Genomic DNA, 57,671 nt, shown 5'->3' with positions numbered 1-57,671 from the left:
GAGCATTGCGACCTTGAGGTATTTATCCAGTATTTGGACAACCTCTAGAAAAATGATGTGGTTCTTCTCTGCTTGCTCTGTTACGGCAACGGCCTTCACATTTGCTGGCCTGATTAGTGTGATTAGTTGTGTGGGAACTTTATTTCAAACCCGTGCTAGTTTTTGCGAAACGGATAAGCGTTTGAGGCAGCTTATGATAGTGGGAACCAGTTTCTGGCTTATTCATAATTATATGGTGGGCTCTCCTGGGGCAGTACTAATGGAAGTACTCTTTATTTCTAGTAATTTGATTGGCTACTATCGACACTATATTAGGCCTGCCAAAGCGCTTTTAAAACATTAGATAGGACTTTAATGGATGGATCAGTTAAGTTCACCTAAACACTTACTCGCATTTTGCGGCAGTTTACGTAAACAATCTTTTAATAAAATGGTGCTGGAAGCGCTAAAAATTAGAGGTCACAGCCAATTTCATAACGAGCTAGAGATTCACATTTTTGATGAGCTTGGTAACCTACCTTTCTTTAATCCTGATTTAGAACTTGCCCTTGAAGAAGGGGGCCTTAGCTCGCTGCCAACCGATGAGAAAAGCCTAGTCGCATTGCGTTATTTAAAGGATGTAATGGCGCAAGCTGATGGGCTGATTATCGCCAGTCCTGAGTATGCCCATGGTGTGACTGGTGTAATTAAAAATGCATTAGATTGGCTGGTAAGTGGTGAATCCTTTGTCGATATGCCTTTAATGTTAATTAATACTTCTACAAGAGCACATCATGCTCAAGATGCGTTAACAGAAATTGTTACCACTATGTCAGGACGTGTGATTCAAGAAGCAAGTTTATGCTTGCCCTTATTAGGAAGCCAGATTCGCTCTACTGCAGACCTAATTACATCTGATCTAGTTGGTCAATTGGACAACAAGCTTAGTCTTTATATTAAAGCGCTGAATCAGTCTGCTTAAAGTGATTTTTCTGCTGCTTACGCCATGCCGCGGGTGTAATGCCATAGGCCTTTTTAAACTGCCTAATAAAGTGGGTAACATCATGCCAACCTAGCTCTTCAACCAGATGATTAATATCTTGGTCTGAGTGGATTAGGCGAGAGCAAGCCTGGGTTAAGCGACTATTGAGAATCCATTGGCCCACAGTATATCCTGTGTGTTGCTTAACCAAATAAGCCAGGTGAGAAGGGCTACAATGAATAGCATTCGCCACATCTTTTAATGAAATTGGCGTCAGATAATGCTGTTGAATAAAGTCTAATGCCTTACTGACCTTAATATCAGCTTGGTTCGCACCTATTTCAAATGGCTGACTGGCTTTATTTACTTCATGCAGAATCAAGGTGATTATGCTTTTTTGAATAACTTCTATATCTGTTTCATTACTCGCATGCAGCTGGTCTAGTTCTTCAAACATACGATTTATGAAGAGAGCCCTGTCTTGGCTAACTTTAAACACAGGTAAGGCCCCTAGGCGAATTTGACGAAAGGTTTGTAACAAGCTTGCGTCAAAATCCAGTGTTAAGCAGCTGGGGCAGAATCCCATCCACCATATATCTAAATCTTCACCTGCTACCAAGGTGTGAGCCACGCCAGGTGGAATGAGGGTAAGCATATTTTCACTCAACTCAACTTGATTTTGGTACTTCATGCTGAGTCTGCCTTTGTTCACTAGCATCAAGATATGCTCTGTTTGAGAGCTGTGCTCTTCATGAGGCAAGGTCTTAATTTTATGATGCTTAACTTGAAAGGCTTGAACGGGATGCATGCTTATTAACTCAAATCAGATAATAAGCCGATTATCCCACAGTTTTATCAATTATAAAGCCCAAATTTCAATGGGATAATTTCATTACTAAGACATTAAGCCGATATTTTAAGAGGAGTGGTGATGGATTTTAGTATTGTGTTAGTAGGGTTGAGTCTCTACATTTTGATTTGGGAAAAGCTACCTGATTGGGGGACTTGGTTTAATTATTTGATTGAAAGGCTACCTGCTCCGCTTGCTTATTTGTATCAAGCTTGGCGTTGTCCCTATTGTTTTGGTTTTTGGGTTGCCTTGTTATTACATTATCTAACAGGGTCTCATACTGTGCTGGAATTACATAATATGGCAGATGAGTTTGGTGTTTTGGGTCAGTCTCTTGCCATTTTTCTAGATGCATTGGCAGCAGCATTATTGATTATGTTAGGAAAATTATCCTTAAGTGCTATTTCAGGGCCTGCCATTGTTGGGTATGAAAAAACATTAGCCTTTAAACAAGCGAAAGATTAACCCTTATCGCATGCGCTAAGCTTCATAAACAAAAGGCACTTGTATTGATATCAAGTGCCTAGGGAGCCTGCGATTCAATCTCTTGTTAAGAGCCTTCTTCAGGGCCTTCTTCAGATCCTTGTCTTGTTAGACTTATAGAAATAGTATCAAACATCACTAAGACGTTATCTAGCTCGCTTTTAAGAAGGGATAACCCAGGCTCCCTCGTTAAGCTGTGAATACCTTCTCATGTCTCATGTCTCATGTAGTCGTTTAACTGCGCTTTTTTACATGATTTTTGCTCTTATAAAGCGTCTATGTTTGATAGCATCCTTAAAATGCGGGTAATGCTTGGCTTTTGTTCGTTAAGTGAGTTTCTAATTCATGTTCTAACTTAACCTGATTACGACCAAGGTGTTTAGCTTGATATAAGTAAGAATCCGCTTTTATGAGAATGTTTTCAATATCTGCCGTGTCATCTGGCACGAGTAGATAGCCACCGATGCTGACAGTAATGACGGGTAAGATGCCGCTAAAGTTATGTTCAATTGTCAGCTCTTGAACCGAAGCGCGACACTTTTCTAAAGTGGCTTTAGCTCGGTTGAGATCGCAATTGGGTAAGATAAGACAAAACTCTTCGCCACCATATCGACAGACAAAATCCTCGTCTCTTGTCAGCGAAAGTTTTAAACTTCGGGCGACTTTTTTGAGAACAAAGTCACCGGCTCTGTGACCATAATTGTCGTTATAGCTTTTGAAAGAATCCACATCGATGAGCGCAATGCAAATTGGCTCACCCGATAAAGAGGCTTTATGACACTCTTTTTCTAGATGCTCTTCAAGGTGACGACGATTAGGGATCATGGTCAAACTATCATAATGGGCGAGGTCTTCAAGAAGCTTACGTTGTTTTGCTAATTCGAGGTGGGTACTGACTCTGGCATTAACAATTTCATAATGATAGGGCTTGTGAATATAGTCGCAAGCCCCCAACTTAAGGCCATATGCTTCGTCCACATGGGAGTCGAGTGCGGTAATAAAAATGACATTAATGTGCTGTGTCTGTTCTGATTGCTTAAGCTGCTCTAATACTGAAAAGCCATTCATAATCGGCATCATGACATCAAGCAGTATTAATGTTGGCTGATGCTCTTTGGCAAGCTCAAGGGCTTGCATACCGTTTTTAGCTAATATGATTTTAGCCATGGATTTAATCTGTTCCCTCAGCATTTTACGGCTATTAACATCATCATCTACGATAAGCACTGTCTGTTTATCATTTGGCATAGACATCTTCCTTAGTGTCTTTTATTTTTTTAATATGCATTTTAGATAAATTTAACGTTAAAAATGCTATCTCTTATTAGGCATTATTTTTTACTAAATGAAAGATTTTTTACTAAATGAAAGATTTTTTATTAAATGAAAGCCATTAACTATCATAAACATCTTCCTTTAGGCTGCTTTGATTGCTGAGCTCCTTGTTCAATTTATCTATCATTTCTAGTGCTGCCGGGTATTCGATATTATCAAGTAGCGACATTATTTCTTGGGCTTTTTCGTAATAAGGTGTGCCATGGCAAAGCGTAATTAGGCTTTGGCAAACATCTTCAGAACTGGCGTCTGAATCGTAAATGAGAGGAATAAGCTCTTTGATCTTGCCAAGCATTTTATCTTTATCAAAGTCCTTTGTAATAACCTTTGCCGTCTCTTTTGGCTGTAATACCTGATCAAGTTGCTCAAAAGTATGTTTGAGGCTGTTTAGGAGAGGGGTTAATGCCGATTCAATAAAGCGGCCTTCGGCGATGGCATTTTCTAATTCTTTAGCAAGGCCAGATAATTCAAATGCGCCAATATAGGCTGAGTTAGATTTGAGTGAATGAATATATCGATAGAAACCATCGTTATTATTTTCCTGTTTAAGGTTTTCTATGGTCTGTTTAAAGTCGGTATATTGTTGGTAAAAATTATGTGTGATATCCAGATATAAACTCTCTTTGCCCTGTAGGCTTTCCAGTGCTCTTTCTATATCTAAATCGTTAATTTTTCTTAATGAATCTAACGTATCTAGGCCAATTTCTATCGGGTTCTTTTGACGTTCGACTTCTGCTTTTGCTGTTAAATTCCCTGTTTTAGGAAGCCACTGATTTAGCGCATTAAATAGGTAGTTTGGTTCGATGGGCTTGGTTAGATGGTCGTTCATGCCTGCAATGAGACTTTTTTCTTTTTCAGAAGGCATGGCATGAGCCGTCATGGCAATAATAGGCAGCTCTTCTTTTGATTTTAGCTGTCTTATGCGCTTGGTTGCCGTTAAGCCATCCATAATCGGCATTTGAATGTCCATTAAGATAAGATGGTAGTCATTCACAGAGACAAGGTTAACAGCATCTTGTCCATTTAGGGCGATATCCACCTTGATTCCCGTTTCGGATAGTAGCTCTAATGCCACATGTCGATTGATTTCATTATCTTCAACTAAGAGAATTTGACAGTGTTTGAAATCGAACTTGTTGGCGTCGAACTGAGTTAGAGGCTCACTTTCTAGCTGGGTTTGCGCACACATTCCAAGTACTTCGCCGATGGTTTCGACTAACGTGGATTGGCTCACGGGCTTTTCTAAGTAGTGATCAATTGTAATCGGGGAACCAAGTAATTTGACTTCGTCTCTATCATAGGCTGACAGCATTAAGATATGAGGTGGTGTATCAAGCTCAAGTTCCTGTTTAATAATTCTAGACGCCTCAATTCCATCCATATTTGGCATCTTCCAGTCCATAATTACCATATCAAAATGGGTATTTTTACTGGCCGCATCTTGCACACATTCTACGGCTTTACTGCCATCGTTAGCTTGAGTGCAGCTAATATTTAAATGACCTAACATACGTGAAATGACTTGTTGAGAAATAGGGTTGTCATCCACGACAAGTATATTGAGATTATGATAAATGTTTTTAGCGGAGGGTTGAGCAAGCTCTTCAGCCCGCTCCAAATTAATCTTAAGTGAAAATGTAGAGCCTATGTTTGGCTGGCTTCTTACTTGAATTTGACCTTGCATGAGTTCAACGAGTTGCTTACAAATAGCTAAGCCTAACCCTGTTCCGCCAAACTCACGTGTAATTGAATCGTTAGCCTGGGTGAAAGACTCAAATAAGAGGGCACATTGCTGCTCACTGATGCCTATGCCTGTATCTTCAACCTCAATATTAAGCTGGACATGCATGTCGTCTATTTCGACTTCATTGAGGGATTGAACCCGTATGATGACATGCCCAGACTTAGTAAACTTAACCGCATTACTGGTTAAGTTAAGAAGAATTTGCTCCAGTCTCAAAGCATCCCCAATTAAATTGAAAGGAATATTGGGTGAAATATCAACAATCAACTCAAGATCTTTAGTGTGCGCTCTTAATTCACAAATTGTGGTCACACGCTTGACGAGCTGCTCTAAATTGAAAGGCGCTTCTTCAAGGGTCATTTTCCCTACTTCTATTTTAGAGAAATCAAGAATGTCATTGATAATGGTTAATAGGGAGTTAGCGGACTCTAACGTCTTTTTTGCATAATTTTTTTGTTTATTATCTAAGTTTGTTTTCAGTAGTAATTGGCTCAGACCAATTACCCCATTCATGGGGGTGCGAATTTCATGACTCATATTTGCCAAAAAATTAGACTTTGATTGATTTGCTTTGATGGCGGTTAACCTAGCCTGATTTAACTCTCTTGTTCGCTCTGTAATACGATTTTCTAAGGTGCTATATAAATAGGCATTCGATAAAGAAACAGCGGCTTGGGCGGCAATGGCTTTTAACAAAGTGATTTGTTTATCGCTAAAAGCATTCTCAATGCTCTCATTTTCTAAATAGACAATGGCGATGAGTTTTGCTTGGTGTGTAATGGGAATACATAGGCTTGAGCTGGGGGTATGTTGAGTAAAATAGGCATCGTCACCGTATTCAACATCGTTTGCTCCTTGATCAACAAGGACAATATCGAGGGAATTTTCGACCTGTTTAATAATACTAAGGGGGAAGTCAGGGTGACTTGAATAATGTGTGATAGCTTGATCAGTCAGTATTTTAATTTGATCCACATTCCCTGTGGCTTCTAGCCATAATTGCTTCTCTTCTACTCGAATAAAGCAGCCGGTATCCGCCCCCGCGTTTTGTAACAAAATAAGCATCAGGTTTTCCAGTAGGTTAGTTAATTGTATTTCACTGGAAATAATCTGATTCACTTTAAGCAAGGTTTGAAGATCCATATGATCCATTAAGCTGGCATTACCTGACTCATCTGGAATATCAAACTTGATACTTTGCCATTGGTTTCTGATTTGTTTTGCCTTGGCAATGGCTCCCCATTTCAAATAGGCCTTGTGCGATGTTTGGATCAGACTTTTTGCCACCTGATGCAGGCCTTTATCCTGCCAATAAACCGCAAAGCATTCGTTAGCAAGCGCACATATATTGACATAACCATGCTGATTCGCTTCTTCAATTGCCATCGCATAGGCGGTCTGAGCAAGTGCATCATTACCTTCTATACGGGCAAGCTCGGCGCTTAATAAATGCTTCTTATGGCGATAGTTTTCAAGACAATTATTTGACCATAGAGTAAGGTCTTCTAGTATTTTTTGAGCCTCTAGGTACCTCTTACATTGTTTTAGATTTTCTGTATCTGCAAATCGAGTGAGGATTAAGCCAGTATAAAAGTTGGCTTCAACGATTTTGTTTTGACCTGGTACAAAGGTGACAACGGTGTCTAAATGACTCGCATTCGCTAATTGATTTTCTTGGCTATCTTGCATTAAGTAGCTATGACGAATTTTAGCATTGTAATAATAGGCGAGGTGTAAAGGGGCATCTTGGTAGTCTTTTAAGAAGACATTCTCATTGAAGTGATTGTCATTAAAGTTAACCCCATTGTGCGTTAATCCTAATAAACCTTTTACTGACTGTAATGCACCGACAGTGACACAATCTATCATGTCCGTTTGTTTGTGCTTTTTAAGAAGGGAAATATCTTGTTCAAGGGCGGTTTGTGCTTGGCTTAGGTTATCGCCCCGTGCAATGGAGTCACTGCCCCTGACGGCACAAATGTAGCCAATCGTCGCTAGATCACCATATTGCAGCGCCCAATCAAAACTTTTGTCAAAATAATCAACAGAGAGGTGTAGGCTTTTATTCCAATGTTGAGTAAAGGTCGCAAACAGAAAATAGACACTGGCACGAATTAACTTATTGGGTCTTTTATCAGATAAAGCGATTGCCAGTTTGCCAAATTCATACCCTATATCATAACGACCTTTAACCGCTGTGATTGCAAGGGCATAGTTAACATAGGCAAAGGCTGAAATATCTGTATGCCCTTGAGTTAATGAAATTTCTGTCATTATGATGGAACTTAGCAAGTTAAGAGGCACTTCTCCGGCTAAATAACTTGCATACCACATGCCCCAAAGTAGCTGCAAAATGGCGTCTTGTTCGGCATTTTTGATTTCTGTCTGATTGAGTAAATTGGCTATGATTTTATTTTTGGTTAAACTCTCAATACGATCAAATCCCGCCATAAACTCTTCACTAATTAAGTCATTATCATCAGGAATGTTGACACCTAAAAGTGAAAGCCCTTTTTTTTGTAATTCAATGGCCTCATGAAAACGGCCTTGAACCTGATATTGAGACATTTGTACTGTGATGACTCTGACTTGCTCTAAGGGGGTTTGGGTGAGTTCAAGGGCCTGTTCATAAATGTTTTGAGCTGAATCAAAATCTCCGACCATATAGCTAGCTTCGGCTAAGGATAATAAAAGATTTAAGTGTTGTAGCGGGTGGGCTAAGTAAGTAAGGCTAAGTGCTTCTTTGAGCAGGGATTGAGCTAAGGAATAGGCGGAAGAGCGCTTAGCTTTTTCTGCCGCCTGATAATTAAGTTGAAGTATGATGCGTTTATCTGCTTCAGACGCTACCTGAATACCTGCATTAAGTTGCTCAACAATATCAAAAAGTTTTTGTTCTAATTGAGCGTCAGGTAATGATTGATAAAGCTTTAAACCCACATCTAATTTAAATAAAGGTAAGGTTTTTTTATCGATAAACTGATAGGCCGCTTGTTGAACCCTGTCATGTAAAAAACAAAATTCGGAGCGTATTAATAGGCGCTCATCTGTCCCAAAGCGATAACTTTCATTTAAGGGGAGGATCAAACCACTTTCAATGATTGGCCAAAGATTTTCATAAGTTTGCATCACACTTTGCTCTGAAACAGTATGCAAATCTTTTAATGAAAACTGATTGCCTAGATTAGCGGCATGTTGAATAGTAAAAAGAGATTCTCGACTGAATTGATTAAGTTTTTTAACCATCAAATCAACAATGTTTTTGTTTATCTTTAAACCTTTAATGTTTTTTAGGTGCCATTGCCACTGGCCTGAATCAAAGTCGTAATTAATATGGTTTTGCTCATATAACTCAAGCAAAAACTGGCTAACAAAAAATGGGTTGCCTTGAGTGGTATCAATACAGAGTTGAGTTAAGCTTTCAACCTCTTCTTTTTGACGCCATAAGCTATCTGCGATAAGAGCTTGAACGTTAGATGCCGTTAGGGGTTTAAGTTCAAGTTTACATATTTTGCTGCCATTATTTTCAATACGTTTTTGAGCGCTAATTAATGGGTGAGATTCATCAACTTCATTATTACGATAAGCGCCAATGATCATTAACGAACCTTGCTGCTTTAGCAGCTCCTCAATGAGTCTTAGAGAGGAAAAATCAGCCCACTGTAGGTCATCTAAAAAAATGACTAGGCAGTGTTTGGTATTAGAAAAGGCATGAACAAATTTATTAAAGGTTATTTGAAAACGAATTTCTGCTTCACTGACACCTAAAGAAGGGGCTGCTTCGATATCCCTCTCAAAAAGCATGGATAATTCAGGAATGATGTCATTGATGACGCCGGCATTATCGCCAAGTTCCTTGTCGAGGTGCTTTTTCCAAAATGCCTTTGTTTTTATATCTAAGCCAGATAATTGCCTTACCAGCCGCCGAAACGCCTGCACAAAAACCGTATAGGGTTTTTTGTGATTGAATTGATCACATTTACCACTACTAAATAACCCTTTTTTTGAAATAATAGTGTGTTGGAGTTCGTTAACAAGTGAGGATTTACCTATACCAGAAAACCCTGTAATTAAAGAAAGAGAGCTTGAGCCTTGAATAACTGACTCAAACTCGTGAATCAATTTATTTTTTTCCTCATCTCGACCATATAACTTATGGCTAATATGAAGTCGCTCTGGTGTGTCTTGTTCACAAATGGCCATCTCATCTGTGTTGTCACCATTTTTGATGGATTGGTAACATTGATTTAAATCACTTACCAAACCAAAGCTGCTTTGATAGCGAGACTTGGGCGATTTTTCTAATAAACAGCCTATGATCTTAGTAAGCATTTTGGGCGTGTTATTAATGAGTTTATCGAGTGCTTGTGGCTTTTGTGTTAGATGACAGTGAATTATTTCTAATAGATCAAGCTGTTTTGTATTAAAGATTTGATGACCGCTAAATAGCTCGTATAGGGTGGCGCCTAATGAATATAAGTCACTGCGATTATCAATAGGTAAATTTGAACGGCCGGTTTGTTCGGGAGAAACATAAGCAATTTGGCCCAGCTTGGTATTACTATTCCCTAGGACTTCCCCATTTTTTAACGGGGTAGCAAAGGATAGGTCAGCAATGTATAAGGTTTTTCTATCTTGGCTAAGCCAGAAGCTTTCTGGGCTAATGTTACGAATTAAAATATGGTTTTTGTGAAGTTCGTGTACAGCTTTTGCCATCATCACTGCAATGCGAAGCTTTTCGGTTAAATCAAGTTCAAACTGGGTGATCAGGTTGGATAATAGGTTGCCATTATTGACGCTGTAGCAAATAACAGGTTTGTGATTCGGCTCTTCATAATAAAGGCCTTTTACAGGCATTAACCAGCTTGAATCTAGTTTAAGGTTTAAGTTGTACTCAAACTCAATTTCTCCAGATTGTGACTCATCCTCAGTATCTGATCGGCTATATTTTAATAGCACTTTTTGCTGGTCTTTGTTCTTTGCCAGTGAAAACACCTTAGACTCTGTATTTTCTACCTGTGACTGAATACTGAAATCAAGCAAATCCGTTTCCTCTAATCGATAATATAGGGTGTTTCCATTCTTCTTAAGCTTTTAAATATAGTTTAAAATCAGGGTGCTATACGTGTTAACACCCTGATTTTTATTGCTAACCCTTAACGTAAAATATGCGTTCAGGGTAGCCGCTGATAGCTTTTGACGCTTTAAGCCCAGCAACCGTGGTGGACTCTACGCAACCTATATTTAAAAAACGGTTATCGACCCAGTCACCTGTTAAAAACAAATTGCTAAAGTCGCTCCCATCAGGGGTGATACGGTTTTTATTGGTGCCAGCAACTGACAGTACGTATCGTTCACTTGGGTTAATCGCTCCGTGCCAGAACTGGCCATCAAACCTGTTTACACCCTCTTGGTTATTTAAGTCAACTAACTGACTCCAGTCTAAGCCGCCTTCCTGGGTAGAAATATTCGGCCAGATATACCCTGTATTTTCATTTAACCACTTAATGGCATTGTTTTTTACTCTTAATTGCTCTCGTGCGGGGAAGTCGTGATCACTAAAGGGTGGGATAGGATCTGCGTCAATAAAGTTATTGCAGAAATAGGCAATAGAAAATGGTAAATGATTTTGCGGCCAAGTTTCCTTATCAAGGGTTTGGCTCATATCAGCCCAGGTATTAAAGGGATCTTGATAACCATCCATCACCACACTGGCCATCTTCCAGCCCGTTTGTTCTAAATTTGGCTTCATCCAAAGCTGCATGGCTTGTGTTTGAGAGGATTGAACCGAGTTAACCATGGTATTCCACTGCGGGCTTGCTGCCATTAGCTCAGGGGTGATATAAGGCAATGCACCGACTGAAATGCCCAGCACAACGCTATCAAAGTCTTGACCTAATTGTAATGATTTCGTGCCTACCCCTTGCCACGGGCTCCAAGGTGATTCTAAGTTGATATGCATTTCCTTTAACTCATCCCCTTCCACTAATTGGGAATAGTTAGGGTTGGATGGCCAACACAGTAAGTCTTTTACATCGATGAAAGGGTCATAGGGAGTAGAAGGGTCTTTGAGTGTGGCTTGTACTTGAATATCTATGCTAGCAATGTGTGTTTTATCCTGTGACAACCCCAGATTGCTAACCCGGCTAAAGAATTCAAATTTAACCCCTCGTTTTTGCAGTGCCAAGCATAAAGGCACAATTACGGTTTCACCCATACCGGCTTGCATTTTCCAAAAAATGGCGCCCTTGTATTGCCCGCAAGCCAGAAAGTAAGCATGGAGTAGGGTACCGGCTGAAACATTACCACCACAGAGTGAGTTCTCTGTATTGCCCTGAGGGTAAGCAAGATAAAGGTCATAAAAAGATCGTGTGATTGCTGAACAAGTTACTCTTTCGGGAGCGCCGTTTTGCGCCAACCATGCTCTAAAATCAAGGTGATCAATCACATCCCAATCAAGTAAGAGTAAAGGCTCTTTAATAATGCCTTTCACTATGTAGAGACCAAATTCGACTGCCAATAGGGTTTGGCGGATACTGGTTAAGGTGCCAAAGGTGGGGCCAAATAACTGCTCCAGTAAGGCGATCCCTTTTTCTAAAATGGTTTCTAATGATAAGGTCGCTAATTTAATATTTTCTAAATCACCTGCCAGCGCTTTTTCAATGTGTTTATCAATGCTTTCTAATGAACTCACGACATCGAGCACGCTATGGCTAAAGGGGTTCAGATCTTGAATAAAGTCTTTTACTGAGTCTAAAGGGCTTTCTTCTGCTTTGGCCTGCTCTTGGTGTAGTGCTTCATTCGTTTTTAGGTGAGAGATAAGCTGCTTAATTAACCAAGAAATCATACCTAGGGGAGTATCATGATTGTCTTCTCTATAGTTAGCATCAACACCAGGCACTTGATCATTAGTGGGAAAGAAAATTGGCCAATCTACCCATTTTTCATCTATGTATTCTTGTACCGCGATAAAGCTATGTGGCTTAAAGGCAGCATCAAAATTTGCTAATGGTGCGGTTTCAGGTCTGTCAATTTCGTCATAGGCTGTTCGCATCATTTTGATTGCATTATCGTAAAACCCAAAAAAGATATGTAATCCATGCTCTTCTATTCGATTAGCAACATCTGGATTTCGACTACTTGCGCATTTTCCGCCTAAGCGCCAACCCTCTTGATAAACCGTAATATCAAAATCATCCTGCCAATTAGGTTTACTTGTAATGCCATAAACGCTTGCTAGTGAGCCAATACCGCCACCTAATACTGCAATTTTTTGCTTACTCATTATCCTATTCTCCTAGTTGTAGGGTGAAATCAATATCTACCCAAAATCCTTTGGTATCCATTAAAAAGCTACCATCGTCCTGCTGTTCAGCAAGCAGACCAAACTGCTCCACAATAGGGTGACTTTCAATTGGAAATATTTGCAATTGAAATTGAGTAATTGCAGGAGGGATAAGCTGCCAATAGAGGCCACCATTGTTGATGGCATCCAAGGTAAATGGGGCCTGGGCAATTTTTTGGAAGCAGGCAATGGCACCATCTTTAATAGAAGGGAATTGTTTTAAGAAGACACAGGGTAAATTGACTTTAAGGAAGTCTTGAAATGACAATGTGTGATTTGAGTCAGACACCTTAAAGGGCTTATCAAATAAGTGCTTTCCTAATTCAGACGAGAATAGACTCTTATCAATTAAGGATTCGCCTAAGTGCTTAGAGTGAGCGCCGCTTAGGGTGAATAGAGGGTTAAATTGGCCTTTAGTTTGCGCTGTTAATGTTTTGAATGAATAAGGTAAGGCAGTGAAATTAGGCTGCTTTACATCAAATTCATTGTTCGCATTTGGGAACTGAAACTCGGCCTGTTGTTTTTCAAAACCATACATTTCTCTGCCAGATGCGATAGCTGTTCCATTGTTGAGTAAGAGTAGAGGGAGAAACAAACCAGGTTCAAGTGTTTGAGTATCAAAAGCAGGAATCCAAAAAGAGCATTCCGGATACTCAATGGTGCCATAAGCCTTGCCTTTTTGATCGCTGGCAACAAAGCTCATGTCAGCCATGATAAGGAGCAAAATGCTCTTATTATCAATCGACAAGGTTTTATAGTCATGTTGCCCATTTGAGGGAAGGTTAATACTTTGGTCAAGCTGATGCTGTAAGGCTGCATTTTCACATTCTAGAAAAAAGATTGAGAGCTTGGCGCCATTAAATTGAAAGGGGGCTTTGGCAATGGGGAGCCCAATGGGGGCTGGGATATAACCTGGTGCGTTTTCCATATACATCTAACTCCTGCAATTGAATATCAATTATTACAACAGAGGAAGGTGTGGTCATTTCACCCCTTCCATGGGTAGAACATATGTATTTGCTAAATTAGTTATCTCAGATATTGATTTAAAAATGAACCCTTTTCTTAAATATAAGTTTAATTTATTAAATTGCCCTTATTTTATAAACAAAAAAAAGTTTCAAGCTTCGGCGAAGCCGCTTGAATGTTTGAGGTGTCAAATAGGGCTAGCCCTTGCTTATCATGAAGTGCTTCTACCATTTGACGATTAAAATGATGATTGTTTTTATCTTTGATGTAATCCTCAACCTTGATCCATTTCGCATCAAGAATTTCATCGGTATCTTGAATGTTTATCGTATGGTTTAAAGCATCGAGTTTACAAATAAAGTACATGTTCGATTTCCCAAATCGATAGGGATGTTTAGTGGTTATGCCAAGTAGATGACTAAATTTTGCCTTAATGCCTGTCTCTTCAAAGACTTCCCTGACAATGGCATCTGAAATCTTTTCGGTTAATTCGACATGGCCCCCTGGTAATTTATATGCAGGACTGGTTGAGGCTCTTTCTCTAATGACTAACACCTCTTTCTTCTCATTTATTAAGATAGCGCCTGCACCTATGGTGTAGGTGGGAATAAAGGGAACATAGGTATTCTCTTTGAGGGAAAGAGTGAGGGTGACTTCATCTTTTAAGCAGTTGTGAAATTCAAAATTACGTTCGGTTGCCAGAGGAATGTAGCGAGCTTGTGCGTGTGGGATGGTTAACCAAACAAGTTGTTTATTTTCCTTTATCGCATTTTGGATATGAAGATTAAGTTCAATTTCAAATTCAGCGGCACAAATTTGGTTTGGCTGGCAGTGTAAAATAACCCCATTAAAGTCATCAAACTCTGTTGTGAGATAAGGTGTGCTTAGTGTCACTGGAACCTCGTTAAAATAATTTTATGGAAAACGCTTATTGGAATGCGTCTTAATTTTTGTCGATTTAGTTTATAACTCAAGGGTTTAATATCAATCCTTTATTCATTTTAAATCAATGAAATAAGCTTGTTTTATGGGACATACGTTTTTTGAATGATGCCAGTCTGAAATTCGATTGCGCCATTTCTCTTCTTTGTTTTAACCTTGTCTTAATAGCTTAGCGTCATATTTCTGGCATTTGACTGCAAATTTGTGAAGTCGAGCGCCCAGCCAAACAGGAACCTGCATGAAACATTATCAATTTTTAGTAAAAGAATTTACACGCCTGCATCATTTTAATCATTTAAGCGCCATTACCGAATGGGATGCAGCCACCATGATGCCTGAAAATGGTAATCAAGCGAGGGCGAATGCCATGGCTGAATTGTCTTTATTGATTCATGATATTCTGGTCAATCCGGCGTTAGAAGAGGCTTTTAAACAGGTCGATGAAAGCCAGTTAACCGATCAAGAGAGAGCCTCATTACGTGAAATGAAATCAACTTGGCAAGCGGAAAACTGCTTGCCAGGGGCGTTAGTTGAGAAGAAGTCCCTCGCTGGTGCTAAATGTGAGCATGCTTGGCGTACACAACGTAAAGAAGCCGATTGGGATGGTTTTGCTAAAAACTTAAAGCCAGTCATAGACATTACCCGAGAAGAGGCTGCATTAAGGGCAAATGCCACAGGGTTATCTAAATATGATGCCTTGTTAGATCTATATGAACCTGGCATGACCAAGGAAAAATTGGATGACATTTTTAATCAGGTGAAATCTTGGTTACCTGAATTGACTAAGGCCATTATAGAAAAACAAACATCAAAAAAACTTGTTATGCCTCAAGGCCCTTTTAGTGAAGCGTCTCAAAAGAACTTAGGTCTTGAGATAATGTCATTGCTAAACTTTGACTTTAGCCGTGGTCGCTTAGATGTGAGCTCTCACCCATTTTGTGGTGGTGTGCCTGAAGATGTTCGTATAACGACTCGCTATAGTGAAGAAGATTTTACCCAGTCTCTAATGGGCATCATTCATGAAACGGGGCATGCTAAATATGAGCAAGGATTACCTAAGGACTGGCTGCATTTACCAGTAGGGGAAGCTCGCTCTATGGGGATTCATGAAAGCCAATCCTTGTTTATGGAAATGCAAATTGCCCGCAGTAGTGCATTTTTAGGCCATATTTATCCTCTTATTAAATCCCATCTCGGTGAGGGTGAGGGGATGGATTTAGCAAATCTAGAAACCTTATATCACTGGGTAAAAGCGGATTATATCCGTGTAGATGCCGATGAAGTGACCTATCCAGCCCATGTGATTTTACGTTATGAGATAGAAAGGGATTTGGTAGAAGGCCTTATCGAAGTGGATGATATTCCTGCTATTTGGAATCAAAAAATGCAGGAATATCTTGGTGTCTCAACAGAAAATGAATTTACCAATGGTTGTATGCAGGATATCCACTGGACTGATGGGTCGTTAGGCTACTTCCCAAGTTACACCTTAGGCGCTATGTATGCTGCGCAATTTATGGCAAGTATCAAAAAAGAAATGGATGTCGATAGCTTGATTGCTCAAGGGGATATCAGCCCCATTCAACACTGGCTAGAGGCTAATGTGTGGTCTCAAGCAAGTTTTTATAGTACCGATGAGTTAGTGAAGCGTGCCACCGGTGAAACCTTGAATCCTGAGTATTTCAAACAGCACCTAATAGCACGTTATTTAGCGGACTAACTTAGCCAGAGCAAGATTTACCACTTTATCATTTAAGACAATTAAAAGAAGAATCTATCCATGAATCAATATTTAGAAACCTTAGAACCGACACTTATTTGGAAGCACTTTCGTACTTTATGCGATACACCAAGGCCTTCCTTTCATGAGGCTCAGCTGCGTGAGCTGTTAATCGAATGGTCACATGCCAGAGGGTTAGCAACTTATGTGGACCCTTGCGGTAATCTTGTCATTCGAAAGCCCGCTAGTCTTGGCATGGAAAATAAAGAAACGGTCGTACTTCAGGGGCATCTTGATATGGTGGCGCAAAAAAATGCTGGGGTTGAGCATGATTTTGTAACAGATCCTATCGCAACTCATATTGTTGATGGCTGGGTAACTGCAAAAGACACAACCTTGGGGGCTGATAATGGTATTGGTGTTGCCGCTGCACTTGCTGTGTTAGAAGCCGATGACTTAAAGCATGGGCCAATAGAAGCCTTATTTACGATTGAAGAAGAGACCAGTCTTCGAGGAGCATTAGAGTTAGAAAAGGGTATTCTAGAAGGTCGGTTACTACTTAACCTCGATTCTGAAGATAGAGGTGATGTTTATATTGGTTGTGCGGGTGGTGTGGATATCAATATAAAGCGAGAGTTTGACGTTGAAGCGGTTAGTACTGATAGCGCAAGTTTTACACTCTCCATATCGGGCCTTAAGGGTGGTCATTCTGGCCTGGATATTCATAAAGGTAGAGCCAGTGCTAACGTCTTATTAGCCCGTTTATTAGTTAAATTAGCGGATGAAAAGTTAATTCGAGTGAGTGCGTTTAATGGCGGTACGTTACGTAATGCCATTGCCAGAGAAGCGTTTGCCAAGGTGTGTGTTAACGCATCAGATATCGATAGGGTAAAAGCCTTAGTTGATGATATTGAGCAGCAAATGCAACTTGAGTTTGGTGCAATAGAAAGCAAGCTAAGCCTTACTATGTCAGTTTCAGAGCCTAACCTTTATTGCTTAAAAGAGGCTGATCAAAGCCTGTTATTAAATGCATTAATCAGTGCTCCTCATGGTGTTAATCGCATGAGCGCTGAATTAACAGGTGTGACAGAAACCTCATGTAACTTTGGTGTGATTTCGCTGGTTGCTGAATCGACAGGATTAATTTTTGAATCTTGTTTATTGGTCCGTTCTCTTATTAATACTGCGGTGTTTGATCTTGCTAGAGTGGCTAAAGCTGTCTTTGAGCAAATTGGTGCAAGTGTTGATTTAGAAAATGATTACCCTGGTTGGCGTCCGGATCCCAATGCGGGATTGCTTGCTCACTTCTTGCAAGTACATAAAGACGTGATGGGTTATGAGGCGAATGTGAAAGTCATCCATGCGGGTCTTGAATGCGGCATCATCGGGGCTAAATACCCGGGAATGGAAATGGTTTCTTTTGGGCCTAATATTCGTGGCGCTCACTCTCCAGACGAACGACTTGAGATAGATTCGGTCGGTGATTTCTGGCGTTTGCTGGTAAAAGTGCTTGAAGAAGTGCCAAATAAAATCGCTTAAATCTGCTTTTAGTACGACATAAGGGCCCTGAATGCACCATTCAGCGTCCTTGTGTAACTAAAAAATTGTAAGCTGGCTCAATTAGATAGAAAAATGCATCATTTTTAGATGCACAATTAGCTGCAAAACATAAATTTCCCTCGCATAAATACAACAATTCGTCACAGTTCAGCTCCAGCTTGGCTGCTAGAGTTGGTACTTCAGAGATAGCTAAAGTTACTGATAAAACAAACTTGGTATTTGTTTTCAGGCTCTAAGCTAAGAGAGGCGAACATGTTGAAAGGTACGACTTTACCCTTATTGTTAGGTGGGATCACAGGTTCTGTGATGGTTTACCTTGTTGAGGTATGGCTGCTACAAAATTTTGCCTCACATCTCTCACTTATCATTTTCGTGTTAGTGACTTTGTTAGTGATTTTAGTGGCACTTGTTGCCTCAAGGCTTTGGCAAGATAGGATGATTGAGGGCAAGGTCCGATCTGTATTGCCAAATCTAAGCCCATCTCGATCAAACCTTATTATTTATATTCAAAGCTTAATTGCGGCCTTTAAAGCATCTCGTCTTGAGTTGCGTAATTATCAAAAAGTCATAGAAGAACAAAATCATCAGAACCAATTAAGAGAAAAACTTTTAAGCGCCATTTTAGGCAGTTTAGATGTGCCTTTAATTATTCTTGATCATGATGCAAAAATCATTGAATTTAATAGAGAGGCAGAAAATTTATTTGGTTATGAAAGAAGCTATGTATTAGAAAAAAACCCGCAAGAGATTTTATTATTAGAAATTTTGACAAATATTTATAGCAAGGGATGGAATACAGAATTAACGGCCCATGCGCCAGATCTTTTGAAGCAACCTATCAAAACATTGGGGCAAAATCGTCGTGGCATGAAAATACCTTGTAAAGCCATCATTCAACAGCTAGAGCAAGATAATGATAGGCTGTTTGTCGTGCAAATCTACTCTTCCTCACTACATGCATCAAACACGGGGTTTATTGACCCTCACGCCACTGCTTTCAACTCATAATCTCCTTGTTTCTCATCACTTTTTACTTATTTATGCTGAAAAAAAATGAGGCATTCGTTACTCTGCATCATCGCTAACTAAAACGTAACCTTGATGAAAATATTGCACACCTCTGACTGGCATCTAGGTCAGTACTTTATGGGAAAAAGTCGTAAATCTGAGCATAGCGCTTTAATAGATTGGCTTTTTGATTGTGTCGAAAAAAATGCGATTGATCTGGTATTAATTGCAGGAGATATTTTTGATACGGGTTCCCCCCCAAGTTATGCCAGAGAACTGTATAACACCTTAGTACTTGGGTTACGCCACAGGCACTGTCAGCTTGTCATTGTGGCGGGTAATCATGATTCCGTGAGTATGTTGAATGAATCAAGCTCTTTGTTAGCGGAATTAAATACTTATGTTGTCGCTGCCGCAACGCCACAACAGCCACATCAACATGTGATTGAGCTATATGAAAAAGGCAGTGACAAAGTTGCTGGGTTATTGTGTGCCATTCCTTATATTCGTCCCCGTGATATTGTGTTGAGTGAAGCGGGTGAAGATGAAAGAGGTAAACAAGGCTTATTAGCAGAGCAAATTAAAGTGTTTTATCATGAGGTTTATCAGATAGCCCAAGAGAAATCTGTTGCTTTAGGTGGTGTTCCTATATTGGGGTCAGGGCATTTGACCACATTAGGGGCAAGTGTGTCCGAATCTGTTCGTGAAATTTATGTGGGAAGTTTAGAGTCTTTCCCGTTAGATTTCTTTCCCCCATTCTCCTATTTAGCTCTAGGGCACATTCATCGCCCACAAAAAGTGGCAGGTCTTGAACATGTGAGATATTCAGGATCACCAATAGCATTGAGTTTTGATGAGCTTGGGAGTCAAAAAGGTGTGGTAATAGTTGATTACTCTAAAAGCCTCGCTAACCCTATCATAGAGACGCTTTCTATTCCGTGTTTTCAGCCAATGCTAAGTGTTTCTGGTGACATAAGTTGTGTAGTTAAAGCGCTAAAAAATGCGCTCGACACCCTTGATCTAAAAGATAAAGAAGCGCCTTTATGGGCTGAAGTAACACTTGTCTCTGATGAATATGTGTCTGATCTCTATCGACAGCTACAACAGGCATTGGATGATTTACCAATCGAACTTTTAAGAGTTAAAAGGCAGCTTAAAACGCAAGCCCAAGCGATGGATAATACGAACCAAGAAACCTTATCAGAATTATCCGTTGAACAGGTGTTTGAGCGTTGTCTACAAAGTGCGCATATAGAAGACGAAAAGCCTGCTCTTACAAGGCTTTTTAAACATCATTATCAAGGTATGTTGAGCAAGCAGCAGGAGCTAGATAATGAAAATTTGTAGCTTACGCTTTAAAAACATTAATTCCCTAAAGGGCGAATGGAAACTGGATTTTACCAAGGAGCCTTTTAGCGAAGCCGGTGTTTTCGCAATTGTTGGCGCCACTGGAGCAGGTAAAACAAGCTTATTAGATGCTATTTGTTTAGCGCTTTTTCATGAAACCCCTCGTTTAAAAGTCAGTCCTTCTAGCAATGAGGTAATGACTCGGCACACCTCTGAATGCTTAGCCGAAGTTGAGTTTGAAGTGAAATCTACCCGTTATCGGGCTTTTTGGAGTCAGCGACGAGCCCGTGAAAAAAGTGATGGGAAATTACAGCCAATCAATGTTGAGCTTTGTCTAGCATCAGGGGAAGTTCTTGCCACGAAAGTAAATGAAAAATTAGCTTTAATGGCACACATTACAGGGCTAGATTTTTCCCGATTTACCAAATCCATGTTGTTAGCTCAAGGGGGCTTTTCGGCTTTTCTTAATGCTGAAGCCAATGCGAGGGCAGAATTATTAGAAGAGCTAACAGGAACAGAAGTTTATGGTGATATCTCAAAATACATTTTTGAAGAGCACAAACTTCAGCGTCAAGCCTTGCTTTTGCAAGAGCAACAGTTAGATGAATTTGAACGTCTAGATGAAGACACTCTGATTAGTTTAAAACAACAAGAAGCTGAATTCTCATCAAAAGAGCAATTACTTAAAGTCGAAATAGAAGATGCTGAGAAACGCTTCAATTGGTTAAAGCTTTGGCAAAATTTAACGACTAAACAGACTGATTTGACCGAAAATTTAGCCGCAAATGAAAAGAACTGGGAAAGCTTTAAACCTCAGCTTGCGTCTTTTGAGTCAGGCTTAAATGCCAATTTAATAAGCCAGTTTTATGAGCAAAAGAAAAAAGCCTTTGCGGTTGAACGTGAGGCGACTGAGAAGCGTCATGTAAACCAAATGGCGCTTTTAAGATTGAATGATGAAAGAAGCATTTTGCTGCAACAAGAATCAAGTAGCCAAGCAAAGTATGCCTTATATGAGTCAGAGTCAGAGCGTTTTAAGCAGCTAGAAGACAAGGTGATTAACCCGCTTTTAAGTGAGAAACATAAGCAATCTGCATTATTAACAAAAGCCAATTCAGACTTCAATCAGGTAATAGAGCAAAGTCAAAAATTAGAAAGCCAAATACAGCATGATACTAAGCAATTAGCTGGCATTACCCAAGAGTTAGATCAACTGCAAGACGTACTCATCCTGTCTTCGCAAAATGACGTGATTAGTAATGAACTGACTGCTTGGGAGCAACAATGGCAATATTTATTAGAACAACAAAGGGTGCTTTATCAATCTCAACAAGTAGGCGATAAGCTATTACGTGATCAAGCTAAATTAGTGAGTAGTCAGCAGGCTAATCAAGCCAGTGTGGCACTTGAAACTGATAAGTTAGCGCATTTACAAGGTGTATTTAACAAGATTGAACATGATATCTTGAATTTGACCTTAGGAGCCGGTGTCAATGCTTGGCAAGAATCTGATCGACTGGCTTTACAAGAATTAAGTTTGATTCAACAGGCTTGTAAAATAGTTCAAAGTTATGATTTTGCCCAAGGGCAATCCCTGCGATTAGAGAACCAAAAAAGAGAGCATCAGCGACACCAAGAGCAATTAGACCAAGAGTTAGTGAATAAACGACAAGCGTTTCAAGAGGCAAAAGCTCACTTAGATACACTCGAGTTATTAGCTAAGAAAGAAGAGCGTATTGTGCAGCTGGAGGCCCTAAGAGCTGAGCTGGAAGAGAATCAAGCTTGTGTGTTATGTGGGTCTTTAGAGCACCCTTATGCTCATCTGTCTAGTAAGAGCCATCAGCCGGGTGAAGGTCATCAGCCGATTGAAGGTCATCAGCCGGGTGAAGTTCATCAGCCGGGTGAAAGCCATCAGACACTGGCCCAGTATGAGGCGCAATCAGCTAAGGTGCATCAACTCGAAGCAGAAGGTCGTGACCTAAGCTCTCAAAGTCAGACAATAAACGTATTAATCACCCAACTTGAAGCAAATTTATTAGAGCAAAGGCACATAATTAATCAGATTGAGCAGGAAGCAATTGATTTAAATTTACCTAATAATCAGACATGGCCCGCTATTTCTGACTCTACAGCTTGGCAAGCGATCCATGCTGAATCTCAGCGAATACAGACTCAAAACGAACATACACGTACCCAGCTCACGCCGCTAATGCATGAACTAGAAGCGGTTAGTCAGCAGGTTCAAATGGCTCAGCAAAGTCTCGATAAACTTTTGCAGCAAGGAGACTATGAAGCCCAATCCTTAATGCTATTAAATACACGTATTGAGGAGTTTGTTAAAGAGCAGAGGGATAATGAGGCACTCTTTAAAGACAAGCAAACTCATCTACTCGGCCAAATTGCGCCTTATCTTGAAGTGTCTTATGAATTTCAAGATCTTCACCAAGCCTTTGAATATTTACAAAGTCGGTTAAGCCGCTGGCGTGATGCACAAACAAGGCAAGTTGCTTTAAAGCAGCAAGAAGGCAATCAAAAGGCCAAGCTTGATGTCAATGATGCTCAGCTCACCCAATTAAAACAAACACATCATGAGCTAAGCCTTGTGTTGGAGACTTATCAAAAAGCGTTAGATTTAATTCAAGATCAGCTTACTAGTCATTTAGGTGATCAAAGCCTAGAACAGAAGAGAGCGGGTATTAAACAAGCGCTTACTTTAGCTGAGCAAGATGTTAAAAAAGTTCAGCAAAAAGGATTAGATATCAGTGCTGAAATTCAGTCTCTAGAGGGAAGTCTATTAGCGCAAGAAGAAAGACTTCTACTTTTACGCGAAGACACCATAAGTGTTGAAAAAATCTGGCAGCAAAAGCTCATTGATTCTGGCTTTGATGATGAAGCCGATTGGCAAGCTCAGCATCTTGCTGACAGTGAAATGGATCGTCTTGCTTATGATAAAAAGCAGCTTGAAGAAGCGCTCGCTCAAGCAAAAGATAGGTTATTACAAGTTAAGGATGAAATTGAAAAGCATCAGGCTAGCTTTCCAGCAAGCTCAGAGTTTATTCCTGCTAAGGTGTTTGAGCTAACAGAGGCTGCTTTGGTTCATCAGATAGAGACGTTAGAAACAGAGATCAAGGCCCTGTCTGTTAAGCATACCCAAGAACACCAGCGTTATGGTCAGGTGAAAATGCAGTTAAAAACCCATGAAGATACCCAAACTAAGTACCAATTGGGATTGGAAAAGTTAGCTAAAGCCAGAAGTGAAATGGCCTTGATGACTCAATTGCAGCAATTAATTGGCGCGGCTGATGGGGCTAAATTTCGCAAGTTTGCTCAAAGCCTTACATTGGATAATTTGCTGCATTTGGCAAATAAGCGATTGGCTTTATTGCACGATAGATATCAATTACAAAGAAAGTTTGGGGATAAGTTAGAGCTGGTGGTGTTGGATACTTGGCAAGCGGATAGTGAAAGAGACACACGAACCTTATCGGGTGGTGAATCTTTTCTGGTCAGTCTTGCGCTAGCGTTGGCGCTATCTGATTTAGTTTCACATAAAACCAGCATAGATTCTTTGTTTTTGGATGAAGGGTTTGGCACATTAGACAGTCAAACCCTAGATATTGCACTAGATGCTTTAGAGTTACTTAATGCAGCAGGGAAAACAATTGGGATTATTAGCCATGTTGAGGCCCTTAAAGAAAGAATGTCGGTGCAAGTGAAATTAACCAAGCTGCCCGGGTTAGGCATTAGTCAGCTTGATAAAATGTATGCTGTCTAAGAAATGAACAGCTCATATAGGGGGCATTAAGTTGTCCCCAGAAACCCTATAACAAACCTCTGAATAACTCGATATTATCCTTTAAATTCAATGTCTTAAGTTCTTGTCCAGAAAAAATTTTATTTTTTTTGAGTTTCATAAGTTTCAGTTTGTTAGAGAAACTAACCAGAGTATTTAGCAGGTTAGTGAATACCTATTTAGGTTAAAATTTGATCAGTTTTGAAATAAAATTTTCAAAACTGTTTCTGTTTAGCAAAGAGGGCTGCCCATCATTTTTTCAGCTTTGTGTTTGAGAAAAAGTCTTAAATAAAAGGTGAGTTTAATCAGGTTATTAAAAAATGATTCGTCAAAAAGCGTTTGTCCAAGAATACGCGACCAAAACGCTTTATGAATTGATTGAGAGTCCGATCACTAAAAAAGATTTTTAAGCTAAAGCTTAGGTGCTGTATCCAGATGTTAAAGCGGGAGTCATTATTCGTAGATTTCCACGTAAGCCTGCTTGGTGTGTATCAAATCGTTAATTAGGATTCCTTCTTGCTTCCTTTAAATTCTAAGCTTGTTAAAATAAGCCAAGGCTAAAGGTCTATTAGTTCAAAATTATAAGGACACCCCCCTATGTCAGAGACAAACTTCCAATTTAAAGGAAGTGTTGTGACCACTATTTTGCTTCAAATTAGTCATTTTGATGAAATGACCCTGATTTCTGCAATTGAAAATAAAGTTGATCAAGCACCACATTTTTTTCAAATGGCCCCAGTTATTATTGATTTAACTAAATTAGATCAAAGTATTAGCCTAGACGAATTTAATCGTCTTTTGCTACATTTAAAAAACTTGGGCCTAAGCCCTATCGGATGGCGTTGTAGTGATACCAATAAACCAGATTGGATAGGGGATGCAAGTTTACCTATTTTACCTGCATCTAAGACACGTGCTACCACATTAGAAAGCCGCGTTAATCAGGATAAATCTAACCAAGATGTTGTGATTAAAACGATTGTTGAAGAAAAACGCGTAGCCCAAAGTTCAAAAATTATTACAAAACCGATTCGTTCAGGCCAGCAGGTATACGCAGAAGGTGATTTAATTATATTATCCTCTGTTAGCCCTGGTGCTGAAGTGTTAGCTGATGGCAGTATTCATGTGTATGGTGCGCTTAGAGGCAGAGCGTTAGCGGGTGTACGAGGCGATATTGGCGCGCGTATTTTTTGCCGTAGTATGGAAGCTGAACTGGTATCGATTGCAGGCAACTTTATTTTAAGTGATACCTTGCAAAGCGGTCTTTGGAAAGAGTCTGCGCAAGTGCTATTAAACGAGGAAAATATTGAAGTTAAAACGTTTTAGTCCGCATTGTTTTTTAGGTATCGCGACTATTTGAAATTTACGTTTTGACTATTGATTTAAATATTATAATGACACTGTTTGAAGGTGTACGGGAGAAATAAATTGGCGAAAATTATTGTTGTAACGTCAGGCAAAGGCGGAGTAGGGAAGACTACGTCAAGTGCTGCTATCGGTACAGGCTTGGCGCTGAATGGCCATAAGACTGTCATTATTGATTTTGATGTAGGTTTAAGAAACCTAGATTTAATCATGGGTTGCGAGCGCAGAGTTGTTTATGACTTTGTAAATGTGATTAATGGCGAAGCGACTTTATCGCAAGCATTGATTAAAGATAAGCGCACTAAGAATCTATCAATTCTGCCTGCATCACAAACACGTGATAAGGATGCGTTATCCCAAGAAGGCGTCCAGCAAGTATTGAATGAGTTGAGTAAAACCCATGACTATATTGTTTGCGATTCACCCGCTGGGATAGAGAAGGGGGCTCAGATGGCCCTTTATTTTGCTGATGTGGCTATTGTGGTGACTAACCCAGAAGTTTCATCAGTGAGAGACTCTGACCGTATATTAGGTATTTTACAAAGTAAGTCTCGTCGAGCAGAGCAGGGTATGGACCCTATTGAAGAGCACTTATTGTTAACCCGTTATCACCCTGAGCGTGTTGAGCAAGGTGAAATGCTAGGTGTGGCTGATGTTGAAGAAATTCTTGCCATTCCTTTACTTGGTGTTATTCCTGAATCAGAAGCAGTTTTAAAAGCATCAAACCAAGGTACCCCTGTCATTCTTGATGCTCAATCTGAGGCGGGTTTAGCTTATGATGATGCTGTGCATCGTTTGTTAGGTGAAGATCGTCCTTTACGCTTTTTAGATGTGCCTAAAAAAGGCTTTTTCAAACGTTTACTTGGAGGTTAGTTGAGTGGGTATTTTTGATTATTTTAAAAGTAAGAATGAGCCTACTTCAGCCTCAGTTGCTAAAGAGAGATTACAAATAATCGTTGCTCACGAACGAGGTAAGCGTCAACAGCCAGATTATTTGCCTCAGATGCAAAAAGAAATCATTGAGGTGATACGTAAGTATGTCAACATTGGTTCTGACGATGTTCAAATTCAATTGGAAAATATTGAGGATTGTTCAGTTCTAGAATTAAATGTGACCTTACCTGATCAAGCTTAATTTTTACAAAATTGCCAGATTAGCTAAAAGCAGCATCATTATGCTGCTTTTTTTTGATCTCTATCAAAATGATAATGCTTACTATTTGTGTTACTATTTGTAAAATTTAAAGTGTCCATATTTAAGCAGAAAGGGTGATTTGTGCGTAATTTAACGGGGTTGATGTGTTTTACTGGAATTGTGTTAGCAGGCTGTCAAGTCGTTGACGAACCAACCAAGGTGGTTGTTAAAAAAGCATCTAGTTTACCGGTTGCTACAGATGATCCTAAAGCGATACTGGGCAGCCAGCTTTACTTCGATGTTAACCTCTCTCTTAATCGTAATCAGTCCTGCGCAACTTGCCATAATCCCGCCAAAGGTTTTATTGATGATAGAGATAATGGTGTGTCAGGTATGGCGTCACTAGGGTCTGACCAGGTCTCGATCGGTGATCGTAATACTCCAACAGCAGCCTATGCCGCCCTAAGTCCGCTTTTTTCTAAAAAACAGGATGGTAGTTATATTGGTGGTCAGTTTCATGATGGAAGAGCCTCTAGCCTAGCAGATCAAGCCGCAGGTCCACCTTTAAATCCAGGCGAGATGGCGATGCTGTCAAAAGATCAGGTGCTTCAGCGTATTAATGAAAATGCGTTTTATAAAACTCAATTTGCGGCATTGTTTGGTGAAGAGGTGTTGGTCAATAGTGAGACGGCTTATCAGGGGATGAGTGATGCCATCATGGCTTTTGAGCAAACGGAGTTATTTATGCCATTTGATTCTAAATATGATAGGTATTTACGGGGTGAAGTGGCGTTTAACGATCAGGAAGAGCTAGGCAGGACCTTGTTCTTCTCTGAGCAGTTTACGAATTGTAATCAATGTCATCAGCTTAATTCCTCGCCTTTTTATGCCACTGAAACCTTTACGGATTTTACTTATCACAATATAGGTGTTCCTGAAAATCTAGCGCTGCGAAAAATCAATGGGGTTACCGAGAAGGATCTAGGTTTGTTTGCGAACCCTGACGTTAATGGGCAAAGTGAACAAGGTAAGTTTAAGGTGCCAAGCCTGCGAAATGTCGCGGTAACCGGCCCTTATATGCACAATGGCGTGTTTCAAGATCTTCGTACCGTGGTACTTTTTTATGATAAATATAACAATGTGACACGTAAAGTTAACCCAGAATCAGGGACTAATTGGCTTGACCCTGAAGTTACTCAAAACTTGGCTCCAGAGTTAACCGATGGCCCAGCGCTTGATGATCAAAGAATAGACGCAATCGTTGCCTTCTTAAAAACCTTAACGGATGAAAGGTATGAGGCATTAATAAACTAACCCGTTTAGAATAACGCTTAAGGTGGCTGCGATAAATCCTCCTGCCTCTGGGAGTTGATTTTATCTAAGCGCCTTTGTACAAAGCTCAGTTATATAAAAGCTCTGTTATATTAAAGGCCCGTTATATAAAAGGCTTGTTATATAAAAGCCCCCAGTAGAAAATAACGACTGGGGGCTTTGATTGGCTTCAAACCACTTCTATTGAGATCCTTGGATCAAAGCGATTTGTTTAGCTTCTGTGATGTCTTTTTTTGAACTCAGGAAAGCCCGCTTTATTTAATTGCATGCGGCTAATAAGCTCATCTTCAGTGCTCATGATAGTCACAGTGTAGCCGCCTTCTTCATTGACACTAACATCACCTAACTTAAGGTCATCATTATTTAAGCGAATCAGTTTTGCTTGGGCGATGAGGGTCATTTCATCCAGTGTAATTGCGTTATTTTCAAGAAAAGCTTCACGTCTTAGTTCTCTTTTCTCAGCTTTATTACTGGCTAGCTCAAGCTCTGTCTGATCCATGCCCTGTTCGGCATCTGGTGCCATTTTACGGTCTTTTTTAAAGCTATGTTCGTTTTGTGCGTAACGACCCTTGCCAAATTTTCCGCCTTTTTTGTGTTTACCAAATAAGCCAGGTAAAGGTGCTTCAACAGGAATGGCAAACTTATTCAATTCGATATTTTTAGTTTCACCTGAAGCATTACTTAATGTGATCAAAAAGGTGCCTTGAGTGGTTTTTTCAACACCGTCGAGCACTTGCTCATCTTTGTTTCTGCGAAGTAGCTTAGCTTCAACCAAGGTGTTGATCTCGGTGAGTGTATATTCACGATCAAGTTGAAAATGGCCTCGTTTCATCATTTTGTCACCTTCATCCATATAAGGCACAGCAAGGGCTAAACCTGTCACAGAAAGGGCGCAAAGGCTGATAAGGGCGATAGATGTTTTCTTTTTAAAATACTGTTTCATAATGAACTCCGTGTTTCTACTAATAGATGAAAAACCCTGTGTTTTTCGATGTGATTAGTAAAACACCCTAATGTCGCAAAAGTTTGTCATGAAAAGGTGACTTTGTCGCAAGATGTAACAAGTAAAAAAAGTCTCCTGTGTTTGATACAAATAGGCCTTAATTCTTGAAAAGTGTGGTTTTACATAAACGTCAGGCAAAAAAATACCAACGCTAGGCTGGTATTTTTACTTGCAGGAGTGAGGTTAATCTCGCCTGAGTTTATCTGAGATAGCGATAGGGTTCGGGTAATTTAAAATCACCACATAAGTAGAAAGCGCAAAGCTTAAAATAGCTGTCGCCTGAATTACATGTGACGCTTCAATGCCGATTAAGCCGATGCTGGCGGCTAGGTACGCAATCAAGAGTGAAAATTCGCTTACTTGGCCAAGGCGAAAACCAACTTCCCAAGAGGTTGATGCATCTTCTTTTAACCCTTTAAGTAAGTAACGAAAAACAACAGGCTTTAGCAACATGCTTGTTACCGCCAAAATAATAGCGGGTACTATCACAAGTCCAAGAAGTTCAAGGTTAAAGCTTGCGCCTATGGTGAAGAAGAAAAGCACCAAGAAAAAATCTCGTAAAGGCTTTAAATGGGTGGCTATGTATTGAGATATCGGACTGGTTGCGAGCGCAACACCACCAATAAAGGCCCCCATTTCAGCCGAAAGCCCCAGGTACTCAGCCGCAACGGCCATAGACAAACACCAGCCAATTGATACTAAAAAGATGAACTCATGAAAACGGTCGAATTTAGCAATTAATTTAAGCAGTACATATTTAACAAATAAGAAGGCAAAAGCGATAAGGCTTGGCAGACCTATGATAGGGATCAATATTTGGCTGGCACTACTCTCTTGTGTGCCTGCGATACTGTAAAGCACTAATAGGACAGCAATGGCAATAATATCTTGCAGTAAGAGCAGGCCAACCACCAACTCACCTGTATGTTTGTGATGAAGTACCGTGGTGGGTAACAGCTTGATACAGACAATTGTACTTGAGAACATCATGGCGATACCTATGATGCTTGCTTCGATTTGACTGTAACCAAAGGCTAAAGAAATACTATAACCGACACCGGCAAAGACGATAGAGCTTAATAGAGCAACCCAAGACGCCTTTTTAAGCATGTTGATTAAGTGGCTAGGCTGCATATCGAGCCCAAGCAGGAAGAGCAGGAAGATAATGCCAATATGTGACATTTCATCCATTAATTTGGGTTCGTCAATTAAGCTCAATGCAGAAGGTCCTAATAAGGCACCAAGGGCGATGTAAGCAATAATTAAAGGTTGTCTGGTGTAGAGTGCAACTGTCGCAATGACAGCTGCACCAGCAAAGATAAGAAAGAAGGAGTGGACTATGGAAACTTCCATCTAATTAAGACCACGCTCCGCTACTCGCTTTTTTGCGACGCATTGATGGGGCAATGATGCCAAATAGAATACCAATGATGAGTGTGCCTGATCCTATGATAAACCACTTAAGCTGTCTTTCATCTTGTAAGCGAATATTCTCAGTTTCAGCAAACTCTAGACGCTGCATAATGGAGTCAACTTCAAAGCTCATGACTTCTTTGCCTTTAACGATTTCTTGGGCTTCAAGTGTGAGTACTTTTAAATCAGCAAGCTCTTCTTCTAGTGCGACTTTATCCGCGACTAATTTTGCAGCATCTTTTTTAAGTTTATTAATAGTAGAAGAAGACTGATTAAGTTGTTTTTGAATCACAAGCTTACTTTCGACTAACTCAGTAATTTGGGTTTCTTGTTCAATAACCTTATCGCGAGTGACTTTGTTTTCAGTCAAATAATAATCAGCGATCCAACCTTCATTACCCTTTGGTGTTAATACACGGGTATGACCATTTGATCTTTCTAAAACTTGCAGTTCAGTACCACTTCTAAGACCTCTTTCAACGGCCCGAGTGCTATTGTCTTGTCCCTCTCTTACTGAGACAAACTGAATATCTGAGACATATGCGGTTTCTGCATATACGGATGTGGCGAATAAAATAGCCAATAGTGCAGTGATGGTATTTTTATAAAACACGTTAAGACCCTTTAACAATCAACAACTTTAGCGTGTTTTATACCTTAATGATGGGAAACAAAATACGCAATAGAAAAAGGCCCGTGAAGGGCCTTTTCTTTAAGCAAATTAACAAGTTTCATTAATTTAGCTATGGTTTTGCTTAACGACGTGCAAAAACAGGTCTTGGATCTGCCACATCGCCTTGATAAGCAACTGAGAAAGGTTTGTGTAATAACAGGGCCTTTTCAATGTTTACAGACTCATTAAATTGGAATCCATTAAAGCCAACACGCAGTAGATAACCCAGTTGATCTGGAATGAAATTACCTAAAGCACGAATCTCACCTTGGTAGTTTAAGCGTTCACGCAACAGTCTTGCGTAGCTAAAACTACGGCCATCAGCAAAAGCTAAAAAGTGCAAGCCGATGACAGCAAGCTCAGATAAATCTTTCCCTACTAGAGGTTCAGTATTCTCTGTGCTATCAATCCAGATACCGGCAACACCCGAAGTATCGTGAGCATCATCTAACCAAAGAGTTAGCGGGATAATCGCTTTCGCTTTTTGATCACCAGCTAATGCTTCAATGGCTTGTTCTTGATCTTGGATCCAATTTAGATCGCAATCTATGATTGCGCCGTCTTTAATTATTTTTTGCATAAGCTGCCTCTTTGTATGGAGCGATGCCAATACGACGGTAGGTGTCGATGAATCTCTCTTCTTCTGTTCTGTTGTCGATATAAACGCTAACGATTTTTTCTATGATGCCGCCAACTTCTTCTTCAGAGAAAGAAGGCCCAATAATTTTACCTATGCTAGCGTCATGGCCAGAGGCACCACCAATAGATACTTGGTAGAATTCCTCACCTTTTTTATCAACACCTAAAATGCCTAGGTTACCCACGTGGTGATGTCCACAAGCATTCATACAACCAGAGATGTTCAAATCAAGGTCGCCAATGTCATATAGGTAATCAAGGTCTGCGAAACGCTCTTGGATCTGTTGTGCGATCGGGATAGATTTCGCATTGGCTAGGGCACAGAAATCACCGCCAGGGCAGCAAATCATATCTGTTAATAAGCCAAGTGTTGGCGTTGCAAAACCTGCTTCTTTAGCGGCTTCCCATAATTCAATCAATTGTCCTTGCTCTACATCAGCAAGCACTAGGTTTTGTTCGTGACTAACACGTAGCTCACCAAAACTGTACTTATCGGCAAAGTCAGCTGCTAGGTCCATTTGTTCGGATGTTGCATCACCTGGTGCTATCCCTGTTTTCTTCAAGGTTAGCGTGACAATACGGTAGCCGTCTTTCTTGTGAGAGAAAGTGTTACGCTCATACCAGCGAGCAAAGCCTGGGCTCTGGCTTAACTTTTCAGTTAGCTCACTTGGGTTGTTGTCTAGGGTTTTATAAGCTGGCTCTGTAAAAAAGCTTTGTAAGCGTTCAAACTCAACTTCAGGCACGGTATTCTCACGGCCTTTTAAGTATTCCCACTCAGCCTCTACACGAGCACGAATTTCATCAATACCCAATGCTTTAGTCAGTATTTTAATACGTGCTTTATATTTATTTAGACGGTTACCTTGCTGGTTATACACCCTAAGAATGGCTTCTAAATAAGACAAGATGTCTTTACGGGGCATAAATTCACAAATGGTGGTACCTATCATAGGTGTACGGCCAAGACCGCCACCCACAATCACTTTGAAACCTATCTCGCCAGCGTCATTTTTCTTAATGTGTAGGCCAATGTCATGGACTTGCGTTGCGGCACGGTCAGCAGACTCTGTTGCATTGACTGCAATCTTAAACTTACGTGGCAAGAAAGCGAATTCAGGGTGGAAAGTAGACCATTGACGAATCATTTCGCAATAAGGGCGAGGGTCAACAATCTCATCATCAATCACACCCGCATATTGGTCAGTCGTGGTGTTACGAATACAGTTACCACTGGTTTGTACTGCGTGCATTTGAACTTCAGCAAGTTCCGCTAAGATATCTGGTACTGACTCAAGGGTAGGCCAGTTTAGCTGAAGGTTCTGACGAGTACTAAAGTGACCGTAACCACGGTCGTAGCGGCGACTAATGTCAGCAAGTTTACGAATTTGCTTGCTTGAAAGCATGCCATAAGGAATCGCTATTCGAAGCATAGGCGCATGACGTTGAACGTAAAGGCCATTTTGTAAACGAAGCGGTAAAAATTCGGCTTCGGCTAGTTCGTTGTTTAAAAAACGTTGAGTTTGATCGCGGAATTGATTTACGCGCTCCTCAACTATTTGCTGATCTATTTCGTCATATTGATACATTTTGGAACAACCACTGAGTAGACAAATTATATTTGGGGCTACTTTATCAAAATTACTATATACAAAAAACGAATATTTATGCATATGGTTAGTGGTTTTACTGATAAGGCATATCAGTCGAAATTTTTATCTTTTAGGATTTTGCCTAAGGTGTAATAAATGCGACTTTTTTAATGAAATAATACCTTAGCTATCTACTTGGTCTTTCGTTGCCTTGGTGATTTAAGTTACCATTGGCTCATGATCTGCCTTACCGATTTTATGAAGGTTATTTATGAATATTACAATTACAGATAGTGCTCAAGAATATTTGGGCTCATTACTTGAAAAGCAAGATGTTGAAGGGATGGCAGTTCGCATCTTTATTCAGCAGCCAGGCACACCTTATGCAGAAACCTGCCTTGCTTATTGCCGTCCTGAAGAAATGGTTGAAACCGACGAAGTGTTGAATCTTCCAAAATTAAAAGTCCTGATAGAAAAAAACTCAGTGAACTTTTTAGATGAAGCCTTTGTTGATTATGCCAAAGAGAAGATGGGTGGCCAGCTAACAATCAAGGCGCCGAATGCAAAAATGCCTAAAGTGTCTGAAGATAGCCCATTGGAAGATCAAATCAATTATGTGCTTTATTCTGACATTAACCCAGGACTTGCATCCCATGGTGGTGAAGTGAGCCTAGTGGAAATTAAAGAGGGCAATATTGCTGTACTTCAATTTGGTGGTGGTTGCCAGGGTTGTAGTGCTGTTGATTTAACACTGAAAGAAGGGGTTGAAAAGACCTTGATCGAAAAAGTCCCTGCGTTAAAAGGTGTCCAAGACTCTACCGATCATACTGTGACTGATAATGCTTTCATGTAAGTTATGATTTGATATAAAAAAAGGAGGCATCAAGCCTCCTTTTTTCATTGCTAGGCGAATTAGCTGCGAGGACGCTTAGGCAGTGTCTCTCTTAATTGATCAGCCATTTCTAATAGGCTTTTCTCTGTGGTTTCCCAGTCAATACAAGCATCCGTTACAGATACGCCGTATTCAAGGTCTGCCAAGTTTTCGCTAATCTTCTGGTTGCCCCATCCAATGTTACTTTCAATCATCAGACCCATAATAGAGTTGTTACCCTCTAAAATTTGCTTAGTGGCATCTTTCGCTACTAACGGTTGGATCTCAGGTTTTTTGTTGGAGTTCTCGTGAGAGCAATCAATCATGATGTTGGCCGGAATTTTAGCCTTTTCCATTGCTTGCTCTGTTAGAGCGACATTCACTGAATCATAGTTTGGCTTGCCATTACCACCACGAAGAACCATGTGGCCATAACGATTACCTTTAGTGGTAATGACGCTGACTTGACCTTGCTCGTCTATACCCAAGAAAGAATGTGAGTGAGCAGTCGATTGAATGGCATTAACTGCAACAGTCATTGAGCCGTCTGTGCCGTTCTTAAAGCCAATCGGTCCAGATAGGCCGCTGGCCATTTCTCTGTGTGTTTGAGACTCAGTAGTACGTGCCCCGATCGCTGACCAACTAATAAGGTCTTGATAATATTGCGGTGAGATAGGGTCTAACGCTTCAGTGGCCAATGGTAGACCTAATTCAGAAAGATCTAACAGAAGTTTACGGGCAATGTGCATACCTTCTTCGATCGCAAAAGTGTCATTGCGATGAGGGTCGTTGATTAGGCCTTTCCAACCAACGGTTGTGCGTGGTTTCTCAAAATAAACTCGCATAACGATATATAGGGTATCACTGACCTTCTCTGACAAAGCTTTAAGTCTTTTGGCGTAATCTAAAGCCGCTTCTGGGTCGTGGATTGAACAAGGACCAATGACGATAGCAAGTCTATGATCCTTACCATCAAGAATGTTTTTAATATCATCACGGCCTTGAGTAACTGTAGCGCGAATTGCTTCGCTCACTGGCAGTTCTTGTTTCAGTGCTTGTGGGGTAACCAGTGGTTTAAAAGAAGATACATTTAAATCTTCAAGACGGGCGTCGCTCATTAATCTTATCCTGCATTATTCTGCTAGTTTGTTATGCGTTTTTAATTATGATTTTGCTCGGATGCTAGTCCAAGTCATTCTTATTGTACATATTGTTGCTCATAGTGCATTCAGAAAAATAAATATTTTAAGCCAAATGCCATTAATGCGCTGGCTAGTATGGGTTGCAGTACTTTATTGGGTACACGTGTTGCGACTTTAGTGCCGATGTAAATAGTCGGTATGGAGCCGATTAAAAGTGCAACCAGCAGTGAGTAGTCGACATTACCTAATGCAAGGTGGCCTAATCCTGCAACGAAAGTAAGGGGTACTGCATGAGCTAAATCAGTACCGACAATATTACGCGCCGTCATAGTAGGGAATAAAATCATCATTAACGCTGTGCCTAATGCACCTGCGCCAACAGAGGTTAAAGTCACCAGTGAACCTAAAATAATGCCACTTAAAAAAATATAAGTATGGCTTCTTTGTGGTTTTAGTCTTTGTGCATTATTTGGATTAACTATCTTCTTTTTAAAAATAATCACCAAGGCAGTTGCTACCAACATGACACCTAGGGTGCTCGTTAATATGGATTGGTAATTTTCTGGGGCATGAAATTTAGAGAGCCCCCATATGGTTAATAAAGAGGCGGGGATACTCCCTGCGGCCATGCTGCCCATGATTTTCCAATTTACATGGCCATGTTTAGCATGCATAACAACGCCAGTACTTTTTGCAATACCTGCGTACATAAGGTCTGTGCCTATGGCGATATTGGCAGGAAATCCAAACATTAATAATAGCGGCGTCATGAGGGAGCCACCGCCCACTCCTGTCATGCCAACGGCAAAGCCAACACCGACTCCCGCTAAGATATACCAAATAAATTCCATCGTTTTCCATCTATATGTGGTTTAAGCTGGCAACGTTAGTGCTTTTTCTCTATTCTATAAAGTAATATTTTCTTCTGTTTTTAATTCTTTTTCGAATAAGGGATCTTTCATGAAACTACAGCAGCTTAGATATATCTGGGAAGTGGCTCGTCATGATCTTAATGTTTCAGCGACAGCTCAGAGCTTATATACGTCTCAGCCTGGTGTGAGTAAGCAAATTCGACTTTTGGAAGACGAGTTAGGTGTTGAGGTGTTTGCCAGAAGCGGTAAGCATCTTACTCATGTGACCCCTGCGGGTGAAAAAATTATTGAATTGGCTGGTGAAATATTAAACCAAACCAAGAACATAAAAAAAGTGGCGAGTGAATTTAGTGATGATAGAAAAGGCTCATTAGATATCGCAACCACTCATACACAAGCTAGGTATGCCTTGCCTGGCATCATTCATCAGTTTATTGAAGGTTATCCTGAAGTGAGCCTGCATATGCATCAGGGAACACCCATGCAAATTGCAGAAATGGCCAATGATGGTGTTGTCGATTTTGCTATCGCCACGGAAGCCCTTGAGTTGTTTGGTAACCTGGTTATGTTGCCTTGTTACACATGGAACCGATCGGTTGTTGTGCCAAAGGATCATCCTCTTGCTAAAGAAGAAAAGTTAAGTCTGCAAACCTTATCTGAGTATCCTATTGTGACTTATGTTTTTGGTTTCACTGGACGCTCGCAACTGGATCAAGCTTTTCAAAGTGCTGAGTTAGAGCCTAATGTGGTATTTACTGCGGCCGATTCAGATGTGATAAAAACTTATGTAAGACTTGGGCTTGGGGTCGGTATTGTGGCTACCATGGCTTACGATGAAAAGTTAGATGAGGATTTGGTTGCACTTGATGCCTCTCATTTATTTGAGGATAGCTGTACTCGAATTGGTATTCGATCTAATGCCTTTATACGGGGTTATATGTATAAATTTATTCAGTCTTTTGCCCCTCATCTTACCCGTGAAAGAGTTGAAGCAGCAATGCAGGCAACAGGGCGACACGAAGTGGATGCTATTTTTGAAGGGATTGAGTTACCTAGGCTGTAACGCATTTATCTGCTTTAAAAGATAATAAAAAGGTGTGCAAATGCCCCCCTTTTTATTGGATTCAGGTAAGGCTATTTCTCATTTTGCTACTAAAAATTGTACCAAGACTATTAACGAAAATTAGTTTTTAATCGGCAGCTCACTAAGGCCTTTCCATCTGGCGTACATTAGGGCAATGATGAATAAAATAACAGAAAGCAGTGTCTCGCTCATGCCATAGGGCCAAGCGTGGATCTGAGTCCAGTTTAATACGCCAGCAACAAAATAGATGAGAGTCACAAAGCAAGTCCAGATGGCCCCACGATAACTACCAGATATTGCCCCTGGTAAAACCAATAATAGCGGTAGGGTAGCAACAGACAATACTAGCCAAGGGCTGCTTAATTCAATTTTTTGCAAGGCTAGATGCCATGTGGCAATCGTCAGAATTAAGGCGCAAAGATTTAATATCATTAACGGCTTAGTTTGTTTGCAAAGTGCTTGGAAAGCTTTGCGTTCAGATGAAGTGATGTGTTCTCTTTTTGCCATTGTTGGGCTTCTTAATTAATCAATTTAGGTGTCGTTTAAAAGGGTTTTGCATAGTTTGGCAAGGCGTTCACCTTGGTCTTGGCAAAGTTTGCTCTCTTCCTCGCTAAGGCTTGATGAGCCTGTGCTTGAGGCAAAATGGCTGGCACCATATGGTGTGCCGCCAGAATGTGTTTTGTGAAGTGCTGGGCTCTTGTAGCTTAAGCCATGCACTATCATGCCATGGTGAAATAATGGGGTCATCAGTGCTTGTAAACACATTTCTTGACCGCCATGCATGGTGCTTGCACTGGTAAATACGCTGGCAGGTTTATTTGCTAGCTGTCCTGACATCCATATCATAGACGTTTGATCTAAAAAGTATTTTAGAGGGCTAGCGATACCGCCAAAATAAGAAGGGCTGCCCAAGGCGAGACCACTGCAATTAGCTAGCTCGTCTAAACTGCAGTACGGGGCGCCATCGGCAGGAATAGGCTCTTGTGCTGCTTGCGTTATATCTGCAATGTCAGGAACCTGTCTTATCATCACATCCAGTGATGTTTGTTGCTTGGCACCGCGAGCAATGTGCTTTGCCATTTCTGCAACTGAGCCATGGCGACTGTAATATAAAACCAAAATGTAAGGCGTCATTATCTCTACTTTTAATCTAGTGGATCTGCTGGAAACCTAACGTTTTATTATTTAAACAGTGCTAGAACTTGCTCAGGTGGACGACCAATTTTAGCTTTTTCATTGTGAATCACAATCGGTCGCTCAATAAGTTTAGGGAATTGAGTCATTGCAGCTAAGCGCTCTTCATCTGTTACTGTATCTAAATGAAGGTTGTTTTCTTTATAGAGTGCTTCTTTAGTGCGCATTAGCTGAATCGGGCTCATGTCCAATTGCGCTAGTAGCGTTTTTAGCTCATCGACACTGGGTGTGTCGTCTAGGTATAAGCGAATTTGCGCTTCTATTTGGTTGCTCTCTAATAAAGCTAATGTTTCGCGAGACTTTGAGCAGCGAGGGTTGTGATAAATAATCGTCATTTTAATTCCTTATAACTTACTACCACGCTGGTTTAGACAGTTAAAAAATAATTAGCTTAGTGTCTAAATAAGCGTGGTGATAAATAAATTAAATGTTAGTTCAAGCGTGAAATAAGTGTCTTAACCAGTGAGTCAAGGCTTAAGTCGTCATTGTCGCCTGTGCGTCTGTGCTTGTATTCGATAGTGCCTTTTTCAAGGCCTTTGTCGCTAATCACAACGCGATGAGGAATACCTAATAGCTCAGCGTCGGCAAACTTAACACCAGGACTTGCTTTACGATCATCTAGCATGACATCAACGCCAGCGGCTTGCAGTTCTGCATAAATGCGATCTGCTTGTTCACGCACAGCTTCAGATTTTTCATACTTCATTGCCACAATAGACACTTGGAAAGGAGCGATAGCATCAGGCCACAATATGCCTTTGTCATCAAAGTTCTGCTCGATAGCAGCGGCAACAACGCGAGAAACACCAATACCGTAACAGCCCATCCACATAGTTTGTGCTTTGCCGTTTTCATCCAGAACATTAGCATTTAATGCGTCAGCATATTTTTGACCCAGTTGGAAAATATGACCGACTTCGATGCCACGTTTAATTTCAATCACGCCTTTGCCATCTGGAGAAGGGTCTCCTGCAACAACATTACGTATGTCAGCCACTTCAACTTCGCCAAAGTCACGCTCCCAGTTAACACCAGTAACATGGTAATCATCTTTGTTTGCACCAGCGCAGAAATCAGATAAGACAGCTGCAGAACGGTCAGCAATCACACGAATGCCTTTTTCTACTAGGCCTACAGGGCCAATAGAACCTGGTTGGCAACCAATTTGAGCTTGGATGTCAGCTTCTGAAGCAAATTCGAATGGCACTAGAGCGCCTTCGATTTTCTCTACCTTGATTTCATTAATATTGTGATCGCCACGTAATACTAAAGCGATGATGTTGCTTTCGCCTTCTGCAGTTTGACCTTTAATTAACATGGTTTTAACTGTCTTCTTAACGTCTAAAGATAAGAAGTCAGCCACTTGCTGAATGGTCTTGCAATTCGGTGTGAGAATCTCTTCCAAATCAAGTGTTGGGGCATCAGCAATCTGTTTGTCACTAATGGCTTCAGCAAGCTCAATGTTCGCAGCAAAGTCAGAGCTATCGCTAAAAGCAATATCGTCTTCACCTGATTCTGCCAGTACATGGAATTCATGTGAGAAAGCGCCACCAATACTGCCTGTATCTGCTCGAACAGGGCGATAGTTAAGTCCAACACGATCAAACACCTTGCAGTATGCCTCATGCATCACATCATAGGTTGTTTGTAGTGACTCAGGTGATGAGTGGAAAGAATAAGCATCTTTCATCATGAACTCACGTGAGCGCATCACGCCAAAGCGTGGTCTTACTTCATCACGGAATTTCGTTTGAATCTGAAACAGGTTTAATGGCAGTTGTTTATAGCTACTGATTTCGTTGCGGACCAAATCGGTCACGACTTCTTCATGGGTTGGGCCAAGGCAATAGTCTCGCTCGTGGCGATCTTTGATGCGCAAAAGTTCTGGACCGTATTCTTGCCAGCGACCAGATTCTTCCCATAATTCTTTGGGCTGTACACCCGGCATAATGATTTCAAGTGCGCCAGCTCTTTGCATCTCTTCACGGACAATGTTTTCAACCTTGCGGAAAACTTTTAAGCCCGTAGGAAGCCATGTATATAAGCCTTTTGATACTTGGCGAATCATGCCTGCTCGCATCATCAGTTTATGGCTAGTGACAACTGCATCAGTCGGTGGATTACGTAAAGTAGAAAATAAATAATTGCTTGCGCGCATTGTTTTGTCGTCTATTTAGTTAAAGTTAAATGCTATTGATTAAATCGAGCTTCTATTAGGCCGGGAACAGAAACGTCCATGGCAAAAATGCCGCCAGCTTGAGGGAAGTCCTTTAATTGCTCATCAGTGTGGGCACTACGGCAGGTTGAGATATAAAGTGTTTTCATATCTTTGCCACCAAATGCGACCATTGTAGGATAAATTGCCGGTACTGGGTACTCTTCAAGGATATTCCCTTGCGGGCTTATTTTAACGATGCGTTGGCCTTGATAAAGGGCTGACCAGTAATTTCCTTCACTATCGACAGCGGCGCCATCAGGTCTGCCATTGCCATGAGGGAAACGGATGAAATCTCTTTTGTTACTTGCTTGACCTGTTTCCATGTCGTAATCGAACTGATAAACCACATGGTTAGGGGTGTCAGAGTAGTACATGGTGTTTCCATCAGGGGAAAAAGCCAAACCGTTTGATGTCCATGCGGCTTGATCGAGCACCTTTTGGTCACCTTTAGAAAACTGATGTAATGCGCCTTTGAAAGCGTCTTTAGGTGAGTACATTGTTCCCGCTAAGAAGCGACCTTTATAGTCACAGCGTCCATCGTTAAACCGTGTGCTTTTTTGATCGTAATCTGCTAACCAATAGGGTTTTAACTCAGCGTTAAAGCTTGAAAATGTATATACCCCAGAGCGAAACGCGGCGATAAAACCACCCTCATTAGTCAGTGAGAAGCAGCCGATTTCTTCATCGAATTTTCTGACATTATGTTGATTTGATTTGAAGTCGAAAGCGTGTAATTCGAATGAGTCGATATCTACAAAGTATAGACATTCATTGATCTCATCCCAGCGAGGGCATTCGGCTAGTTTTGATTTTGCATCGATAGCGCAGCGTATATTTGTCATCTTAGGCTCTTGCTTCTGGGTGGATTTTCAATGGGGTGCTATAGTGCTTATGTATAAACGTATTGTAAATAGGAAGTCGTATGTTTGAGTTAGATGAAAGGCTAAAAAATGATTCAATTAAGGTTGGAGATCTGCCTTTATGTGAATTACGTTTAATAAATGATGCTAACTATACTTGGTTTGTATTAGTGCCTAAGCGTGTTGCTATAACTGAAATTTATCAATTAGAAGAAGCGGATAGGCAAATGTTAATGAGTGAAAGTTGTTTGTTGGCTGAAGCCCTGCATGACACCTTCTCTCCCGATAAGCTAAATATTGCCGCTATCGGCAATAAAGTGCATCAATTGCACTTACATCATGTGGTTCGATTTGAGGCCGATAAGGCTTGGCCAGAGCCTGTATGGGGTAAGTTTCCAGCCCTTGCTTATAAAAAGTCAGAGTTGGCCAATATTTTGCAAAAGATTCGAATGTTATTAGCAGATGATCTTATTGTTACTGAAGACATTGATGGCCAGTTATATTTTTGAATCTAGTTGCCAGTGAGCACAGGGCAGAATTTTATGAGCATACGAAGAAGAAAGAAAGCCATATCTAAAGTTGTAAAACTCTTGAATCTAGCTACTTCTAGTAATCCGAGTGAAGCACAAATGGCTTTAAGACATGCCGAGACAATTGTGCGTCAAAACTCGGTAAGCCGTTCTGAGGTTCCTTTATCTGCATTGTGTGATCCTGCCACTTTAAATAAAGTCAATTGGGGAGCTAAATCCTCAAGCCAACCTAGTTATACGCCTAAATATGCTCGCACCTCTGCTGCAGCGCAAAGTCAGTTTAAAGAGCAGCCAGTTGATAAAAATCATTCTTATGCGGGTGCCCGCACCATCCTCGATGAGGAATATGTGACGGAAGCTGACTTTGACCCTATTAAGGCAGCTGCGCAATCAAACTTAGAGCGTGAGGAAGAAGAAAAGCGTAAGCAGGCTCTTAAGGCGAAAGCGAAAAAAGAAAAAGAAGCAGCTAAGCGTCAAGAGGAAGAGGAAAAAGAGAAGGCGAAGCAGGCACTTCAAGCCGCGAGAGAAAAAGCTGAACAAGATAGATTGAAAGCCGCTGCTGAGCAACAGGCTGAAAGAGAAAGGTTGGAGCTGGAGCGTTATGCGGCTCAAGCACAAATAAAAATGCAACAAGAGCAGGCTAAACAAGATGAAGAAACGTCATCTGAAGATTTAGCCGTCTTGGGTGAGACTCTAAAGCAAGATGATGAGACTGTGTCTCAAGTGGCTGAAATAGAGCAAGCGCAAACGTTAAATAATACTGAATCAAATCAAACACAAAACAGGGAAGAAAAGGAGCAAGCTCAAGTGGATGTTGCGATGGATAATACTTATCAAGGCGCACCGACGAGTGCAGATAACGTGATTAATGCCGCAAATGCATTTCGACCTGAAGGTTTTGTGTTTAGTGAAAAATTAAGAGAGCAATATGCGGCCAGTGATCCAAGTGTGCCGTTTGAAGATGATGAATATTGGCAAAAAATTCAAGAGCAGCTAGCGGCTTTTGATGAAGCGAAAGTTCAGGGCTCGATTGAGACGATTGAAAATCAGCTTTTGTTATCTAAAGAATCTTTGGCAGAAAAGCGTCAATTGCGATTAGATGCAGAGCAGGAAGAGCTTTCTGAACGAGCGGAAAGAGCCCGAATTGAATTGAGTTTTGAAGAAGCAATAGAAAGGGCTTTCCAAGCACGAGCGAAGGCTTATGAGGCTTGGGAAAAGCAAAGGTCAGAAATTCGAGTGGAATGTTTACGATCTGAGCAAGAGGCTCAACATGGCTTTGAAGAGCTCACGCAAGACCTTGAAAAAGTTAAATCTGATTATAAGTTGCACCTTAAGCAGAAAGAAGATTTTCATGCGGCAAAAATCATGCATGAACTACGTTGTCATTTAGCGCTTGCGGTGTCAGTAACGGGTGAGGGTAAGGACTCATTCGATAAAGTGGTAAATATCATGTCTGAAGCGGGTTTAACGCTAAAAGATTTAGAGTTTTCTGATATTAAAAATAAGAGTTTATTTATTCGCCTACTGGAAAGAGAGACAGCTTCAATTGAAGATGTGGTGGCAAGAGAAAGCCATACAGAAGAAATGCTATCTAAATTCTTGTCTTCAACTCTGACTAAACGTGAGAAAGTAAAAACTGAAAACCCTTTACAGCTTATTGAAAAGCTTTTAGCCGCGGCGAGTTTAGGGTCTCAGTTTGAAGCGCAAAAAAGCATTGAGCAGGCTTTTCACTTAATGGAAGTAAACGGCATTAGTGTAAGGGATATTGATTTAACTAAGATCACCAAGTATTCCGTTTTTGTACGTTTGTTAAATTGGGAAGCAGAAAAAATTTCGTCTTTAACTGAGAGAGAAAAATTTACAGCTTCTATCTTGGAAGAATATGTCACTTCTTCAATACAGGGTGATGTGGTAAGTCGTGATAAGGTTGGAAAGAATAAGGCCTAATCATCAGCTATAAACTAAACCCATAAAAAAGCCCGAACTGTGTTCGGGCTTTTTTATGGCTTTTTATAAGAGTTAATCTTGTCTATATTCGCTTATTGTTGTGACAGCATGTGGTCTACAAAAGCTTTTGCTTTTTCTTGATTTTGCGCTTCAAGGCGAGAGCCGTATTGACCTACGATTAAAGAGGCGCAATAACAGGCAATGGTAGCGGCTACGTCAAAGCTCGCTTTTTGTAGTAAGGCATGGATAAAGCTGCCAGCAAACATGTCGCCAGCGCCTATGGTGTCCAATTGATTGATTGTTGGTACTGGGGTTTTAAATAGTGTCTTCCCATCCCAGCTTAATGAGCCTTTCGAACCGCAAGTCACAACAAATTGTTTGATGTTGGTTTGCAGCCACTTGATAGCATTATCTAGGTTATCTGCTTGGGTAAGTTCCATTGCCTCATCTTCATTCATGAAAAGCAAGTTAAGGCCTTCTTTGATTAGCGCTAAAAAGTCATCCCTGAAATACTTAACAAGCATTGGATCGCTCATAGAGAGTGCGCAAATATTGCCATTGTCGCTACAGTGTTTGGCGATTAAATGTAATGCTTCTTTGCCGCAATCTGAGCTAATTAGGTAACCCTCAAGAAAGCAAATTTTAGCGTTTTTTGCTACGTCTAAATTGACTTGGATAGGGCCCACTTGACCACCAATACCTAAAAAAGTATTCATGGTTCTGTCTGCGTCGGGTGTGATCATGGCGAGGCAGGTGCCTGTGTCGCCTTTAGGGAGGGGAGTGCTATCTAGGTTTGATTGTATGCTTTGATGGACTAAATCGCGATGGAAGAAGCGCCCCATCTCATCATCAGCAACTTGGCAAGAATAGAAGCATTTACTGCCAAAGTTTGCGGTTGCTATGGTGGAGTTTGCAAGAGAGCCACCGCAGGATTTGTGTTCAATCTTTTGTCTTAACTGATCAAGTAATTCATTTTGCCTTGCTGCTTCTACAAGGGTCATACAACCTTTTACAACATTGTTTTCACTTAAAAATTGGTCTGTAACGCGAGTTTCTACGTCTACTAGTGCGTTGCCAATGCCATATAGGTCGAAATGATTCATTTACTTAAAGAGCCTAAGTTTTTACAAAGGTTGCGGATTATAGAGTCAGTTATCCTAGGAAACAAATGATAAAACACAAAAAGTTTGAAAAGCTTGGGAATCGGCTACAAAGTATCCATTTTTCCAAGTGATAAAGGTTATTTGGCATTAGCTAGGTGAATAAATGGCATTAGCGCTTTTCATAAAGCTGTGCTTCTTTTAACATTCCGGCTTCGACAAAAATGGTACTCGGTAGGAGAGGCTCATGAGTGTTATTCGCGAACAAGATTTGATTACAAGTGTTGCTGACGCATTACAATTTATTTCTTATTACCACCCAATTGACTTTGTGGACGCTGTTCATGAAGCCTATAAGCGTGAAGAAAGTCAGGCAGCAAAAGATTCAATGGCGCAAATCTTGATCAACTCAAGAATGTGTGCAGAGGGCAAACGTCCCCTATGCCAAGATACAGGTATAGTGACCGTCTTCTTAAAAATTGGCATGAATGTTCAGTGGGAATCTGAAATGAGTGTTCATGACATGGTTAATGAAGGTGTGCGTCGTGCTTATACTCACCCTGATAATGTTCTACGTGCATCCATTCTTGCTGACCCTGCAGGGGCGCGTAAAAATACGAAAGACAACACACCCGCTGTTATTCATATGGAAGTTGTGCCAGGTGACACTGTGGAGGTGCATGTGGCAGCAAAAGGGGGTGGTTCTGAGAATAAATCAAAACTCGCTATGTTAAATCCGTCAGACAGTATTGTTGACTGGGTTAAAAAGACGGTTCCTACTATGGGTGCTGGTTGGTGTCCGCCAGGTATGCTGGGTATAGGCATTGGTGGTACGGCTGAAAAAGCAATGTTGATGGCGAAAGAGTCATTGATGGAACCAATCGATATTCATGAGCTTATGGATAGAGGTCCACAGAACCGTTCTGAAGAACTTCGTCTAGAAATTTTCAAGGCAGTAAATGATCTGGGTATAGGGGCGCAAGGACTAGGTGGTCTTACCACAGTACTTGATGTGAAAATTTACGATTGCCCAACTCATGCAGCCTCTTTACCTGTTGCTATGATTCCTAACTGTGCTGCGACACGTCACGCTCATTTCGTACTTGATGGTTCTGGTCCTGCGGATCTTGAGCCGCCAAAACTTGAAGACTGGCCTGAAATCGTTTGGGAAGTCGGTGAAAGTGTTCGCCGCGTTAAGCTTGAAGATGTTACGCCTGAATCTGTGAAAGAGTGGCAACCAGGTGAAACCGTATTGTTAAGCGGTAAGATGCTAACCGGTCGTGATGCAGCCCATAAGAAAATGGTTGAAATGATCCATAATGGGGAAGAGCTACCGGTTGACCTTACAGGTCGTTTTATTTACTACGTTGGACCCGTTGATCCAGTACGTGACGAAGCGGTTGGCCCTGCTGGTCCTACTACTTCTACTCGTATGGATAAGTTTACTCATACTATGCTTGCTGATACAGGTTTGTTAGGCATGATAGGTAAAGCTGAGCGTGGACCTGTTGCGATTGAAGCAATCAAAGAATTTGGTGCTGTCTATCTTATGGCTGTGGGTGGCGCTGCTTACTTGGTATCAAAAGCGATTCAAAAAGCAGAAGTTGTTGCCTTCCCTGAATTAGGTATGGAAGCGATTTATGAATTTGAAGTCGTTGATATGCCAGTCACGGTTGCAGTTGATACTAAAGGTACTTCGGTACACATTACAGGTCCTGCAGAATGGAAAGCAAAAATTGAAGCTCAGGCATTAGAAATTAAATAGCCGAAGCTTAGAATAACTGCTTGTTTTAAAAGGCGTAGTCGCTTAATCGTGACTACGCCTTTTTCGTTTATAGAGGGAATAAAATGTTTTTTAAGAGAAAATATTAGAAAAAGGCTAAAAGGGCTTGATTATAGCATTTTCTCCTGTATAGTAGCGGCCTCTGTCAGCAAGCTCTTGTTGGCATCTCCTAACAGTAGGACGCTCTTTAAGAATTTAATCAGATAATTTGTGTGGGCACTCGCTAGAGACTTCAGCAAGTTATTCGAGTTGTTACTTTTTAAGTGATGTTCGAATGACTACAAAAAATTGAAGTCTTACGAGAGTCGATACTAAAACACTTTATGTTTGATTTATTAGTTTGGATCGAGTTTTAAAGTCAGCAGTAAAGATTTGAGTGAGCAATGATTTTAAACTGAAGAGTTTGATCATGGCTCAGATTGAACGCTGGCGGTAGGCTTAACACATGCAAGTCGAGCGGAAACGATGTAGCTTGCTACAGGCGTCGAGCGGCGGACGGGTGAGTAACGCGTAGGAATCTGCCTAGTAGTGGGGGACAACCTGTGGAAACGCAGGCTAATACCGCATAAGCCCTGAGGGGGAAAGGAGGGGATCTTCGGACCTTTCGCTATTAGATGAGCCTGCGTGAGATTAGCTAGTTGGTGAGGTAAAGGCTCACCAAGGCGACGATCTCTAGCTGGTCTGAGAGGATGATCAGCCACACTGGGACTGAGACACGGCCCAGACTCCTACGGGAGGCAGCAGTGGGGAATATTGGACAATGGGCGCAAGCCTGATCCAGCCATACCGCGTGTGTGAAGAAGGCCCTAGGGTTGTAAAGCACTTTCAGAAGGGAGGAAAGGGTGTTGCTTAATACGTAATATCTGTGACGTTACCTTCAGAAGAAGCACCGGCTAACTCTGTGCCAGCAGCCGCGGTAATACAGAGGGTGCAAGCGTTAATCGGAATTACTGGGCGTAAAGCGCGCGTAGGTGGTTTGTTAAGTCGGATGTGAAAGCCCAGGGCTCAACCTTGGAATTGCACCCGATACTGGCAGGCTAGAGTACGATAGAGGAGTGTGGAATTTCCTGTGTAGCGGTGAAATGCGTAGATATAGGAAGGAACATCAGTGGCGAAGGCGACACTCTGGATTGATACTGACACTGAGGTGCGAAAGCGTGGGGAGCAAACAGGATTAGATACCCTGGTAGTCCACGCCGTAAACGATGTCTACTAGCCGTTGGGTTGTAATGACTTAGTGGCGAAGCTAACGCGATAAGTAGACCGCCTGGGGAGTACGGCCGCAAGGTTAAAACTCAAATGAATTGACGGGGGCCCGCACAAGCGGTGGAGCATGTGGTTTAATTCGAAGCAACGCGAAGAACCTTACCTACTCTTGACATCCATAGAATTTAGCAGAGATGCTTAAGTGCCTTCGGGAGCTATGAGACAGGTGCTGCATGGCTGTCGTCAGCTCGTGTTGTGAAATGTTGGGTTAAGTCCCGTAACGAGCGCAACCCTTGTCCTTATTTGCCAGCGAGTAATGTCGGGAACTTTAAGGAGACTGCCGGTGACAAACCGGAGGAAGGTGGGGACGACGTCAAGTCATCATGGCCCTTACGAGTAGGGCTACACACGTGCTACAATGGCGCATACAGAGGGCTGCGAACTTGCGAGAGTAAGCGAATCCCATAAAGTGCGTCGTAGTCCGGATTGGAGTCTGCAACTCGACTCCATGAAGTCGGAATCGCTAGTAATCGTGAATCAGAATGTCACGGTGAATACGTTCCCGGGCCTTGTACACACCGCCCGTCACACCATGGGAGTTGATTGCTCCAGAAGTAGCTAGCTTAACCCTTCGGGGAGGGCGGTTACCACGGAGTGGTCAATGACTGGGGTGAAGTCGTAACAAGGTAGCCCTAGGGGAACCTGGGGCTGGATCACCTCCTTAAACGATATGAAGCTCTGGTGAGTGTTCACACAAATTATCTGTAAAAATTCTTACAAAAAGGTCGCTTATAGCGGCCTTTTTGCATTTCTATCCCTATGAATTTATAGAATACTCCGACTTAAAATCTCTGAGATTTATGAGGAGAATTTACTCTCTGAATGAATTGGTTTGCTTGATTTTCTTTCCTTTTACTTCCACTCTGACATTAACTTAAATAGCTTAAAGGAATGGTTTGATGAATATTTGGAAAGTTTTTAAAGCTGTTTTTTCTGCCTTTATTGGTGTTCAAAGTGAAAAAAATCGACTAGAGGATTTTCAGGCTAATAGCCCTATTCCCTTCATATTGGTGGGTATTTTAATGGTACTCATTTTCATTTTTTCTCTCGTATATCTCGTTAACTTCATGGTTTATTTAATGTAATTATTTCGAAAACATACTGGCAAGCTTGAAATTGCTTTCTATACTCTGATTATCGCTCAAGGTTAAAGCAGGGTATTGGGGCTTTGTTTCTTGGGTTCTCTACGTATAAAAAAAACACAAGTAGGGGTAAAAAGATGAAGGAGAGATCTTGTTCGTCAGCTGTTTTGATAATCTTAGCTGCCTTGTGGTCTGTTTCTGCTCAAGCTGATTGGGCTTTGAATATGACCGAAGGGGTAACCGAGGTTAGCCGTTCAATTTATTCGTTACACATGCAAATCTTTTGGATTTGTGTCGTTATTGCGATAGCTGTGTTTAGCGTTATGTTCTGGTCGATCATCCACCACCGTAAATCGGTAGGTGCTAAAGCAGAGCAATTTCATGAAAATACCACGGTTGAATTAATCTGGACCATAGTGCCTGTGTTGATTCTTGTTGCTATGGCTGTGCCAGCCACCACTACCTTAATTGAAATGTATGATACATCTGATTCAGATGTTGATATTCAAGTCACTGGGTATCAATGGAAATGGCAATATCAATATTTGGGTGAAGACCTGTCTTTCTTTAGTAACCTTTCTACCAATCCTGATGAAATTAATAACAAAGTCGAGAAGAACAAGAATTATCTGCTTGAGGTAGATGAGCCACTTGTTGTGCCGATTGGTAAAAAAATCCGCTTCCTAGTAACGTCAAATGATGTGATTCATTCATGGTGGGTGCCGGCATTTGCTGTTAAGCGTGATGCTATCCCAGGTTTTATTAATGAATCATGGACACGTATTGATGAGGTGGGGACCTATCGCGGTCAATGTGCTGAGCTTTGTGGTAAAGATCACGGTTTTATGCCAATTGTGGTGCAAGCGGTAACAGATGAAGACTACGCACTTTGGTTAACAGAGAAAAAAGCCAGCATAGCTGCAGAAGTGGCCGCGGCTGCGAGAGTTTGGAGTTTGGAAGAGCTCATGGTGAGAGGTGAGCAGGTTTATCAGAAAAACTGTGCGGCCTGTCACCAAGTGGGTGGCCAAGGTATTTCGCCTATGTTCCCAGCATTAAAAGCCAGTGCGATAGCGACCCAAGCTGAACAAAGGGATGCACATATCAAGATTGTGTTAGAGGGACGGGCAGGCACAGCGATGCAAGCTTATGGCGCGCAATTAAGTGCTGTCGAATTGGCTGCGGTTATTACCTATGAGCGAAATGCTTGGGGTAATGACACGGGTGACATCATCACGCCGCAATCCATCCAATCAATGCTGAAGAGTAAATAGGGGAATTATATGACGTCTGCTGTAGATCATCATCATGGTCCCGCCACTGGGATGACTCGTTGGTTATTTACGACTAACCATAAAGATATAGGCTCTATGTATTTGATCTTTAGTCTGCTGATGTTCTTTATTGGCGGTTCTATGGCATTGATTATTCGAATGGAGCTTGTGGAGCCAGGTTTACAAGTGGTTCAGCCAGAGTTTTTCAACCAGATGACAACCATGCATGGTTTGATTATGGTGTTTGGTGCCGTTATGCCAGCGTTTGTTGGTTTAGCAAACTGGATGGTGCCACTCATGATAGGTGCGCCAGATATGGCCTTACCTAGGTTGAATAACTTTAGCTTTTGGTTGCTGCCTTTTGCATTCTTTATGCTGCTTTCAACCCTGGTTATGGACGGAGGCGCACCTGACTTTGGTTGGACCTTCTATGCGCCCTTATCCACGACTTATGCACCTCCGAGTGTCACCTTTTTTATCTTTGCCATTCACTTAGCGGGTGTCTCCTCCATTTTGGGGGCGATTAATGTGATTGTTACCATCATGAATATGCGTGCGCCCAGCATGTCTTACATGAAGATGCCATTGTTTGTTTGGACATGGTTAATCACTGCATTCTTATTGGTTGCTGTTATGCCAGTACTTGCAGGTACGGTTACCATGATGCTAACGGATATTCATTTTGGCACTAGCTTCTTTGATGCAGGCGGCGGTGGTGATCCGGTCTTGTTCCAGCACTTGTTCTGGTTCTTCGGACACCCGGAAGTTTACATTATGATATTGCCTGCATTTGGTATTATTTCGCAAATCGTCCCAACATTTAGTCGCAAGCCATTATTCGGCTATGCCTCTATGGTGTATGCAACGTCTTCGATTGCTCTTTTATCCTTCACCGTTTGGGCGCACCACATGTTCACGGTAGGGATTCCGCTCGTTGGTGAACTCTTCTTTATGTATGCCACCATGCTGATCTCTGTGCCCACTGGGGTGAAGGTGTTTAACTGGGTGGCGACCATGTTTAGAGGGTCAATGACCTTTGAGACACCCATGTTGTTTGCCATCGCCTTTATTGTCTTGTTTACGATAGGTGGTTTTTCTGGATTGATGTTGGCGATTTCACCTGCTGACTTCCAATACCACGATACCTACTTTGTTGTTGCTCATTTTCATTATGTGCTCGTGCCAGGTGCTGTTTTCTCTATTATGGCAGCCGCTTATTACTGGATGCCGAAATGGACAGGTAACATGTATGACGAGTATTTAGGTAAGTGTCATTTCTGGTGCTCATTTGTTGGCTTGAATCTCACCTTCTTCCCAATGCATTTTGTGGGTCTTGCAGGTATGCCAAGACGTATTCCTGATTACTCGATCCAGTTTGCCGATTTTAATTTGGTATCGAGTTTAGGGGGCTTCTTGTTTGGTTTCTCACAATTGATTTTTGTATTGGTCGTAGTTAAATGTGTGAAAGGTGGTAAAAAAGCAGAAGCCGTTGTTTGGGAAGGAGCAGAAGGGTTGGAATGGCAAGTGCCTTCACCTGCGCCTTATCATACTTTTGAAACGCCACCAGAAGTGAAATAAATATGAAGAGTAACCGTAAGCTTATATTGCAGTTGTGTGGAGCAACACTTGGCATGTTCTTATTTGGATTTGCCCTTGTTCCTCTCTATGACGTGTTTTGTGATATTACAGGCCTTAATGGCAAGCTGGAGTTGGTTGCTAAGAAAAGCACAGGTGTGATCGATACGTCTAGGGCAATTAAAGTGCAATTCATTGCCAATACGAATGAGAGTATGCCTTGGGATTTTGTTGCCAAAGACGTTGAGATGACAGTTCATCCGGGTGAAAACGCAAGGGCTGATTTCTTTGTTCAGAACCTGACGAATGAGCAAATGGTGGGGCAAGCTATAGTGAGTGTTAGCCCTTCCATAGGCGCGAAGTACTTTCATAAAACCCAATGTTTTTGCTTTGATCGACAGGTGTTAAACGCAAAGCAAGCACAAGATGTGAGTGTCTTGTTTAGCCTTGATACGGACTTACCCGAGAGTGTGAAAAAGATTACCTTGTCTTATACTTTTTTTGATATTACGGATTTACAGCCAGTCGCGGCAAATTAACAAAATTAAAAGCGTTACAGTGGGAGAAAAATAATGAAAAACTCACACGAACATTACTATGTACCTAGCCAAAGTGCTTGGCCCATAGTGGCAACCTTTGCTCTGTTCTTTTTGGCATTTGGAGGCGGTATTTTAATTAATTATGGCTCTCCTTTGCTGTTAACGGCAGGGGTGGGGCTGATGGCTTATATCTTTTATGGCTGGTTTAGTAAGGTCATAGAAGAAAGTCATGATGGTTTGTATAGTGTGCAAATGGACAATAGTTTCAGGCTAGGTATGGCTTGGTTTATCTTTTCTGAGGTGATGTTCTTTGCGGCTTTCTTTGGTGCGCTTTTCTACGTCAGAACGCTAGCAATGCCATGGTTAAATGGTGAAGGTGATCACGCCATGACCCATGAGCTACTTTGGCCCAACTTCATTGGTGAGTGGCCATTGCTGAATACGCCGGCGACATCTTCCAGTGTTCCATCTGGTCTACCTGACCCTTTCCACCTTCCGCTTATTAATACCATTTTGTTGGTGATTTCTAGTGTCACTTTAACCATTGCTCACCATGCACTAAAAGAGAATGATAGGGAGAAAACCATTCGTTGGATGGCAATTACCTTAGTGTTAGGTGTGGCTTTCTTAATCGTGCAGGGGATTGAGTATTATGAAGCGTATGCGCATTTAGGGTTAACGCTAGAGTCCGGCATTTATGGTTCAACCTTCTTCATGCTTACCGGCTTTCATGGCGTGCATGTCACCTTAGGTAGCATTATTTTGCTTGTTATATTAATGAGGTTACTAAAAGGTCATTTTTCAGCAGATAAACATTTTGGTTTTGAGGCATCTGCTTGGTACTGGCATTTTGTTGATGTGGTTTGGCTTGGTTTATTTATCTTTGTCTATATTGTTTAGTTGTTCTTGAGTGACTTGCCAGGGGGCCTTATTACCAAGTTCACCGGTATAAAGGCCAAAGGTAACAAGACAAAGTAACAATAAAGTCAGTGAGACCCTAAAAGATAAAGATATAAATAGATGCTTAGTGTTTTGTTTGTTAAATAGAAAAAATAATCCAGTAAAAAGGCTCGCTAAAATACCGAAAAAAACGACTAAGATTAATGATATAAGCATACATCTCTTCCTTAAGGGTTTTAAGTTGTACCAAGAGGACATGTTATTAAGATGCCACAATTAATGGGTTTGCAACAGGCAATTTTTAGACAAGGTCGAGGCAAGCTGCTTATCTTTATTTGCTTGGTAGCTGTGTTTTTTAGTCTCACGCTCTCGTTAGGTTTTTGGCAGCTGGATAGGGCTGAACAAAAGGAGGCCTATTTAGCGCGTAATCAGGCAGATGAGATCATGCCAATGTCCAACTGGCAGAATGCAAAAGATGGGCAATTAATCCAGCTTGAAGGTCATTATTTATCCCAATATCAGTTTTTGATAGATAACAAAACTTATCAAGGTAAGTTCGGTTATGACGTAATAGTGCCCTTTTTAACTAATTTTGGTTTTGATGATGTTCTCTTTTGGGTGAACTTAGGTTGGGTTGAAGCTTCGGTTGATAGGAGTAAGCTGAATAAAATAGATTTACCTAATGCAGAAGTAGAGTTGGATGCAAGGGTGTATCTACCTGTTAAAAAAGGTTTTCGGTTAAGTGATGATCAATATCAAACCCAAGGTTGGCCTAGCCGAGTTCAGTACTTTGATGCTGACTTCTTTCAGCAATCATTTGAATTAGATCAGGCAGAAAAGCATTTAGTAATATCTAGATTCGAGGTGAGATTAGAGGCTCATCAAGAAGGTGTTCAGGCTAGGCGTTGGTTGCCTAGTAATGTAATGCCACCGGAAAAACATCTTGCTTATGCATTCCAATGGTTCGCATTAGCGTTTTCTCTAATTGTTCTCGCTGTTGTTTTCTTAGTGCGTCATGTTAAGGAGAGTATGAATAATGAGATCTAAACTGTATTCCAGAACAATTGTATTAATCATGTTTGCCATGACAGGCTTGCCTTTGTCCTTTGCTTGGGCAATGGTATTTACTGATTGGCGACCCAGTGAAATAACGGCAAAGGGAGAGTTTCTTTCTGAGCCGATTGCTTGGGACAGTATTTCATCTAGCCCTTTGGCGGGAGAGGAGGGAACATGGCGGCTGCTTGTGGTCGAGGAGGCATGTCAGGCAAAATGCTTAGAGCGCCTAGAATCCTATCGACGAATGCATGTGGCCTTAGGTAGAAAGTCAGATGGCCTTTCACGAGTGCTTTTGACACAAGAACAGATAGATAATCAGGATAAATTCTTATATCTAGATAGTTTTTCTAGTCTTGATGCGGATAGCATTAGCAACTTGAAACACAAAGCCTGGTTAGTAGACCCAAAAGGCTGGTTAGTTATGTCATTCAAAGCAGAGCAGGATGCCGCAGAGTTACATAAAGATATTTTGAAGTTACTTAAAAATAACTTTCAAGGCTAAATAAATAGATCATTAAAGGTTCCTAAAGCATCACCAGATTGATTCCTTGTTACAAGTGAGCGCAATATGATTGAAGCGAAAATGCCGAGTCCAAAACAAGAGACAGCTTTTATGGAACAACAAAGCGTCTCTTCTTTCTTCAATATCCGACTAATCTCTCTAGTCGGCGTGTTTCTTATTTTCATCGTGGTTGGCTTAGGGGCCTACACAAGGTTGTCTCATTCAGGTTTAGGGTGTCCAGATTGGCCGGGTTGTTATGGCTTTTTAACCTCTCCTGATTCAAAAACAGAAGTCGCATTAGCAAATGCACGTTTTCCTGAAAATGCCGTAGAAAGTGATAAAGGCTGGATCGAAATGATTCACCGCTACGTAGCAGGTATCGCTTTGCTATTAACCTTAGCTATTTTTGTGTCTGCCTTGCGGGCAAAAATGAAGGGGAATCAAGGTACCTACTTTAAGCATATAAGCCTGATTCTTTGTGTGATAGTGATGCAAGCCGCATTTGGAATGTGGACTGTCACGCTCAAGTTATGGCCGCAAGTTGTAACGGCGCATCTCTTGGGTGGCTTTACCACCTTAAGTTTGTATTACCTTTTATGGCTCAGGTCAAAATCGAATGCTTCGCAAGTGATCAAGGCAAGGATCTCCCTCAAAGCAAAAGTAGCAGTCTCCTTTGTATTTATGCTCACCATAGTGCAGATCTTCCTAGGTGGCTGGATGGCATCTAACTATGCTGCCTTTGCTTGTCCTGACTTGCCCTTGTGTCAAGGGGAGCTTTGGCCAAATGCGGATTATGCTCAAGGCTTTAATTTATTTCAAAGTATCGGCCCAACTTATTTGGGCGGGTTATTAGAGGGTGAGGCGAGAGTGGCAATTCATTTGGTGCATAGAGTAGGTGCTTTGATACTTATGCTTGCGATTTTGGCTGTTGGCTTCTATATATTTAATAAGAATAAGCAGTTAGCTTGTCGATTAGTTGTCGTTTTAATGCTTCAAGTGGGTTTGGGAATAGCCAATGTTTGGTTTCATATCCCAGTTCAAATTGCTGTATTACATAATCTTGTAGCGGCTTTGCTCTTACTTCATATGCTCGAAGTACTTTATGTCTTAATGCAGGCAAAAGAAGAGGTAGATGAATATGCTTACTAATGTCCGAATTGATCAAGCACGTCTTTCTTGGCGTGATTATTACAATCTATGTAAAGCAAGGGTCGTTGCTGTTCTTCTTTTAACTGCGGTTGTGGGAATGTTTCTCGCCACGCCAGAAGTGCCTAATCTTATTTTAGTGGTGACGGCAACAATTGGTATTGGTCTATGTGCAAGTTCAGCAGCTGCTTTTAATCATGTATTGGATCGACGTTTTGATGCCATTATGTATCGTACTCGCAATCGTCCCCTGCCAAGTGGCAAGGTCGGGACTCAGCAGGCGGTATTATTTGCCATCATAATTGGTGCCTTAGGCTTTAGTATACTTTACTTATTAGTGAACCCATTAAGCGCCTACTTAACGCTTGCTTCCCTCATTGGCTATGCACTTATTTATACTGCCTTTTTAAAGCGAGCAACACCGCAGAATATAACCATTGGAGGGCTGGCAGGTGCTATGCCGCCATTATTAGGTTGGGTTTCAATAACAGGAACTTTAGAGCCAAATAGTTTATTGCTGGTACTGATTATTTTTGCTTGGACGCCGCCTCATTTTTGGGCGCTAGCAATTCATAAGCGAGAAGACTATGCCAAAGCGGGTATTCCCATGTTGCCGGTCACTCATGGTGTGGCATTTACCCGATTACAAATTTTGCTCTATACCTGTTTATTAATGATTACCACGGCTTTGCCCTTTGTCACAGCAATGAGTGGTTTGATATATTTATTTGGGGTTGTTTTGTTGAATATGCGCTTTATGTATTTTGCATTGCAGCTGTTTGGAAATGACGAATCAGTACCTCTTAGGATGTTCTGGTACTCCATTCGTTACATTATGTGGTTATTTGCTTGGCTCTTATTAGATCATTATTTGATTTTTTAGCATGAAATAATCAGTGGGTGTTATTTGAACTGGAGGTGTTTATGTATATACAGCATTTTGTTGGATTAATTCATCATCCCAAAGAGGAATGGGAAGAAATCGTAGAAGAAAAGTATTCCATAGTTCAGTGTTATCTAAGGTACATTATGTGGCTAGCTGCCATACCTGCTGTGTCTGTTTATATAGGCACAACACAAGTCGGTTGGAGTCTAGGTGGTCGCGGGGATACAGTGCTTTTAACTGAAGCGAGTGCGTTACCTATCGCTATCTCATTCTATTTTGTTTTACTGGGCGCCGTGGGTGCGATGGCCTATGCCATGTATTGGATGGAGCACACTTATGGGGTTGATGCGAGTTTAGAGCGTTGCTTCATGTTAACCACATTTACAGCAACCCCTATGATGTTAGCGGGTCTTGCTGGGCTTTATCCGGTTATGTGGTTTGATGTTATGGTGGGCTTAGCAGCCATTACCTACACGCTTAAATTGCTCATTACGGGAGTGCCCATACTGGGGCATATTTCAGAAGAGCGTGGCTTTATGTTTTCCATGTCGGTAGTGACAGTGGGGTTGTGTGTTTTAGTGGCAGTACTGGCAATCACGGTGATCTTATGGTCTTCCATTACGCCGCCTGTCTTTATCAGGTAAAAG

Annotated in this window: 46 protein-coding genes and 1 rRNA gene (1 of these 47 running past the window's edge); 28 read left to right on the top strand and 19 right to left on the bottom strand. The window is 41.2% G+C overall.

What is annotated here, in order from left to right; translation table 11 throughout:
• On the top strand, positions 1-343 hold the 3' portion of the coding sequence (locus MED121_RS08980) for a YgjV family protein (RefSeq protein WP_009833352.1). 209 nt of this gene lie to the left of the window's left edge; the window shows 343 of its 552 coding nt (coding positions 210-552); its start codon lies beyond the left edge, outside the window; it ends in the stop codon at positions 341-343.
• A gap of 15 nt (positions 344-358) precedes the next feature.
• Positions 359-961, top strand: a complete 603-nt coding sequence (locus tag MED121_RS08975; protein WP_009833351.1) for an NADPH-dependent FMN reductase — start codon at positions 359-361, stop codon at positions 959-961.
• Here the strand turns inward: MED121_RS08975 and MED121_RS08970 are convergent.
• Complete coding sequence (locus tag MED121_RS08970) at positions 936-1,769, bottom strand: AraC family transcriptional regulator (protein WP_009833350.1); 834 nt, start codon at positions 1,767-1,769, stop codon at positions 936-938. The genes MED121_RS08975 and MED121_RS08970 overlap by 26 nt on opposite strands.
• 123 nt (positions 1,770-1,892) lie before the next feature.
• On the opposite strand from MED121_RS08970, the gene MED121_RS08965 reads away from it, so the two are divergent.
• Positions 1,893-2,276 carry a hypothetical protein gene (locus MED121_RS08965; protein WP_009833349.1) on the top strand — a complete coding sequence of 128 codons (384 nt, stop codon included), beginning with the start codon at positions 1,893-1,895 and terminating at the stop codon, positions 2,274-2,276.
• 312 nt (positions 2,277-2,588) lie between these two features.
• On the opposite strand, the gene MED121_RS08960 is transcribed toward MED121_RS08965, so the two are convergent.
• The 5 genes from MED121_RS08960 to MED121_RS08940 form a co-directional block, all read right to left on the bottom strand.
• Positions 2,589-3,542: a diguanylate cyclase gene (locus tag MED121_RS08960; protein WP_050764559.1), complete on the bottom strand. Its 954-nt coding sequence runs from the start codon at positions 3,540-3,542 to the stop codon at positions 2,589-2,591.
• 145 nt (positions 3,543-3,687) lie between these two features.
• Entirely contained in the window at positions 3,688-10,413 is a 6,726-nt protein-coding gene (locus tag MED121_RS08955; RefSeq protein WP_009833347.1) for a response regulator, read from the bottom strand.
• 106 nt (positions 10,414-10,519) lie between these two features.
• Entirely contained in the window at positions 10,520-12,655 is a 2,136-nt protein-coding gene (locus MED121_RS08950) for an NAD(P)-binding protein (RefSeq protein ID WP_009833346.1), read from the bottom strand.
• Between the two features lie 4 nt (positions 12,656-12,659).
• Complete coding sequence (locus MED121_RS08945; RefSeq protein ID WP_009833345.1) at positions 12,660-13,643, bottom strand: hypothetical protein; 984 nt, start codon at positions 13,641-13,643, stop codon at positions 12,660-12,662.
• A gap of 173 nt (positions 13,644-13,816) precedes the next feature.
• On the bottom strand, positions 13,817-14,578 hold the full coding sequence (locus MED121_RS08940) for an NUDIX domain-containing protein (RefSeq protein WP_009833344.1): 762 nt from the start codon (positions 14,576-14,578) through the stop codon (positions 13,817-13,819).
• 286 nt (positions 14,579-14,864) lie between these two features.
• Here MED121_RS08940 and MED121_RS08935 point away from each other — a divergent pair, with 286 nt between their 5' ends.
• From MED121_RS08935 to MED121_RS08895, 9 genes are all read left to right on the top strand, one after another.
• A complete protein-coding gene (locus MED121_RS08935) occupies positions 14,865-16,346 on the top strand; it encodes a carboxypeptidase M32 (RefSeq protein ID WP_009833342.1) in 1,482 nt (493 codons plus the stop codon).
• Positions 16,347-16,406: 60 nt separating this feature from the next.
• On the top strand, positions 16,407-17,885 hold the full coding sequence (locus MED121_RS08930; RefSeq protein ID WP_009833341.1) for an aminoacyl-histidine dipeptidase: 1,479 nt from the start codon (positions 16,407-16,409) through the stop codon (positions 17,883-17,885).
• Positions 17,886-18,158: 273 nt separating this feature from the next.
• A complete protein-coding gene (locus MED121_RS08925) occupies positions 18,159-18,914 on the top strand; it encodes a PAS domain S-box protein (RefSeq protein WP_009833340.1) in 756 nt (251 codons plus the stop codon).
• A gap of 93 nt (positions 18,915-19,007) precedes the next feature.
• Positions 19,008-20,261 (top strand): exonuclease subunit SbcD, encoded by a 1,254-nt coding sequence (gene sbcD, locus MED121_RS08920; protein WP_009833339.1) that lies wholly within the window; start codon positions 19,008-19,010, stop codon positions 20,259-20,261.
• Positions 20,248-24,033 carry an AAA family ATPase gene (locus MED121_RS08915; protein WP_009833338.1) on the top strand — a complete coding sequence of 1,262 codons (3,786 nt, stop codon included), beginning with the start codon at positions 20,248-20,250 and terminating at the stop codon, positions 24,031-24,033. The genes sbcD and MED121_RS08915 overlap by 14 nt, the downstream gene beginning before the upstream one ends.
• A 615-nt stretch (positions 24,034-24,648) precedes the next feature.
• Complete coding sequence (gene minC / locus MED121_RS08910) at positions 24,649-25,377, top strand: septum site-determining protein MinC (RefSeq protein WP_009833336.1); 729 nt, start codon at positions 24,649-24,651, stop codon at positions 25,375-25,377.
• A 102-nt stretch (positions 25,378-25,479) separates the two neighbouring features.
• Positions 25,480-26,289 carry a septum site-determining protein MinD gene (gene minD, locus MED121_RS08905; protein ID WP_009833335.1) on the top strand — a complete coding sequence of 270 codons (810 nt, stop codon included), beginning with the start codon at positions 25,480-25,482 and terminating at the stop codon, positions 26,287-26,289.
• Between the two features lie 4 nt (positions 26,290-26,293).
• Entirely contained in the window at positions 26,294-26,551 is a 258-nt protein-coding gene (gene minE / locus MED121_RS08900) for a cell division topological specificity factor MinE (protein WP_009833334.1), read from the top strand.
• Between the two features lie 141 nt (positions 26,552-26,692).
• A complete protein-coding gene (locus MED121_RS08895; protein WP_242603195.1) occupies positions 26,693-27,865 on the top strand; it encodes a cytochrome c peroxidase in 1,173 nt (390 codons plus the stop codon).
• A 229-nt stretch (positions 27,866-28,094) separates the two neighbouring features.
• Here MED121_RS08895 and MED121_RS08890 read toward each other — a convergent pair whose 3' ends face one another.
• From MED121_RS08890 to MED121_RS08870, 5 genes are all read right to left on the bottom strand, one after another.
• Positions 28,095-28,826: a hypothetical protein gene (locus tag MED121_RS08890; RefSeq protein WP_009833332.1), complete on the bottom strand. Its 732-nt coding sequence runs from the start codon at positions 28,824-28,826 to the stop codon at positions 28,095-28,097.
• Positions 28,827-29,069: 243 nt separating this feature from the next.
• Positions 29,070-30,239, bottom strand: a complete 1,170-nt coding sequence (locus tag MED121_RS08885) for a cation:proton antiporter (protein ID WP_009833331.1) — start codon at positions 30,237-30,239, stop codon at positions 29,070-29,072.
• Between the two features lie 4 nt (positions 30,240-30,243).
• Positions 30,244-30,912 (bottom strand): TIGR04211 family SH3 domain-containing protein, encoded by a 669-nt coding sequence (locus MED121_RS08880; RefSeq protein ID WP_009833330.1) that lies wholly within the window; start codon positions 30,910-30,912, stop codon positions 30,244-30,246.
• 142 nt (positions 30,913-31,054) lie between these two features.
• Complete coding sequence (locus MED121_RS08875) at positions 31,055-31,552, bottom strand: DUF934 domain-containing protein (protein WP_009833329.1); 498 nt, start codon at positions 31,550-31,552, stop codon at positions 31,055-31,057.
• On the bottom strand, positions 31,536-33,197 hold the full coding sequence (locus MED121_RS08870; protein WP_009833328.1) for a nitrite/sulfite reductase: 1,662 nt from the start codon (positions 33,195-33,197) through the stop codon (positions 31,536-31,538). The genes MED121_RS08875 and MED121_RS08870 overlap by 17 nt, the downstream gene beginning before the upstream one ends.
• A 274-nt stretch (positions 33,198-33,471) precedes the next feature.
• On the opposite strand from MED121_RS08870, the gene nfuA reads away from it, so the two are divergent.
• Positions 33,472-34,053: a Fe-S biogenesis protein NfuA gene (gene nfuA, locus MED121_RS08865; RefSeq protein ID WP_009833327.1), complete on the top strand. Its 582-nt coding sequence runs from the start codon at positions 33,472-33,474 to the stop codon at positions 34,051-34,053.
• Positions 34,054-34,112: 59 nt separating this feature from the next.
• Here the strand turns inward: nfuA and MED121_RS08860 are convergent, their stop codons facing one another.
• Both MED121_RS08860 and MED121_RS08855 read right to left on the bottom strand, forming a co-directional pair.
• Positions 34,113-35,189 carry a 3-deoxy-7-phosphoheptulonate synthase gene (locus MED121_RS08860; RefSeq protein WP_009833326.1) on the bottom strand — a complete coding sequence of 359 codons (1,077 nt, stop codon included), beginning with the start codon at positions 35,187-35,189 and terminating at the stop codon, positions 34,113-34,115.
• Between the two features lie 110 nt (positions 35,190-35,299).
• On the bottom strand, positions 35,300-36,064 hold the full coding sequence (locus MED121_RS08855) for a sulfite exporter TauE/SafE family protein (protein WP_009833325.1): 765 nt from the start codon (positions 36,062-36,064) through the stop codon (positions 35,300-35,302).
• Positions 36,065-36,173: 109 nt separating this feature from the next.
• Here MED121_RS08855 and cysB point away from each other — a divergent pair, with 109 nt between their 5' ends.
• Complete coding sequence (gene cysB, locus MED121_RS08850) at positions 36,174-37,148, top strand: HTH-type transcriptional regulator CysB (RefSeq protein WP_009833324.1); 975 nt, start codon at positions 36,174-36,176, stop codon at positions 37,146-37,148.
• A gap of 120 nt (positions 37,149-37,268) precedes the next feature.
• Here the strand turns inward: cysB and MED121_RS08845 are convergent, their stop codons facing one another.
• The 5 genes from MED121_RS08845 to MED121_RS08825 all read right to left on the bottom strand — a co-directional run bounded on the left by MED121_RS08845 (position 37,269) and on the right by MED121_RS08825 (position 41,423).
• Positions 37,269-37,676 (bottom strand): DUF2069 domain-containing protein, encoded by a 408-nt coding sequence (locus MED121_RS08845; RefSeq protein WP_009833323.1) that lies wholly within the window; start codon positions 37,674-37,676, stop codon positions 37,269-37,271.
• A gap of 24 nt (positions 37,677-37,700) precedes the next feature.
• Positions 37,701-38,303, bottom strand: a complete 603-nt coding sequence (gene wrbA, locus MED121_RS08840; RefSeq protein ID WP_009833322.1) for an NAD(P)H:quinone oxidoreductase — start codon at positions 38,301-38,303, stop codon at positions 37,701-37,703.
• 47 nt (positions 38,304-38,350) lie between these two features.
• A complete protein-coding gene (gene arsC, locus MED121_RS08835) occupies positions 38,351-38,698 on the bottom strand; it encodes an arsenate reductase (glutaredoxin) (RefSeq protein WP_009833321.1) in 348 nt (115 codons plus the stop codon).
• A gap of 95 nt (positions 38,699-38,793) precedes the next feature.
• Positions 38,794-40,521: a proline--tRNA ligase gene (locus MED121_RS08830; RefSeq protein WP_009833320.1), complete on the bottom strand. Its 1,728-nt coding sequence runs from the start codon at positions 40,519-40,521 to the stop codon at positions 38,794-38,796.
• 32 nt (positions 40,522-40,553) lie between these two features.
• The gene (locus MED121_RS08825) at positions 40,554-41,423 is read right to left on the bottom strand and encodes an SMP-30/gluconolactonase/LRE family protein (RefSeq protein WP_009833319.1); all 870 of its coding nucleotides are present in this window, start codon (positions 41,421-41,423) and stop codon (positions 40,554-40,556) included.
• 80 nt (positions 41,424-41,503) lie between these two features.
• Here MED121_RS08825 and MED121_RS08820 point away from each other — a divergent pair, with 80 nt between their 5' ends.
• Both MED121_RS08820 and MED121_RS23670 read left to right on the top strand, forming a co-directional pair.
• On the top strand, positions 41,504-41,950 hold the full coding sequence (locus MED121_RS08820; protein ID WP_009833318.1) for an HIT family protein: 447 nt from the start codon (positions 41,504-41,506) through the stop codon (positions 41,948-41,950).
• Between the two features lie 33 nt (positions 41,951-41,983).
• Positions 41,984-43,918, top strand: a complete 1,935-nt coding sequence (locus MED121_RS23670) for a DUF2786 domain-containing protein (RefSeq protein ID WP_050764558.1) — start codon at positions 41,984-41,986, stop codon at positions 43,916-43,918.
• A 92-nt stretch (positions 43,919-44,010) separates the two neighbouring features.
• On the opposite strand, the gene MED121_RS08810 is transcribed toward MED121_RS23670, so the two are convergent.
• Positions 44,011-45,021 carry an adenosine kinase gene (locus MED121_RS08810; RefSeq protein ID WP_009833316.1) on the bottom strand — a complete coding sequence of 337 codons (1,011 nt, stop codon included), beginning with the start codon at positions 45,019-45,021 and terminating at the stop codon, positions 44,011-44,013.
• Positions 45,022-45,265: 244 nt separating this feature from the next.
• Between MED121_RS08810 and MED121_RS08805 the strand changes: the two genes are divergently transcribed.
• From MED121_RS08805 to MED121_RS08745, 12 genes are all read left to right on the top strand, one after another.
• Complete coding sequence (locus MED121_RS08805) at positions 45,266-46,783, top strand: fumarate hydratase (protein WP_009833315.1); 1,518 nt, start codon at positions 45,266-45,268, stop codon at positions 46,781-46,783.
• A 409-nt stretch (positions 46,784-47,192) separates the two neighbouring features.
• Positions 47,193-48,731 (top strand): 16S ribosomal RNA (locus tag MED121_RS08800).
• A gap of 235 nt (positions 48,732-48,966) precedes the next feature.
• A complete protein-coding gene (locus tag MED121_RS08795) occupies positions 48,967-49,152 on the top strand; it encodes a DUF2970 domain-containing protein (protein ID WP_009833314.1) in 186 nt (61 codons plus the stop codon).
• Positions 49,153-49,286: 134 nt separating this feature from the next.
• Complete coding sequence (gene coxB / locus MED121_RS08790; RefSeq protein ID WP_009833313.1) at positions 49,287-50,420, top strand: cytochrome c oxidase subunit II; 1,134 nt, start codon at positions 49,287-49,289, stop codon at positions 50,418-50,420.
• Positions 50,421-50,429: 9 nt separating this feature from the next.
• The gene (gene ctaD, locus MED121_RS08785) at positions 50,430-51,998 is read left to right on the top strand and encodes a cytochrome c oxidase subunit I (protein ID WP_009833312.1); all 1,569 of its coding nucleotides are present in this window, start codon (positions 50,430-50,432) and stop codon (positions 51,996-51,998) included.
• Positions 51,999-52,000: 2 nt separating this feature from the next.
• On the top strand, positions 52,001-52,534 hold the full coding sequence (locus tag MED121_RS08780) for a cytochrome c oxidase assembly protein (RefSeq protein ID WP_009833311.1): 534 nt from the start codon (positions 52,001-52,003) through the stop codon (positions 52,532-52,534).
• A 33-nt stretch (positions 52,535-52,567) separates the two neighbouring features.
• On the top strand, positions 52,568-53,434 hold the full coding sequence (locus tag MED121_RS08775; protein WP_009833310.1) for a cytochrome c oxidase subunit 3: 867 nt from the start codon (positions 52,568-52,570) through the stop codon (positions 53,432-53,434).
• A 267-nt stretch (positions 53,435-53,701) separates the two neighbouring features.
• Positions 53,702-54,481, top strand: a complete 780-nt coding sequence (locus MED121_RS08765; RefSeq protein WP_009833309.1) for an SURF1 family protein — start codon at positions 53,702-53,704, stop codon at positions 54,479-54,481.
• Complete coding sequence (locus MED121_RS08760) at positions 54,471-54,992, top strand: hypothetical protein (protein ID WP_036179812.1); 522 nt, start codon at positions 54,471-54,473, stop codon at positions 54,990-54,992. Before MED121_RS08765 ends, MED121_RS08760 begins: the two co-directional genes overlap by 11 nt.
• A gap of 66 nt (positions 54,993-55,058) precedes the next feature.
• Positions 55,059-56,141, top strand: coding sequence for a COX15/CtaA family protein (locus MED121_RS08755; protein ID WP_009833307.1), 1,083 nt, complete (start codon positions 55,059-55,061; stop codon positions 56,139-56,141).
• A complete protein-coding gene (gene cyoE, locus MED121_RS08750; RefSeq protein ID WP_207382797.1) occupies positions 56,131-57,021 on the top strand; it encodes a heme o synthase in 891 nt (296 codons plus the stop codon). The genes MED121_RS08755 and cyoE overlap by 11 nt, the downstream gene beginning before the upstream one ends.
• A gap of 41 nt (positions 57,022-57,062) precedes the next feature.
• Positions 57,063-57,668, top strand: coding sequence for a Yip1 family protein (locus MED121_RS08745; RefSeq protein WP_036179810.1), 606 nt, complete (start codon positions 57,063-57,065; stop codon positions 57,666-57,668).
• Positions 57,669-57,671: the final 3 nt, after the last annotated feature.

This window comes from Marinomonas sp. MED121 (genome assembly GCF_000153025.1).
In the GTDB taxonomy this organism is placed as follows: Bacteria; Pseudomonadota; Gammaproteobacteria; order Pseudomonadales; family Marinomonadaceae; genus Marinomonas.
This window is presented reverse-complemented; position numbering and strand designations above follow the sequence as displayed.

Coding starts and splice junctions, on each gene's coding strand:
- MED121_RS08845 (WP_009833323.1), bottom strand. CDS start 37,676: ATGGCAAAAAGAGAACACATCACTTCATCTGAACGCAAAGCTTTCCAA.
- MED121_RS08960 (WP_050764559.1), bottom strand. CDS start 3,542: ATGCCAAATGATAAACAGACAGTGCTTATCGTAGATGATGATGTTAAT.
- MED121_RS08780 (WP_009833311.1), top strand. CDS start 52,001: ATGAAGAGTAACCGTAAGCTTATATTGCAGTTGTGTGGAGCAACACTT.
- MED121_RS08945 (WP_009833345.1), bottom strand. CDS start 13,643: ATGGAAAACGCACCAGGTTATATCCCAGCCCCCATTGGGCTCCCCATT.
- MED121_RS08885 (WP_009833331.1), bottom strand. CDS start 30,239: ATGGAAGTTTCCATAGTCCACTCCTTCTTTCTTATCTTTGCTGGTGCA.
- MED121_RS08930 (WP_009833341.1), top strand. CDS start 16,407: ATGAATCAATATTTAGAAACCTTAGAACCGACACTTATTTGGAAGCAC.
- MED121_RS08935 (WP_009833342.1), top strand. CDS start 14,865: ATGAAACATTATCAATTTTTAGTAAAAGAATTTACACGCCTGCATCAT.
- MED121_RS08860 (WP_009833326.1), bottom strand. CDS start 35,189: ATGAGCGACGCCCGTCTTGAAGATTTAAATGTATCTTCTTTTAAACCA.
- sbcD (WP_009833339.1), top strand. CDS start 19,008: ATGAAAATATTGCACACCTCTGACTGGCATCTAGGTCAGTACTTTATG.
- MED121_RS08805 (WP_009833315.1), top strand. CDS start 45,266: ATGAGTGTTATTCGCGAACAAGATTTGATTACAAGTGTTGCTGACGCA.
- MED121_RS08975 (WP_009833351.1), top strand. CDS start 359: ATGGATCAGTTAAGTTCACCTAAACACTTACTCGCATTTTGCGGCAGT.
- MED121_RS08825 (WP_009833319.1), bottom strand. CDS start 41,423: ATGACAAATATACGCTGCGCTATCGATGCAAAATCAAAACTAGCCGAA.
- MED121_RS08970 (WP_009833350.1), bottom strand. CDS start 1,769: ATGCATCCCGTTCAAGCCTTTCAAGTTAAGCATCATAAAATTAAGACC.
- MED121_RS08925 (WP_009833340.1), top strand. CDS start 18,159: ATGTTGAAAGGTACGACTTTACCCTTATTGTTAGGTGGGATCACAGGT.
- MED121_RS08820 (WP_009833318.1), top strand. CDS start 41,504: ATGTTTGAGTTAGATGAAAGGCTAAAAAATGATTCAATTAAGGTTGGA.
- MED121_RS08830 (WP_009833320.1), bottom strand. CDS start 40,521: ATGCGCGCAAGCAATTATTTATTTTCTACTTTACGTAATCCACCGACT.
- MED121_RS08870 (WP_009833328.1), bottom strand. CDS start 33,197: ATGTATCAATATGACGAAATAGATCAGCAAATAGTTGAGGAGCGCGTA.
- MED121_RS08775 (WP_009833310.1), top strand. CDS start 52,568: ATGAAAAACTCACACGAACATTACTATGTACCTAGCCAAAGTGCTTGG.
- MED121_RS08765 (WP_009833309.1), top strand. CDS start 53,702: ATGCCACAATTAATGGGTTTGCAACAGGCAATTTTTAGACAAGGTCGA.
- coxB (WP_009833313.1), top strand. CDS start 49,287: ATGAAGGAGAGATCTTGTTCGTCAGCTGTTTTGATAATCTTAGCTGCC.
- MED121_RS08745 (WP_036179810.1), top strand. CDS start 57,063: ATGTATATACAGCATTTTGTTGGATTAATTCATCATCCCAAAGAGGAA.
- MED121_RS08950 (WP_009833346.1), bottom strand. CDS start 12,655: ATGAGTAAGCAAAAAATTGCAGTATTAGGTGGCGGTATTGGCTCACTA.
- cyoE (WP_207382797.1), top strand. CDS start 56,131: ATGCTTACTAATGTCCGAATTGATCAAGCACGTCTTTCTTGGCGTGAT.
- wrbA (WP_009833322.1), bottom strand. CDS start 38,303: ATGACGCCTTACATTTTGGTTTTATATTACAGTCGCCATGGCTCAGTT.
- MED121_RS08795 (WP_009833314.1), top strand. CDS start 48,967: ATGAATATTTGGAAAGTTTTTAAAGCTGTTTTTTCTGCCTTTATTGGT.
- ctaD (WP_009833312.1), top strand. CDS start 50,430: ATGACGTCTGCTGTAGATCATCATCATGGTCCCGCCACTGGGATGACT.
- MED121_RS08760 (WP_036179812.1), top strand. CDS start 54,471: ATGAGATCTAAACTGTATTCCAGAACAATTGTATTAATCATGTTTGCC.
- MED121_RS08755 (WP_009833307.1), top strand. CDS start 55,059: ATGATTGAAGCGAAAATGCCGAGTCCAAAACAAGAGACAGCTTTTATG.
- cysB (WP_009833324.1), top strand. CDS start 36,174: ATGAAACTACAGCAGCTTAGATATATCTGGGAAGTGGCTCGTCATGAT.
- MED121_RS08855 (WP_009833325.1), bottom strand. CDS start 36,064: ATGGAATTTATTTGGTATATCTTAGCGGGAGTCGGTGTTGGCTTTGCC.
- nfuA (WP_009833327.1), top strand. CDS start 33,472: ATGAATATTACAATTACAGATAGTGCTCAAGAATATTTGGGCTCATTA.
- MED121_RS08890 (WP_009833332.1), bottom strand. CDS start 28,826: ATGAAACAGTATTTTAAAAAGAAAACATCTATCGCCCTTATCAGCCTT.
- arsC (WP_009833321.1), bottom strand. CDS start 38,698: ATGACGATTATTTATCACAACCCTCGCTGCTCAAAGTCTCGCGAAACA.
- MED121_RS08915 (WP_009833338.1), top strand. CDS start 20,248: ATGAAAATTTGTAGCTTACGCTTTAAAAACATTAATTCCCTAAAGGGC.
- MED121_RS08875 (WP_009833329.1), bottom strand. CDS start 31,552: ATGCAAAAAATAATTAAAGACGGCGCAATCATAGATTGCGATCTAAAT.
- minC (WP_009833336.1), top strand. CDS start 24,649: ATGTCAGAGACAAACTTCCAATTTAAAGGAAGTGTTGTGACCACTATT.
- MED121_RS08810 (WP_009833316.1), bottom strand. CDS start 45,021: ATGAATCATTTCGACCTATATGGCATTGGCAACGCACTAGTAGACGTA.
- MED121_RS08965 (WP_009833349.1), top strand. CDS start 1,893: ATGGATTTTAGTATTGTGTTAGTAGGGTTGAGTCTCTACATTTTGATT.
- MED121_RS23670 (WP_050764558.1), top strand. CDS start 41,984: ATGAGCATACGAAGAAGAAAGAAAGCCATATCTAAAGTTGTAAAACTC.